The organism is Bacillus sp. 5w2 (genome assembly GCF_054353775.1).
Genome location: NZ_JBTIWT010000001.1, coordinates 396034 through 452417 on the forward strand (window position 1 = coordinate 396034; position 56384 = coordinate 452417).

Consider the following 56384-nt stretch of genomic DNA (forward strand, 5'->3'; position numbering starts at 1 on the left):
ATAACTGGAGTAACCGGACCTTCTGGTGGACCTCCGGGGCCTACTGGGCCTACTGGCATAACTGGAGCAACTGGATCTACCGGATTATCAGGAATTGTTGGACCTCCAGGACCTACTGGGCCTACCGGCATAACTGGAGTAACCGGACCTTCTGGTGGACCTCCGGGGCCTACTGGGCCTACTGGCATAACTGGAGCAACTGGACCTACCGGATTATCAGGAATTGTTGGAGCTACTGGGCCTACTGGACCTACCGGACTTACAGTATCTGGGTTATCTCATTATGCTTATGTTTTCAATACAGCAGCTCAAGTTGTTGCCTTAGAAGCACCTATTCTTTTTAATTCACATGGTAGAATGACATCTGGTTTTACTCATACGCTGGGAACTTCTCAATTAATGGTTCTTAATGCAGGTGATTATAAAATTTCTTTTTCTGTATCAGGAGTTGAACCTAATCAATTCACACTTTTTTTAAATGGCGCTCCGGTTACCAGCGCAGTTTATGGATCAGGTGCAGGGACTCAACCAAACAACGGGCAAACAATTATCGCTTTAGCTGCAGGTGATATTATTACCCTTAATAATCATACTTCTGCTGCTGCAGTTACTTTGCAGACTTTGGCAGGTGGAACACAAACGAATATAAATGCTTCGATTGTAATTGAAAAATTAAATTAATTTAATCATTTATTTCTTGAAACTCTAGCAGTTAATAACCTAGAGTGGATTCTTTTTTTAACAAGCAGTTAGCTTTTGCTAGCTGCTCTTTTAATTAAAATAACGATTTTGTTTTAATTTTGCTAACTACCCTTCCCTTGTATAAATGCACCTTTTTTACATACCATATTAAAATTCAAATAATCCTCTTTTAGGACGGTACAAATATGAACAAGACATTCACATACATTTTAATCTTCTTTTGTGCGGTGTTTTATATTGTAATTATTGGCTGGATTGTCTTTCTAAACTTTATTTAAGAGCATTTTATTCCTCCAAGTAAGAAATCTAAGAACAAACATAAACATTTATAATTAGTTGGCATAAGGAGCGCACTACAAGGCGCTCTTTAGCTTTAAAATAAGAATTTTGTTAAAAAATTAATAAATTCTCCAGCATGGTGCACTCTATACCTAAAAGGACTAATTATGAAAATTCTAAAATACATTACCCTTACATTTGGCTGGATTATATATGCTGCATTTTTGTATGCAATATTCTTTTTATGATCATTCTCCCTATCCATAATTTTCAAATTTATATAGTACATAAACTTCCATCTTCCCAAAATAACTATTTTGTTTCAAAATTGCACCACCATTAAAAACATACATACAATATGATGTGAACCTTTTTTTCAATATACATCTTGGTCATCAAGCACTTTTAAAAGCGCTCCTTTTATTTAAATAAGGATTTTGTTTAATTTCCATTAACCTTTTTGATCCTTTTGAATACATTATTATTGCAAGGAATTCCATAGAGTACTCTCGTCCAGTCACCTCGAATTTCTTGCATACTTTGTGTAAATAACCCGTTATAACTAGCGGGTTATTTTATTTTTGATTACAAGATAACTATTTTGTTATAAATCAATCGTAATTAATTCCGTCTTCCAGCAACCAATTCAATACATAACTTGCCTCATAATTAAATTGATTTCCTATGAGCCGTTACCTACCAATAAAAACAAGCATCTAATAAAATAAGAAATTTTTATATTTTGATAAAAACTATTAAATGAATGAAAGGATGTTGTATATGTGTTGTTGTCCAGATCCTCAGTTCGTCTCTGTTTCTACATGTAATACTTTTACTACGACAGGGGGGGATGTAGTTGGTGGAGCTACAGTATTTAACAATACTGGCGGTCCAGTCCTTTCTGGTTATGTTACTCTAACTAATAATCCTGCAAGTGGTATTATCACTGCTTTTTTAGCAAATAATGGTACAAACATTATTGGCCCAATAACTCCAGGAAATAGCCAAACTGTTTATGTGTCTAACATAGGAACTTTGGTTGCCTTTTCTGGTACCGCTAGCCAACCTGTAAGTGGTAGAGTCTGTGTCGATGCTGCACGTCAAGTAGCTTAGCCTGTATAGAAAAAGATATTAATTCATTTTGGATTTAATATCTTTTTCTTAATTTATTTACAACACTTATACTATAGAAATGAGGCATTAAATATGAAAAAGGACTTTTGGAGTTTTAAATATCCAATTCCAATACCATGTGCTTTTCCAATCCCAATCTGTAATTCATTACCAACACCAAAAGAAGAACAAAAACTTGTGTGTAATGACATTTGTGGTAATTTTCTACTTAGTGACAACATTACCTTGCTAGAAGTTTGGGAAAAAAAAATTAGTCAACCCGTTACTGCTACAGTTACGATTTTTAACAGTTTACAAAGCTCACTTATTGAAGCTGATGTGCAACAAAACACAGGTAACTCAATTCTTTTCACAGTTCCTCCTGGAAATTCGATTTCCAAAACGATTGAAGATATCAAGGCCGTTACCATTGGCCTCACCGAATCTGGTAGTGCAAATGGAAAGTTTTGTTTAGATATAGTTTTCACTATAAAGTCCCTATAACTATTCTGAAGGGGCTTATACATATTTCCACAAACCTCCCTTGTTCCTTAACAAAATTCAAATTTGATTAAAGTAACTGTGTTTTTCGTTCTTCCATACGAATTACTTTTCCACTTTGATATACAAATGATTGTTCACCAAATCCTCCTTGAGGTGGTTCTATTAGTTGGACCTGACCATTTTTAACAACATATATTCCGTTTATTTTCAAATCTATTTCAGCTGTCATTTCTACAAGATTTTCTTTTCTAATTCCCATCAAGATCACTCCCATATGTTATAATTACTTTGTCGAAGCAAGTCGGGAGCAATCTCGGCTTTTTTGTTTGTCTATAGATATTCCAAAACATTTTCAGGAATAAATGATTGTTCCAACGATAAATATAGTCGTATTGAAATCGGTTCTTTATTATCTCTCGCAGACTTGCAAAGTTCCTCCGCTTCTTCCCAATCGAACTGCTTATCTTCCACTCGCTTAAACCTCCAAATTCCAATTGTATATTCCTCAAATAATTCATACTGATCATTTGGCGCTGTTGTTGGTTTTAATTCATCAGTAGCTCTTACTTGCTTTGGTACTTGTACAACTACATCCGTAAAACGAACTTTAGAATTCAATCGATGAATGTGTGCTTTCTCAGTATCGAATGCTACTACAGGCTCAACATCAAATATTGTTAACTGCTTTGGCATTACAATCCTCCTAAGCCTCTTTTTTATATTTAGATAACACTTGTTCTAAACGTTTCCGTTCAGCTTCTAATTCGATTTCACTATGCTCTACTGACTGAGGATGTGTTTCCGTATCTTGAGTATGTAACCAATCAGGAACAATTTCTTTTCGAGCATTACTTCTCCCACCACGAGACTGGTATTTCTTACGGAATTGAGCTTGTGCAGCTTCAACATCAGTAATACTCTTATACCCCTTAGCATGCCAATCTCTTAAAATACCTTGTACATAAGACATATTAGGTGCATTCTTTTCTAAAGCTATTTTCATTGCTTTAATAACAAGCTGTGCATTCAAATCTTCAATCCATGCATTAATACCCTCAGCTACAAATGGTTTAAGAACTCCAAAATTTTGCTCATAGAATGCTATTGGATTTTCTTCTGCAACTTTTTTATCTCTTGAGCAGCTTGCTGCTTCTTCTTTTGTTTTTGTTTCTTCTTTTTCTTTTTCTTTTTCTTTTGTTTCTGTTTTTGTTTCTTCTTTTTCCTTCATAGGGTCTTCGAAGCCCCTTATAAGCCACTCAAAACGAGCTTGGAAGTATTCCTTAATACGAGGAATTTTAATATCTTGCTGCTGTTCTAAATCTAAACATGTCTCATAAAAATCAATTAAAAAATCTTCACACTTAATATTCTGGATTTCTTTTAACACACACTTTTCAATATTCATATTTGTAATAGCATTGAATTTAAGCCAATTAATCAACATAATTTCTTTCGTCTTTTTGTTGTAATGAATTTTCCCGTAATCAGCAAACCGCTCTAGCAGCTTCTCAACCGTTTCACGGTTATATCCTGTATCCATTTCTATCACTCGTAATGGAAGCTCATAGATACCACTCTGAGAAGTTTTGCTATTAGTCATTAAGTATAAGTAGAAGTATTTCTCCTCCGGTGTAAGATCTAAAACGAAAGCATCTTGCCAATATGAAACTTGAACAGGTCTATAAACTGCCATATTATTCATCCTCCATTGTTTTACTTGATTTGCTTTGATATACTTAATCCAATTCTATTTTTAGAAGGACTCTCTATAAGAGTCTAAAATCTATCACTCTGCCAAGTGATAGATTTTTTATTTTCTTCGACTAACTACTGATGCATTGATCCCCTGCCCTTGAAGGCTTTTAACAACTACACGATAACTCTTTGATACATCGTGATCCTCTTTTTCATTACGAAGGCTCTTGAATTCTTTTGCGCATCTATTTAATTCCTTCTCCCAATGATTTGCTTCATCTAATGAACCAGCATTGAACATGTTATGAATACATGTCACCATACAGTTATGTAATTCATTTGCAAAGGTAAAATCCCCTGGTAGAACTAAATCAAACAGACGATTACATTCTGATTTCATGACTTATTCCTCATTTCTAGTAATTTGATACTGTACGCATCGTTATGACCAGAAAGTATATTAAGGGGTTAGAGTTAACTAATCTTTCTGGTCATAACGACAAGCACAACAGCTTGTCGCATTAAATTGTTATATGCTATAATTTATCTATTGTCATGATTGGCTATCGCAGGCTACGCGGTGGCCTTTCCTTTTTTCTTTTTGTTTTTCAAAACGAACGCTGCTTCTATAATTCGAATCCTTATCTCCATTAATTTCTTCTCTTGTTTTAGATTCCTTGCTTTCATATAGTCCCCACAAACTGCTGCAATTCTAATATCACCATATAAATTTGCTTCCTTACGAATTAGCGTTTTATATTGATTTAAAGTTGGACTTGCATAATCAATTGTCATAACTTAAACCTCCCCAATAAAATAATTAAATTAACCTTTTATATACTTCCTAGCTCGTAATGATACTTTCCAGTACTTAAAAATTTCTTTCATTGAAAAACCATATTGATCACATAGGACCGCTACGAGGCTCATCATTGAACCTGTAGCATCCATGATTTCATGCATTACCTTTTTCAAATCCTCTTTCTCTCTTTCAGACCAAGTTTGTGAAGGTTTAAACCAACATACTGTATCGAGTTGTTCCAACGCTTCATTGGTCTCTTGATAAACCATGTATCTCATACTTGTAGGATGAAGATCTATATGCTCTCCATTAAAGAATGGGACACTTACATCCCCCGTTGCTTCACTCCACATTTTAAAAAACAACTGCGGATCATCGATTCCTTCAGTAATACATTTTCGTACATCTTCTGGTAAACGTCGTTGTTCAGTTTCATATTTTGCTAGTGACTCACGACTCACGGGGATTTCTAAGGAGAGTTGTTCTTGGGTGATTCCCTTTCGTTTTCGTGCCATAGCAACCTCTTTTCCTATGGACATCGTTTACTTCCCCCATTCGTACCTAAAGCAATATTTATTTGTGACAACTTACTATGGTAATTTATTATTAGACGGATTCTTTAAATGGATTGTAATACTCAGTATTATTTTCGATCCATTCAGTGTGATTTTCCATCCACTTAAAAAGAAGGTGTGTAGGAATAAGAACTCCCGCTTCGCGACATACTGGAAAATCAGAACGGTTTAATAACTCAGATGCTTTTGTACGTTTGATATGTAACAGTTCCATTAATTCCGTAATAGTTAAAAATGGTGGTAATTCTTTCATTGGTTGAAGGTGCTCAGTTGCTTTTTGTACTTCTTCTCGGATTATTTTACGGAATGATTCGATGTCGAAGTTAATCATATATACCACCTCTTCATGTAATTATTTGTTCCTTTAAGGAACATTGCTTCCCAAAAAAATATGTCCAATCAAAATTCAAACTTCCCCCTATTTTTTTAGCTATTTCTACAGAAGGTGTTTTTGTTCCATTTTCAATATGAGTGTAATAACTTCTAGATATTTTGCATTTATTTGCAATATCTTCATGCGTATAACCTTTTACACATCTAAATTCTTTTAACCAATCTCTCAATATTATGACCTCCTTGTTTCTTAAAAGAACATCTTAACAAGATTATAAGTTACTTTAAGGAACAAATCAACAAAAATGTTACCTAAAGGAACAATTATTCAAGTTACTATTAGTAACACAAAAATTCGTTTATAATTAAAAGTAAGATTTAAATATAATGGTGGTGACTACTTTGAATACTTTTGGTGAAAAATTGAAGTGTTTACGAGAAGAGAAAAAGAAAGATAACGCTAAATGGACACAAACACATGTAGCTAATCAACTAGGTGTTGCTCGTACTACATATACTGCATATGAAAATGACACTAAACAACCACCTATGGAGACTGTATTGAAGATAGCCAATCTTTTTTCAGTTTCTACTGATTTTTTATTAGGCAGAGTATCTAATTGTAAGCAAACTAAATCATCTGACATAGATACCATAATAAATGATCCAGAACTAGGTCTCTGGTTTAAAAATATTAAAGAGGCTTCCCCTGAGAAACGCGAGGAATTAAAACGTTTTTGGGAGTTTATGATGCAAGGAGAGAAAAATCAAAAATAAATATGAACGATGGGACATATAGCAAAGCAAAGAAAAACATAACATTTTTACACTCTCCAGTTCTTATATAAACTGGAGAGTGTTTTGGGACTACCATTCTAAAATAGAATCAAAAATCAAATCTCAGATAAATTACACAAGTGGGAATCAATTATTAAACAAGCAAAGTTCAAGAGAGATGCTTTCCTTGAGATTTATATAAAATAACCGTTAGAATCTGTAAAACAGTTCTAACGGTTATTTATTTGCAGTTACTTTAAAATGATGCCTATGCTATTGTTTCAAACTGCTCAATATAGCTTCTAATAGAGTTAATTAATAAAATTACATTCTCATTATCTACATTCTCTGATTTTGTAGGACCATACCCTAAAGATTCATTTCTTTTATGAATAATGTCATAGATTTTAAAACTTGCATCAACTAATCTCTTAATATCACTATCTATTAATACGTTTCTCTTGTCTAAATGCTCTAGAAACTCAATATGATGGCCATTGGTTAAACCACCCAAACGAATATTATATTCTTTACTTAGTACACTTTGAATAGATAAATATAACTCTCTTTCAAATAAACTTACTTTTTGCAAATCAAAAACTACAGCATTATCTGTTTTCAATTCTCCTAAGAACTTCTTCATTTCTGGTAATTTCTCTATCATTTTGTCCTCCTATTTCTAAAGCTTCTTTACAAACAGTAAATAAAGCCTCTATTTCATTCAAAATTTCTAAAAGCTTTACTTCTGTTGGAAAATCTAATTGGAATCCTACTGCTCTCGTATAATTTAACCTCCACTTTGATAAATAAATATAATTATCTCGACTAAGTGGTGTGGACTCTATTATGCCTACTAAATTATCAAATACAGAAATCCGACCAAATGTAGGATTGGATAATTTAAAACATGTAAGAAGGCATATATTTCTACAAATAAAGAATAATTGTGAAAGATCGTATTCATTCAATCCGTTTTTTTGCAAACTCGATTTTGCACTTATAAAGAGATTTTCATATATTAGATAGTTCTTTTTAAAATTAGTAAAAGGTTCTAGGTCATTATATAAATTCAGATTGGATTTTGTGTAAAGGATTCTTCCTTCAAGTTTTAAATGCCATAAAAACATAGAACCTTCTAATAGTAACTGCTTATATGTACTTATCGTATAAAGAGAAATACCTATATTATTAAATGGTAATTTAGTTTTTATTAAATTAATAATCTCTGTTATTTGAACTTGCGGAACATCATCAACCAACAAAAATATATCTACATCTGAAAAATCATCTTCATCTTCTCTTGCTTTTGAACCAAAAAGAACAATACTTAATAGGCCCTTAATTCCCTCGAAATCATCCCTTTTATTCACTTGGCTATCCTCCTATATACGCCCGAAACTAAAAATCCAATAAAAATTAATCCTAATACATTTTCAACTGCAAACAATAGTATACTTGCCGTTCCAAGTGGTGTGTAATGACCATATCCAACAGTTGTAAAATTAGTATAGCTAGCATATAGAGATTCCCAAAAATTCAATTTGGTATGGATATTTCCACTTGCTGTTACAGCTAAATAATCCTTATCAGTAAAATAATAGATTAACATACCAAACATAAGAATCATTAATATTGCTGTTCTAAACAATCGAGACAATTTCAATCCATATCCCCAAATGAAATCATTCATCTGCAGCATAATATAATTGAATAATGCACCAGTTCTCGAGACTAGATCTTCTCTGTTTCTATGATAACTTGTCCTACACATTACTCTTTCTAACAGCAATTCTTTTTCTGTATCATATATCTTTACTAATATTGCATCACTAGACTTGTTATCGCCTAAATCTAATTGGTTCTTTCTTAATTCTTTTAACAATGCTACCTTTAAATTTGGTTCTGTTGGTAAACACCCTAGAATTTCTTTAAGGTTCAACTTACAATTTCTAAATTTTACGTATCTTAAATTACATGAATTAAAATTAGCATTTTCTAGGTCACAATCTTCAAAGGTGGATCCAGTAAAGTCTACATTTACAAATTTCGCTTTACGTAAATAACACCTTTCCAGACGAGTCTGTGTAATTGCACATGTAGAAAACTCAGCATATTTCATACCTAAATTCACCAGTTTACTTCTCATTAGTTTTATATTACTTAATCTTAAATTATCCTCTTCATCATCAGTTATTTCAATTCGATTTGAATGAGCATTAGATTGTACATTCTGTAAATCAATTAATCGACTTACCATTTTAATTCAACTCCTACTATAATTTACATCTCGAAACAAAAAGGCCCTACTTATTGCACCATTCTTTGATAAAGTTATATAATAAAGTATTTTAATAGTTAAATAAAAAGGACGAGCATACATACTTTTTTACGATTTTCTTATACTTAACTTTTTTCTTTATGTTTAATTATTTCCCTAACAACTTATTTTAGAGTTCTTTTATATTTAGGGGAATTTTCCAATATTTGATACTTATGGATGTACATAATTTTCATACCATATTGTTCTTCTAGTGTTCTCCTTAAATTCTCTGCTTTTACTGGAAATCTTTCAGCAACAATACAAACAACCTTATTTTTATTTGTATCTTCCAACATAGAGACATTTTTTACTACTTTTCCTATTTCTTTATCTGCAATCATCCCTAATTTTACCTGAATATATAATTTTTCTTCTTCATTTTCAGCTAATATATCAATTTTAAAGTCTTGATCATAGTTAGGAGGTGCTTCTTCAGCTTGATAGTTCATACTTTTAAAAAAATCTATAGCTGCTCCCTCAGCTAATTGTCCTTTTGCTACCTGATATGTATTCAAAAACTTAGACAAATCCTTTTGTTTAGCTGCCATACCATCCGGATGAGGTGTATTGATTACCGAACCTTCAAAATTTCCAATGAATATATTAATTACAAAAAAATCTTCAGGATTACTTATAATTGTATTGATAATCTCTTCAATTAATTCTTCCTTGACAGTAATTGAAATATCTTTTGTAATAATTAAATTACATATTTCATCAGAATTATCTTTCATAAATTGTATGTGAAGTTCACCTATATTTTCATTCATATAGTAAATATCATATTGCTCACTAGATGCCGTTCTAATGCCTCTTCTAAATCTAAAATTATAACTATCCATTAAACACACCCTCTTATCTATAATCATTACAGTATATAATACTACTATCCACTAGTTTACCACTGATTAAATAAACTTATCTATTCTGTTATTCCATAGACAAACTGAAAGTCTTACATATAAATCCGGCGACCTATCTCTCTAGAATTTATATGTTTGTTTATTTGTTCTTTATTCTTCACTTTTAAATTATTATATTATATATAATAAAATATTTATTAAGCAGAAAGGATATTATAATGAATTTTTTACAAAGACTCAAAACAAATTTTAAAGACGGATCAGCTGCCGATAAGTTAAGCATTATTAGTAGTATTGTTACAATTTTCGGAGCCTTTAGTATACCATCTCTTATCTACCTACAATACGCCCCTAATTTTTTCTTTGCTGGTTTTTTAATTTGTATGTTCTTTACGGTTTCTCTAACTATAATCTATTTGGGAATTGTATTAGTGCAAATTTGTTGGGGATGCTTTGAATCTACAATCCCTAAAATAATAATTTTTTTAGGGATTATAGGTATTGGCTTATTCCTATTTTCCATTGTATTAAGCTTTTTACCCGCTGCCTATCGAGATGTATTTTCAAAGATTACACAACTTTAACACAGTGAACATAAAGAAAAGGTTGGCCATCTGCCTCCTCTCTTTATGTTAATTTAGATTATTAATTGCACAATTAGAATAATAAAGGATATGCCTTATATATATATTTCACTGTAATTTCCAATGTATAGAAAGTTAATACCGTATATATTTTAGAAGGGCTTCCTACTCAATCTAACTTTTTGAAATCTTATAAGCAATAAATATGATATAAGTAACTGTCTATCATATTTTCATACTTTTTTACCCTCTCCTTTTCCTATCCTTCCAAGTTTATCATTTTTGTTATATTATAAGAACGTACGTTCTTATAATACGAATGGAGTGAAACTATGTTTCAATCGCAACCCTACTACACAACACAACTTGAAGACTATATCCAGCACTTGTACCAATCCTTATCTATTTTTGTTCCCGAGCAAATTGATATGATGGAGATTGCGAAAAAGCTAAACATTTTGCTGTACTTTGCTCCGTTTGGAAGTCATGCAATGGAAAGAAATCAAATAGCTAATTTAGTTATTGATAATCGTATCTCTCAGCAAGAACAATGGGAGGATTTTGGCCATGAGACTTGTCATATCCTATTTCATTCAGGTAATCAATTATTAATGCATCAAATGTTTCTAAATTATCAAGAAGCAAAGGCTAAAAACTTCGCACAACAATTTTGTGTACCTACTTTTATGTTACGAAAGCTTCCTCCCCTACAGTTAAAAGCATATATAATCTCAGAAAAATTTAATGTAACAACACAGTTTGCTGAAAAAAGGCTTTTACATTATGAAAATCAATTATTAGCAAGTAAATTACAAAATCAAATATCACAATACTGTAATTTTCAAAAATAAAGATTCAGGAGGTATTGAATATGAAAGGAAGTTTTCGTAAACGTGGAAATACGTGGTCTTTTACAATAGATATCGGTATAGATCCCGCAACAGGAAAACGCCAGCAAAAAAGTAAAAGTGGATTTAGAACAAAAAAGGAAGCCCAAAATGCTGCTGCAACGATGATTACGGAGATAGAGAAAGGCATATATTTTGATGACAAACAATTAACTGTTTTAGATGTATGGGAAAAACTAAAACCTCTTCGAAAAGCTGAATTAAAAATTACATCTTATGAAAAAGACATGAGCTTAATTAGACTCTATATCCTTCCCCCTTTTGGTTATAAAAAAATTAAAAGTATTAAACCTGTAATGATTCAAAGCTACTATGCTGAACTTAAGGAAAAAGGACTATCAAATGGTACAATCAGCAATATCCACCGCTGCCTAAGATGCATTTTCAAACACGCTGTAGAATGGGAAATCATACATGATAATATAATGAATAAGGTTAAAAAACCACGTGAAGAGCAAGGTGAGATGAAAACATGGTCGAGCGAAGAATGTAATCGATTCCTCCAGTATCTAAAAGAAAAAAATATTAAGTACCATATGTTCTTCTTACTCGCAATCTATACAGGTATGAGACGTGGAGAATTACTTGCACTAACGTGGAAAGATATTGACTTTGATAATAAACGTATCCTGGTTAATAAATCACTTGTAAAAACAGAAAAAGGACTATTTAAAGCTGCTACAAAAACTAAGTCCTCAAATAGAAGTATTAGTATATCTTCTTTTGTTATAGGAAAGTTACAATCCTACTACTCCTATAAAAAGAAAGAATTTTTCCGTTGGGGTATACACTTGAATGAAGAGGCGTTTATTTTCACCGGCAATACGATACATTCGCCCTTACATATAGATGCTCCTCATCGCTTTTTGAATGATCACTATAAAAAAGCTGGTGTTCCTCGGATTCGTATACACGACTTACGACATACTCATGCTACACTTATGCTTCAGGCTGGAGAACATCCTAAAATCGTACAAGATCGCTTAGGACATTCATCTATTCAAATGACTTTAGACAAGTATAGCCACATCACACAGAACATGCAGCAACAAGCAGCAGAAAACTTCGAGAGCATAATAAAATCTAATGAAAACACCTGATAACAAATGAAAAGATTTAATGTGAGCAAAATGTGAGCATCGAGGAAAACCAACACTTATAAACCTTGATATAATAAGGTTTTCCATACTATATCGTTGAATCTTGGGAGAAGAATGAGCAGTTTTAGGGTTGTTCGTTTTATATTAATTGAGTGGAAAATACGAGCAAATAATCGACTTTTAACTTAACTGTATTTGATAAATTTTCATTAAAGATTTATTAAAACGATTAAACCGTTTAGCCACATATCTGCAAAGTAAATCTCGTGGAATTAAAGGCGCAGTGAGAGCCTATACTAAAACTGGTCTCGTAAAAAGATTTGACGATCCTCTACTTATTGAATTAGATAAATTAGAGGCTATGCTAAATGAAAATAAATAATAGTAAACCGACTTCGAAAAACGCCTCAGATATGTAGAGGAACAAACTGATAGAATCTTAAAGGAAACTTGCATGTATCCCCTTTTTAGAAAAACAAGTAAAACTTTAGTCAGTGGGGTTTTATTCACCCACCACGCGAGTAAAGGTGTGAAAAATTTTGAGTAATATGAATAAAAGCCGAATTGAAATTCTAAAAATGAAAGCAAAAAGAAATGGTAGTAGAAAAGAACTGATAGACGAACTTTCTAATATTGTTACAGTTTCTATGGACTCATTTATGGATCCAGAATCTAATGATTTATTTTGTAAAGACTTATTTAATACGCTAGCACAAACTTCAAACATAAAAAATTTTGGTAGCACTAATTATGAAGAAAACAGAATACTATCAATAGCATTGTTAAAAGAAATAGCTAAAACTATTAAATTTCCAGTTAATCAAGGGAGACTCTTTTTCTCTAAGGGTGGTAAATTTGAAGCAGTTAAACTGAACATTGCTGAAGTATTTGAGAATTTAGAAGCGTTATCAACCATATCAAGATTTCTAACTGGATATGCAGATTTTGTATTAGTTGGGGACGATTTAGAATTCGGGATTGTTATTGAGCGCACTGAATACCACTACGAATTCAGTATGTGGGGCGTATCCACAATATGAAATACGAAAATACAAAAGACCACTTCAAAAATGAGAGTGGTCTTTTTATTACTTTATCTATCAACCTTTCCAAATTATTCATATCAACACTTTCTTTTAAGACCTTCTCTTCCTAGGACCTATAATTAATTTAATCGCCGTTCTTTCTTGATCATTAATAGTAACCTCTTGAAATGCCGGAACAAAGGCCAAGTCAATACCACTTGGAGCGACAAATCCTCTTGCAATCGCAATTGCTTTAATTGCTTGATTTAAAGAACCCGCTCCAATTGCTTGAATTTCCACATTACCACTTGTTCTTAGTACACCTGCAATTGCACCTGCAACTGAATTCGGTTTTGATTTTGAAGATACCTTTAATATATTTTCCATGTAAGTTGCTCCCTCTATTATTTAATCTCTCTTTTGTTACGGTTTAAAATATTTCAACGTATCTTTAACTACTATTCACACCAAAAGCAAACAATACTACATATGTACATTCATTCGATACTTTTCGTCTTCTTCCTGCTCCACTACGTAAATAAAGAGTAACAACCATAAACTCTAATATACAAACGTTTTAAAAGACAGACATTCACTTAAACGATCACATCATTGCAACTGAGACTACTGGTTTTATTTTTACATGTGAAAGTAAAATATGCGTTCCCGCTCCACTACAACATTCCAATATATTCCACTTATATTCTTATCAAATCATTAACCTTTTTTCTTCAAAAATTGTTACAGCTACTATTCTATTACTATATTTCATCGTATTAGCACTTTATACTCCAAATCTATCACCTTTTATATAAGACAGGCATAAAATACTACGAGTATACACTTCATTCATAATAGGGGGTAATATATTGGGTTCATACCATCATTCTTCAAACTCAATTAAAAAATGTTCATGTAAATCTTCTTCTAGCTCATATAAAAAATGCTCATGCAATTCCTCTTCTAGTTCCTGTAAAAAAAGCTGTCCAGCATACGGCACTTTTTGGCAAACTGAGTTTATAACTGTTCCTTTTGGCGATCCTTTTCCATTTAATCACGTTGGCCCTATAGCAGGAGGAGTTTCCCTACTGAATCCGACTACGATACAATTTAGTCAAGCTGGTGATTATAGAGTTTCTTTCATTTCAAGTATTAACACTACTTTAAACCCTGTATTTCCACATATTCCAGTCATGACTATATTTTTAAATAATAATCCACTTGCTAATAGTCAAGGTGACTTTGCTTTTCAAATGAATACTTCATCAAATAACGAATGTCTTCAACTAGCAGGCGAAACGATTGTTACAGTACCAGCTAATTCAACTCTTCAACTGAAAAATAATAGTGGTTTTAATCGCCAAAGTATTATAACTTGTGATAATGGTATCAATTCAGTTGAATTAACAGTTATAAAACTAAGTTAATAATCATCTTCACGTTCAGATGCTATTTCAGCATCTTTTTTTATAATGTTCTTTAGATTCCCATCATCAAACATAAATTCTAGTGTACCTTTCTGTTAATCTAATAAACATGAAAAAAGTACCGAACTCTTCTACTACAAAAGTTCGGTACTTATTATATTACAAACTTCTCATTCTTTCTTACTTCTCCACATAAACAGACTTAACAATTGTACGATTATAAGGCTGCCCTTCTTTATTCATTCCTTTTATATCCATCGTAACGTTATATACTCCCGGTTGCTTTATGTCCTTCAAAGCACCAGTAAATGTATTGTTATTAGCATTTTGTAATTCATTAAATTCAGAGACTAGTTTTCCTTCTTTATTCACGATTCTTACTGTTATAGAAAGATCTCCTTTCATTTCAGGTGCCACAGGTGATTTTTTCAGTTTATACTCAGATTTATTCGCTTTAACTTTTGTAGGCATTTGGAGAACAAATGGCGCGCCACTATTGTAATCGCTTACAACTAAATATGCATCTTTCGACTGCTTCGCCATCATTTTAACTTTCCATTCTCCTATTTCCATTTTATCAAGTTTAAAGGTTCTAATTGTCGCACCACCAAAGAAAGATTGACCTTCACCAGTAGTTATAACGCTATCCTTATTTGTATATATTTTTCCTTTTGGGGATATCATTTGTACTTCTACATCCGAAGAAGCAGTTAATATAGAAACGATTCCTACTGCCTTTTTATCAACCGCAACAGTTTGCTCTATCCACTGATTTTGTGGCAATTCCCCTCCTAAAATGTTTTGGTTTGAAGTTGTATTTAATTGTTCTATATTTTCATTTGAACTAGTGCTAGATGCTACTAAAGCTGGAACTGGTACATTTGCTGTACGTAAATATGGTTCAATTCGTGAGAAAACAGCTGATCCCTTTCGTATATTATCATGATCAAATCTGGAATCTGTAAATAAATGAGTTCCATACGGCAGCTTAGCACTCCACTCATTTACTAGTCCATCATTTGAACCGTATGATGACAAATATAATCCGCCCATTGATAACGCGGAAAATACAGGGCCCCAGCTAGTCCCAGTAACTGTATAATAACGGTTTAATTTAGCTGCTGGATTATTATCAATCGTTGAACGAAATTTTGCCATTTCGCCCATTTGTAATGAGTACGTACCATCATCTTTTTGACCTAATATAGAAGCCAGCCATCCTGCCCACCAACTATATGATAAGTCCGCTAAATTTGATCCATGATGTGGCGTCGCAAGCGTAATAACATTTCCGACAAATCGATTTGCACCATATCCTACTAATGCAGCCTGTGTATCTATACCGCCTTTACTATGTGCTACAATATTAACTTTTTTACCGAAATGATTATATATCTCTTCTAATTTTTGTGCTAACAATTTTCCGTTATCCCACTGACTAGCCGACCCTTTCCCAGCAGCATCATATAATTGTATAAATACTGTTTGATAGCCTGCTTTCAAAGCATAGTCATACATATCATTTATATCGTGATACACTGTCTTTCCATACCAACTATCAGCATTCCCATTCCGTCCTTGCACAAAGAGAATTGGAGGCTTATTCCCATCGTAATTAGCAGGTTTTTGACCTAAAAACCATTCTCCAGGTGTAAATACTTCTTTATCTGGAAATCCCGTTTTAATCTCTTTTACTTCTTCCGCTTCTATCTTCGTACTAACAGTCATTGGAGCCATAATAAAAAATGCAAGAAGTAATACCATACACCTTTGCAAAATCCTCATTAACATTCCCCCTTTTTTTTGAAAGGAAGCACTATTTTCACTCTAGTTATTTATTTCTGACTTATTTTGCAAGTGAAACAAATAATAACTGTCCTTTCTTATGAAACGTTATTCTCTCAACACTTATTCATTCCTTTTCCTATTCAGCTCATTAAAAATTTCTCAATATATTTCTAGCTAAAAAAGCTGCGTATAAAAGGTCTTTATCCTAACCTTTTATACGCAGCTTCTTTATTATAAATCAATAATATACTCATCATCATATTTATCGTATTGGAGCCCTGACCCTATTTTTGATTCCGTAACTTGATCTCTTAAAAACGGTGCAGCATCCATTTTGCTAGTTGCAATTTCAATTCCATATTTTTTCGTTAAATGAGCCAACTCTATTAAAAACCACTCTCTTCGTAATGTAACTGGAATATCAAATGTTCTTCTTTTCATATATAAAAGCACCTCTTTAATTTCATAACTTAATGAACATCACTACATGCACGTGTGAAAACTACCTTTCATCACTAACATCCAATGAAACATTATAGTATATGCATGTCCATTTTAAACGTGCTATTACAAAACATATTTTAGTTTACATAATCATATTATGTAAGAGTAGAAGAGAAAGGTATATCCCTTCCCTTCTACTCTAGAAACTTAAATTAAGAACATCTTGGTACACCTAAAGCTAAGAATAAACCTGCTACTCCCGCAGTAATCGGTACTTTTAACGTAATAACATCGTCTACTTTCGTTACTAAAAAGAAAGCATTACCTTCTTGTAATATACAAGTTACCAATAATTGAAATTCCATTTAAACCCCCCTCCTTTCAATCGATATATTATACTTTATGAATTTTCTTTAAAAATGTAATAGGGAATATATCTATTTTTCCTTATATACGAAATAAATGTTTATAAGTCTATTAAAAATACTAATTTTCTAAATTTATATAAATCGTGTAATATCCAATAAGTTCCTATATAATCAATAGTGAAAATCTTACAAATGGAGGTATAAAAATGGCGATTTTGAGTAATATTGGTGCAGCTTTATTTTTTATTGCTTTTATTCTTTTAATACTATGTATCATTTCATTCTTTAAGAAAAATGGAAAAGCAAAACAATATGGTCGTCCTACTGTTATTCTTTTTATGATTTCAATTCTCTTAATAGGAATGGGCACTACAAAATCTGAACACCCAGTCATCGATTTTTTTGCTACTTTAAGTTTAATTTTATTTATTTTTTTCCTTGTTCTAGCAATCTTATCCGTAATTAAAAAGACAGGTGTAGCAAAAAAACAATTTATTATCACTGCTATTTTATTTGTCATTTTTGTTGCATTATCAAGTATTTCAGCTCCTTCTTCTGAAAAGACGACAGCAACAAATAAACAAGTCGCTTCTAATAATGCAGAGAAAAAAGATGATAAAAAGAAAGAAGCGGACGAGAAAACTCAAAAGCAAGAGGATGAGAAGCGTCTAGCCGATGAACAAGCTCGTAAGCAAGAGGATGAAAAACGCCAAGCCGAAGAGCAAAAACGTCTAGCTGATGAACAAGCTCGTAAACAACAAGAAGAACAAAAACGTCTAGCTGATGAACAGGCTCGTAAACAACAAGAGGAGCAAAAACGTCTAGCTGATGAACAAGCTCGTAAACAACAAGAAGAGCAAAAACGTCAGGCTGATGAACAGGCTCGTAAACAACAAGAGGAACAGAAAAAAGCACAGCAAGCTCAAACACAACCTGCTGCAGGAAATACTAGTAATGCATATTACAAAAACTGTGATGCAGTTAGAGCTGCTGGGAAAGCTCCGTTATATAAAGATCAACCAGGGTATAGCCGTAAACTAGACAAAGATGGCGATGGAGTCGCATGTGAAAAATAGCAATAAAAAAGAAGCTTCTAGTAAGCTTCTTTTTACTATTACGTATAGAATCTTATTACTCTTCCATTCTCGGAAGCCCTATATCAATTCAAATTGGTATCTTATTTTTTTATACTTGTAACATTAATCATTAACTGGGTCAATACTCCAATTAATGATTTCAATATGTTTCACCTCCACTTTTCCTTTGACAAGAAGATGTGGAATTAGGTGAAACATCCCGAATTTTCTACCCTTTTCATATTCCTCTCTGTAATATTCTTTTGTACAGATATTTAAATGCTTTAATTCTCTATATTCATTAAAGTTGATGAGTTCTATTTCACATTCTTTTAATTCTCTAATTGGTCCACCCCAATTCTGCTTTGAGTACTTGTATATTGCCATACACTCACCATTCAGTGCGCTAATAGGAATTTTATAAAACAGTTTATTTGTATGAATGTTTACTCCTATTTCCAGTAGTACTTTATAAATCTCATAAGGATGCATTGGTAAAAAATGCACGACATCATTCCATAAACATTCAAGTTTTGGTATTTTACGTGTTAATAAGTTCTCTCTTTGAGGATGATCTTTATATTTTTGTATATACTCACCATATAAATTTGGATATAACCTTTTCAATTCATTTAATGGGATTAAATATTCTCCTTTTAATTCTTTTGGTACCATATGATAAACATATTCCATAAAAACCTCCTATAAAATATAAAATTCATACAAAAAAATCTTAGATTAATAGAAAATATATTTATAAACCATCTATATCATAATAATGCATTGTGGATAATTTTCGACTCAAAAAATCCTTCGCCATCAGTTCTATAATGTCCTCTGATAAATAACACTACTATTATTCTCAAAACTGACACATTATAAGTGATTTCAATCACCACATTGTTTTTCATCTATCTCTATTCTTAACTTAGATATTAAATTTAAACTTTATGGAGGCATTCATATGAAACATACATTTACTGAAACTTCAATTGTTGGTGAGATTGTTACACAATTTCCGAAAGCTAGTGATTTTTTCAAGTCATATAGAATAGATTTTTGTTGTGGTGGTGATAAGCCACTTATTGATGCAATTCATGAAAGAAATTTATCGGCTTCCGAAGTAATTACAGAGTTAAATACGCTTTATCATAATACGAAACAATTAAATGAATCTGAAATTGATTGGAAAAGTGCTTCTTATCGTGAATTGATTGATTATGTAATTAATAAGCATCATCGTTATTTAAATGAAGAGTTACCACAGTTAAGTCCATATGTGACGAAAGTATTACGCGTTCATGGAGCAAATCATCCTCATTTAGCTCAAATTCATAAGCTGTTTCATGAACTTAAAATGGAATTAGAACAGCATTTAATTAAAGAAGAAACAGAAGATTTTCCATTAATTTTAGAATTTGAACACAATCCAACTGATGAAAACTATGCAAAGTTACGTAAAGTAGTAGATGAACTAGAAAATGAGCACAATCATGCCGGAAATATTATAAAAGAACTTCGTAAAGTGACAAATGACTTTACTCCTCCAGAGGGCGCTTGCGGCACTTATCGACTTGTTTACCAGCGTCTTGAAGCTCTAGAGTCCGATTTATTTGAGCATATTCATTTAGAAAATAATATTTTATTTCCACGTGCCATTACAAAAGCATAAATAAAAGCAGGACATGAGCATTTCTACTCATGTCCTGCTTTTTCATTACGTGAATAACATCCACACTTCTCCCCTTCACATTAACCCGAATTTTAACAATTTGTGAATCATTATAAAAATGTGATAAATATCACATCTCCCCCTTTTTTGATTTTCTATAATAGAAATATAATCCTTTGTTCAACATTTCACATAAAAGGGGAAATGAAAATGAAAAAACGTTTAGTTATGGTCGGAAATGGTATGGCTGGCATACGCTGTATGGAAGAAATATTAAAACATGATAGTGATTCATATGAGATTACTATTTTTGGAGATGAACCACATCCAAACTACAACCGTATTATGCTCTCTCATGTTTTACAAGGCAAAACAAATATGCAAGATATCATTATGAATGAATATAGTTGGTACGATGAAAACGAAATAACTTTGTATATAAACGAAAGAGTTCAAAGTATTAACCGAGAAGAAAAAATTATTACTACAGAAAAAAATCATACTCTTACATACGACAAGCTCATTATCGCAACAGGTTCTAGTGCTTTTATTTTACCTGTTGAAGGTTCCACACTTCCTGGTGTAACAGGATTTCGAACTATTGAAGATACACAATTTATGATAGATACCGCTAAAGAAAAGAAAAAGGCCGTTGTCATTGGTGGCGGGTTACTCGGTTTAGAAGCCGCAAGAGGTCTAATTGACTTAGGAATGGACGTACATGTTGTTCATTTAATGCCTAGCCTAATGGAGCAACAACTAGATACGAAAGCAGCTTCTCTATTGCGTGAAGATTTAGAAGCACAAGGCATGAAGTTTCTAATGGAAAAGAAAACTGTAAAAATTCTTGGTACAGATCGTGTTGAGGGCATTCAATTTGAAGATGGTGAAGTTGTAGATTGTGATTTAATCGTAATGGCTGTCGGAATACGCCCGAATACGCAAATAGCAAAAGATGCTGGTTTACTTGTAAATCGCGGCATTGTAGTCAATGACTATATGCTAACAAATGATGACTCCATTTATGCAGTTGGCGAATGTGCGGAACATGATGGTATCGCATATGGACTTGTTGCTCCTCTTTATGAACAAGGCGCAATATTAGCGAAACATATAACGAAAATACAAACTGATGGATATACGGGCAGTATCGTCGGTACGCAATTAAAAGTTGCAGGTTGTGATTTATTCTCTGCTGGACAAATTTATGAAGATGATCAAACAAAAGCAATATCAATCTTTGATGAATGTAAACGTTCCTATAAGAAAGTATTAATTCGCGACAATAAAGTCGTCGGTATCGTTTTATATGGTGACACAGCTGATGGTACACGCCTCTTTAGCATGTTAAAGAAAGAAGAAGATATACAAGAATATACAACCGCTTCCCTTCTTCACAAAGCTGGTGAAGAAAGTGAACTTGACGTTGCTACAATGAGTGCGGATGACACGATTTGTGGATGTAATGGTGTTACGAAAGGTACAATCGTTCATGCCATTTTAGAGCAAGAGTTAACTACTTTTGAAGAAGTTAAAGGCTGCACGAAAGCCGCAGGATCTTGTGGTAAATGTCGTCCGCTTGTGGAACAAGTTTTATCTCATACACTCGGAGATGCTTTTGATGCTTCTGCGCAGTCTGCTGGTATGTGCGGATGTACAACTTTATCACGTGATGAAGTCGTAGCGGCCATTCACGAGAAAGGTTTAAAATCTCCAAAAGAAGTACGAAATGTGCTTGGTTTTGTACATGAAGACGGTTGTTCGAAATGTCGTCCTGCTTTGAACTATTATTTACGTATGGCGATTCCAGAAGAATATACAGACGATAAATCATCTCGTTTCGTTAATGAAAGAATGAACGGTAACATCCAGCACGATGGTACTTTCTCTGTTATTCCACGTATGTACGGTGGCGTTACAACAGCAGATAATTTAATGAAAATTGCTGAAGTTGCGAAAAAGTACGATGTTCCTCTTGTGAAAATTACAGGTGCGAGCCGCATTGGCTTATATGGTGTTAAGAAACAAGATTTACCTAACGTATGGGCTGACTTACATATGACTTCGGGATATGCATATTCAAAATCGCTTCGTAATGTAAAATCATGTGTTGGTTCTCGCTTCTGCCGTTTCGGTACTAAAGATTCATTAGGACTTGGTATGCTCCTTGAACAATCATTAGAAATGGTAGATACACCTCATAAAATGAAGATGGGTGTAACGGGTTGTCCGCGTAACTGTGCGGAAGTACTGACGAAAGATTTTGGCGTTGTATGTGTCGAAAATGGATACCAACTTTATATTGGCGGAAATGGTGGTACGGAAGTACGCGAAGCTGATTTTGTAATGATTGTCCCTACTGAAGATGATGTCCTTCGTATCGCAACAGCTTATATGCAATATTATCGTGAAACTGGTATTTACGGAGAGCGTACTGCCTACTGGACAGAACGTTTAGGTCTCGATCACATAAAAGAAATACTACAAGATGCAAGTATGGTTACTACGCTAAATGAACGCTTCCAAACAGCTCGTAGCACATATACGGAAGCATGGGGACAAGCACTAGAAACGAAGTCATTAAAAGCGATGTATGAAGTAGAAACTGTGAAATAAGGAGCTGTGATCTATATGATACAAACGAAAGAAAAAATAAAAGTTATGCGTGCAGAAGACCTTCCTATTCAAATCGGTAAAGAGGTGCAAATGAAAGATATGTCTATTGCCCTATTCCGCCTTTCAACTGGCGATATTCGAGCTGTAGAAAATCGTTGTCCTCATAAAAACGGACCGTTAGCAGAAGGAATTGTATCTGGAGAATTCGTCTTTTGTCCACTGCATGATTGGAAAATCTCATTACTAACAGGTGAAGTTCAAAAGCCTGATGACGGCTGTATTCAAACTTACGAAGTAGAAGTTAATGACGGAGATATTTATATATACATGTAATTTACGAAAGGAAGCCTCCTCTGGCTTCCTTTTAAATAAAAATAGAAGAGGTGCGAATATGAAGAACGGATATGTATATTTAGTTGGTGCAGGGCCAGGTGATGAAGGGCTTATTACAAAGAAAGCGATAGATTGCTTAAAGCGTGCAGATATCGTCTTATATGATCGCTTATTAAACCCTTTCTTTCTTAGTTATACAAAAGAAACTTGTGACCTTATTTATTGCGGAAAAATGCCAAAGAATCATACTATGCGACAAGAAATGATTAACGCCCACCTTCTTCAATTTGCGAAAGAAGGAAAAATCGTTGTCCGATTAAAGGGCGGAGATCCATCTATTTTTGGTCGTGTTGGTGAAGAAGCAGAAACTTTAGCAGCAGCGAACATTCCATATGAAATTGTACCAGGTATTACATCTAGCATCGCCGCTAGTAGCTATGCAGGCATCCCCCTCACCCACCGTAACTACAGTAATAGCGTCACTTTACTAACTGGGCATGCAAAAGGTCCTTTAACCGATCATGGAACATATAATGCATCCCACAATAGCGACACAATCGCCTACTACATGGGTATAAAAAACTTACCTACAATTTGCGAAAACTTACTACAAGCAGGAAAAAAAGACGATACGCCAGTAGCAGTCATTGAATGGGGTACAACTGGAAAGCAGCGCGTTGTCACAGGTACTCTAGCAACCATTGTTCATAACGTCAAAACCGAAAATATTTCTAACCCTTCCATGACGATTGTTGGTGATGTCGTTTCCTTGCGTAACCAAATCGCTTGGAAAGAACGTAAACCATTACATGGTAAAAAAGTTTTATTTGCATCTGCAACAAATAAAGAAAGCGCAATAAAGCAAATGTTACAAGAGTCCGGTGCAGAAATATATCAAATTCCAACTTTCAAAAAGAAAGAATACACATTAACCCCTGAACAAATCAATGAGATTTTTAGCGTTGACCGCCTTGTATTTTGTTCAACTGAAAGTGTAGAAATATTGATGAGATCATGTAGTAAGCACGATAAAGATATTCGTTCCTTACAGGCGAAACTGCAGTATATGAACGGTGCCACTCAAGAAAAACTGATGCAATATGGGCTACTAAGTACACAAGCAGAGTTCTCTTCCGATCCAACTGTTTATTTAGGACGAAATATTAACCGAATTGCTTTTATTCAAGAGAAAACTGGTGCTGGATCCTATATGATGACTCATGCGTATACTATTGATTATCGCTTCGATGAAGTTCATTCTCGTATACTTTCTGAATTCTCATGGGATAGCATTGTGTTTGAAGGGCGTGCCTCAATTGATACATTTTTATCAGAAATAAAACGACTTGGCTTTATTGATATTCTTACTCTTCCCTTCTCGTATACCGACGTTCCAACTTTACACTATGCGAATAAAGTCGGATTTCATCATGTAGATGAGCAATTACAAAACATCATTATGATGAAAGATTTGGTGCTACAATGAAAGGAATTGTATATGTTGGACACGGCAGTCGCCTGCAAGAAGGCAATGAACAATTTATTCGCTTTATTCAATCTGTTATGAAAGAACGTAAAGAAAGAATTCAAAAAATAGCTTTTCTAGAGCTAACAACACCTACCATTGAAGATGCAGTTACAGAAGCGATACTGGAGGGAGCAACTGAAATAATGGTTGTACCTGTTTTATTATTTGCAGCAGCTCATTATAAACGTGATATTCCTTTTGAGATAGAGCAACTACAAAAGAATTATCCACAAATAACATTTTCAGTTGTACCACCTTTTAGTACGCATCCACATATGGTGGCACTTGTAGTGAAAAGAATACGTGAAGCCATGCCAATACAAGGTAGTAGTATTTTACTCGTAGGACGAGGCAGTAGTGATTCACAGCCGATACATGAGTTACAACAAATCGGAGCAGCTGTCGAACGAAAACTCAGTATGCCAGTATCGTGCTCATTTTTAAGGAAAGGAACTCCCTCTTTTACTGCTGAGCTCAAGACTATAACATCGACTGCGTCCCATGTATATGTCATGCCGTACCTTCTCTTTACTGGATTATTGCTTCAAAAAATTAAGTTGCATACAAAAAAATACGATCACGTTACAACTTGCAATTGCCTTCAGTTTGATACATATATGAAATTAACATTACTAGAACGAATGGAGGAATGTGTGTATGTATAACATGTACCCTCTTATGTTTAATCTACATAATAAAGTGGTCGTTATCATTGGTGGAGGTAAAATTGCATATCGAAAAGCGTCTGGTTTAAAAGATACAGGAGCTTTTGTCACCATTATCAGCCCAGAAATTTGCGAGGAAATGAAAGAACTTCCTTATATTACTTGGAAGCAAAAAACTTTTAGTAATGATGATATTAAAGATGCGCACCTTATTTATGCAGCTACAAATCAACATGCTGTAAATATGATGGTCAAACAGGCCGCCCACGATTTTCAATGGGTTAACGTTGTAAGTGATGGTACAAAATCATCGTTTCACACACCGGGTGTCATTCAATATGATGAATATGTTGTAACGATTTCAACTTCAGGTAAAGATCCATCGTTTACGAAGCGTATGAAGCAGGAACTAACATCTATATTTCCTAAACTTATAAAAAAGCTTTCTCGTACACATAAATCGTAATCTACCTATTATCTAACTATAAATTTACTTTGGACAAATGTTTTTTAGAGGCGTTTGTTCTTTTTATTATTAAACAAATAATTGACACTCCTACTTCTATGAACCACGTCAGTGGAAGTCCTTTTCTAAAACCCTAGACGTGTAAGAGGCGGAGTGCCTTTATCTACTAGTACCTTCAAAGTTCCCAATAGTGGAATTAAATTTAAGTTCATACATTTATCTCTTAATATCTTTATCTGTAGGCAAAACAATTGCAGCTATTATATAAAGTAACACTGTAAATCCGCTAGAAAAAAAGGCTGATAATACAGTTACTATACGAAGGATACTAACATCAATTCCATACTTATCACTTAAACCACCTAATACACCTGATACTTGTTTATCTTGAGTGGACTTATATAATTTTTTCATCTAAACACCCCGATTCAATTAAATATTTGTATGTTAAAAATTAGTTCGATCTTTGGAAGAAATTTAAACTTTCTTTAACTAACCTGCCCTTTAATTGAATAACACCTGACATCTATATTTTAACATAAAATCCCATAAGCCTTCTTTTTTTCATTTTAAAACCACATTATTTTAGAAAACAAGCGTTTGTTGAGATATCAATAAAAAACATGTTGAAGCCTATTACTAAAAGAACCATCCCAAAATACTTTGGGACGGTTCTTTTTCCTGATTAATGATTCTTTAACATCACTAACAGTTTCTCTTGGCTATACATCCATACTGTAATGATTAAACAAGCAAGTGCTACTTCTGATAATGCCATAAATCCAATTGCATAATGGCCTGTTAGTTGGAATAGTAAAGTTAAAATTAATGGTGGGAAGAATCCTCCTAGTCCGCCTAAAGCTGAAACGAGTCCATTTACAATACCAGCTTGTTCAGAGAAGTACATTGGAACGAGTTTGAAGATTGTACCATTACCAATCCCTGCACAAAATGCGACTAGTAGGCAGCCAAATGTATACACATTCATACTTGGCATAAATGATAAGATAATACCTGAAAGTGTTAAACCGATAAACACGAAGATTAATATTTTAAATGGATTAAACTTATCCCCAAGCCAACCGCCAATCGGACGCATAATTGTTGCTAATACAATGAATCCGGCTGTCCGCATACCTGCATCTACTTTCTCTAATCCGAAGTGGGATACTAAAAAGTTTGGTAAATATACTGTAAATGCGACAAATGATCCGAAAGTTAAAAAGTAAAAGATACATAAAAACCAAAGTTTTTCATTTTTATATACACCTTTTATTTGTTCCATTAATGGTGTATTCACCTTTTTCTCTTTACGATCGCCTAATAAAAAGTTCATAAGTGCAAACGCTGCAAGTAAAACTAAATAACACTGTACTGTCGTTCTCCAGCCAACTGAAGTTGCGATAACTGGTGCTAAGAACGAAGTAATTGCTGTTCCAGCGTTACCGACACCGTAAATACCATTTACAAAACCGTGACTCTCTTTCGGAAAGTATTTCGGTAAAGAAGTTACCCCTACAGAGAATACAGCTCCACCAATTCCTACAAATAAGCCACCAATAATTAAATCCATCATTGAATTGGCAACACTAATATAAAAGACAGGAAATAATAATAGAATAAAACTAATAAAGAATAATTTCCTTGCTCCGAAACGATTTGTCCAATAACCAATTGGAATGCGAAGAACAGACCCTAAAATAACTGGTACTGCTGTTACCATAGAAATTTGTCCCGCAGTTAATGGAATATCCGTTTTAATATAAGGCATTAATGATGATAAAATGACCCATACCATAAAACCGATAACTAGATTAGAAGTTTGTAAGCTTAATTGAAAATTAGGACTTTTCATCCTGTTCCCTCCTATGTATGCATAGTTATATTCATTCCCTCCAGCCTAATCACGTCCTAACATGATTAGGCTGAAAAGAATCAACCACCACTTACTGGCGGAATCATCGCTACAATATCGCCAGTTTGAATGATGTCATCCTCATTTGCATACTCTTCATTTATAGCGACCATTATCTCACCTGAAATCGCTACGTTGTATTTCTTAATGAGGACTTCCTTTAGTTCAGCAACCGTAATATTTTCACAATCTATGTGTAATGCTGGCTTACTTACTTCTTCTTGCAAATGTGCAAATAATAGTACTTCAATCATATTCTCATCTCCTTTCCAGGCTCACTATTTGCATATGCTACCTTCTCTAACTGATCACCTATCCAAGACTCACCATCTTCCCAAAACTCTTTCTTCCAAATTGGAACAATTTGTTTTATACGTTCCATAATATATTCATTCGCCTCATAGGCTGCTTTCCGGTGTGGTGTAGAAACAGCGACGACAACAGCCAAATCAGAAATTTGTAATGTACCAATGCGATGTGTAATCGTCACATATGTCCCAGGCCATTTCTCCCCTACTTCGGTACCAATTCTCTCAAGCTGTTTCTCCGCCATTGTCTTATAAGCTACATACTCTAAATACAGCGTACGACGCCCTTTCGTAAATTCTCTGACAGTACCAATAAAAGTAGTAACCGCACCACACTCACGACGAATTACTTTGTTTGTAACTTCTTCAATTGAAATAGGTGTATCAATTACTTCATAATACGTATGTGTCATCTTGCACCTCTTATCTTCGTATAAGTTAGCAATCTATTTTTCTATTATTTGTATGATCGAAGTGGTTCTTCCCACGGCCACTCACTTCCGACGTTTGATTCTAATAAAAGTACCGAAACAGTTATTCCTGCTTCAAATCCTCTCGTCCCTCCCGGCAGAACGATAAATGTATTCGCTTCTGCAAGTGAAGAAATTGCGCTAGATTTATCTAAACCAACTGGTGTAACTTGTAATTGACCATCTACAATCTCTACTCTCCCTCTTACAAAACGAGTAAATGGATTTGCTTTCGGAAAGTCTTTCTGTAAAATTGCTTCTGCACGATATACGTGCGGATTTTTCCTATGCAAGTATGTTCCAATGACTGGTCGAACATATAATTCACATCCGACATAACAAGCTGAAGGATTACCAGATAGACCAAATAATAGTTTTCCTTCTAACTCAGCTACAGTTGTCACACTTCCTGGTCGCATTGCTATTTTATTGAAAAGTACATTAGCTTGTAATCTCTCATAAATAGCAGGTAAATAGTCATAGTCTCCTACTGAAACACCACCAGTTGTAATTAAAATATCGACTTCTTTTATCGCTTTTTTTACAGTGTTATAACACGTCTCAAAATCGTCAGCGAATTGTCCATAATACTGTACAACTCCGCCCGCTCGTTCAATTTGTGCAGCTATCATATAGGAGTTACTATTTCGAATCTTCCCTAGCTTTAATTGTTCATGTACTTCAAGCAGTTCGCTTCCTGTCGTTACAATTCCAATAACCGGCTGTTTTACAACGTGTACGGTACTATAACCAAATGTAGCAAGAAGAGCTACTACTCCAGGATTAATAACAGTCCCTTTTTTCACAAGGATGGCATTTTCCTTTACATCTTCTCCTTTAAAAGAAATGTTATCACCAGAAGAGAAAGAGCGTTTTAATACCATATAAGTCTTTTCGTTTTCTTCAAATCCTTCCGTAAGCTCTAACATAACAACAGCATTACACCCAGCTGGAATTGCCGCTCCTGTCATAATACGGACAGCTTGAAATGGTTTCACTTCTTCTGTAAAAACAAAGCCGGCTCCAATTTCACCAATCACTTCAAACTGAACAGGGTTACTGCTACTTGCTTCTTTTGTATCTTCTGCTCGAATCGCAAATCCATCGTACGGAGAGCGATCAAAATGGGGAACATCATGATCTGCAATAATATCTTCTCCAAGCGTTCTACCGTAGCTTTCTATAAGAGAAACCTTTTCTATTTCACCTTGATGAGCATATTCCATTACACGTGCAACTGCTTCTGCCACTGGAATTGGTATACGTTTTTCTAACATTCTTTTTCACCTCGTTTTAATAAGGAGCAACTCTCTTTCTGTTCATCCTATATATTTTGCATATAATCGTTTTGCTATTTTCACATCATTTGTCCCATGAATAAATGCCCTACCGTCTGTAAATAAAACAAAACGATATTCATCAACAAGAAACGATAATAAATATGGTGTTTTTTTGACATCCAAATTTTTTTGTAAGCGCTTTTGTATTTCTTCTAAATTAAGAGTTCCCTCTATTCCTGGACGTATTTGAACGGTATTCCGTCCGCATAACACTTCCGTTTTCATCTGTGCTTCAAATGTTAAACTTGGATACGTTCGTGATTCCCCGCAAGATGGACATGTACTTTTTCTCTGTCTATTTACTTTTAATGAGAGATATTGATTGTTCCAAATATCAAATGATAACATTGTTCCTCGCAGCGCCTCAAAATCATCCACCAATATTTTTATCGCCTCTGTTACTTGGTGAGCAACAACCATCTGTACAGCTGGCTGAATAATTCCGGCTGTATCGCATGTTGCACCGCCCATAGGATGATCCATCAGACAGCGAAAACATGGTGTTTTCCCAGGAAAAATTGTATACGTTACACCGTAACTTCCAATGCAGCCACCATATATCCAAGTTATATTTTCTTTTTGTGAAATGTCATTTATAAGTAGGCGCGTATCGAAATTGTCAGTCGCATCTATTATAAGATCCACTCCTTTTGTTAACTCTTCTATTTCTTGCATTGTGACATCCGTTACAACTGGTATAATTTTCACTTCAGAATTAATCTTTCTTACATGTTCTGCTGCTGCAATTGCTTTTGGTTTAGACTGCTGTGCATCTTCTTCTCTATATAACTGTTGCCGCTGTAAATTACTCCATTCCACATAGTCACGATCGACAATTGTCAATTTCCCAATTCCCATCCTAACGAGCGCTTCTGCATTCGCAGCCCCTAGTGCACCCGCACCGATTAAGAGCACATGTTTTTCTCTTATTTTTCTTTGTCCCTTTTCACCAATTCCAGAAAACAATACTTGCCTTGAATATCGCTCTTGCATAGGGAATCCTCCTTTCGTTATCCACCAATGTAAGACATTTCAACTTTTGGACGTTTATTTGTACTTTCAGCAGTTCTTTCATCTGAATATCGATCTGTTCTAAACTCCCATGTATGTTGGAGAATTTTTAGTAGTGAGGCATCAGAAATGTTTTCTCGAAGAAGCGTTCGCAAATCCGTTCCTTCCGTTCCAAATAGGCACGTAAAAAACTTACCATCTGCCGAAATACGAGCTCGCGTACAAGAAGAACAAAATGACTCAGATACTGAAGTAATAAATCCAACTTCGGCATCACTCCCTATATATCGATACAATTTCGCAACTTCTCCAAAATAATTAGGCTTAACGGGCTCTATCGGATATACACGATTAATCGTCTCTATTAATTGTTCCTTCGTAATGACTTGTTCAAAGTTCCATCCGTTCGTACTGCCTACATCCATAAACTCAATGAAACGTAACTGTATTTCTTGTTCTTTAAAATACTGAGCCATAGGAAGAATTTGACTATCATTCATTCCTTTTTTTACGACCATATTTACTTTTACTTCTAATCCAGCAGCCTTTGCTGCTTCAATTCCTTTCAGTACAGGTTTTGTACTTACGTTTCTTCCGTTAATTTTTTTGAAGAAGTGGTCCTCTATCGCATCTAAACTAATATTTACACGTTTTAATCCCGCGTCTTTTAGCGCCTTAGCTTGTTTTGCTAAATGAATTCCGTTTGTTGTGAGTCCAATTTCTTTTAGGCCTTCTAGCTTTGCAAGCCTTGCAATTAACTTCGGTAAGTCTTTACGCAATAAAGGTTCACCGCCAGTAAGCCTTATTTTGTGGGCTCCCATACTTATAAACAATCTTACTAATCTTTCTATTTCATCGAACGTTAATAAAAACTCTTCCTGTAAAAAAGCGTAATCAGGTCCGAACACTTTAGCAGGCATACAATATGTGCACCTAAAATTACAACGATCAATAACTGAAATACGTAAATCTTGAAGTGGCCGTTCTAAAGAATCTTTCATTTTCTCGTGCATCTATATCCCTTCTTTTCTGCTCAAATCCTTAGTAAGCTTTCGATTTTTTTATTTGCCTTCATTATAAAAAAGAAGCGACATATTCAATGTGACTTTTCTCACATTACTTTCCCCATTCAAAAATTCTTCACAAATCTGTTCGAATTTTGTTCACATCTCCATCCCCTTACTCCTTACGGTCATTGAAATTTTACATTATTTTTAAAATAGCTCTTGCATTTTCAGCATATTTACACTCAAAATAGGAAATGTATTGCTTATAAGAAGAAAGGTGATTGCTGTGACAAACAGTATGACATTATCTCAAGATTTAAAGGAATTACTTGCATCTGTTGAATATAAAATGCAGATTAAAAAAGGAAGTTTTATTTTTCAAGAAGGTATGGACGCGACAGAACTCTATATCGTCCACTCAGGAAAAGTACAAATTAGTAAACTAAGTGCTGACGGGCAAGAATTAACACTTCGGATTTGTTCGGAATATGACATTATCGGAGAATTAACATTGTTCACGGACAATGCGAAGTATTTATTAAATTCAAAATGCCTTGAAGATGTTGAAGTAGGCGTTATAAAGCGTGAAGCGTTAGAAAAAGCATTACTCCAAAAGCCCGCACTTGTATTTGAATTTATGAAATGGATTAGTGAACATTTAAGAAGAATGCAAACGAAGTTTCGAGATTTAGTATTACACGGCAAAAAAGGTGCCCTATATTCTACTCTCATACGAATGACAAATAGTTATGGTGTTTTAAAAGAAAATGGAATTCTCATCGATTTACCATTAACGAATCAAGAACTTGCTAATTTCTGTGCAACTTCGCGTGAAAGTGTAAATCGAATGTTAAATGATTTGAAAAAAAAGGGTACAATTTCTATTCATAAAGGAAAGATTACAATTCATGATTTACAATTTTTAAAATGTGAAATTGCTTGTGAAGATTGCTCCGCTTCTGTTTGTAGTATTGATTAGCATCTTATTTAGATGCTAATCTTTTTTCATATTACGCTACTTGTTAATTTTCACGTATACGTTTCTCTCCCTATCACCATCAAGCTAAGTAAAGGAAATGCCCCAAAACGAAAAACAAACCGTTTCCTGTCAAAAACACACGAATTTTCAGCCTGGGGGTGTTATAAACTTCTTAAGTTGATGGGTATAGCATAGCGTCAGAAAAATGCAGATTTACAACGTTAAGGAATTTCCAGTATTAAAAAGCCTAATTTCTTCGTTATATAGATCTCATTTAAACAACTTTATATGAATATAAAATATTGTTAAAATCGTAAATTTTCTGCATCACTCACTTATTCCAGATGTGTTTTTTCCTTTCTTGAAGGCATGAATTTAGTTACCATGTCCTGATAGGTTGCCTGTTCGTTTCCGATTTTGACATCAGTAATAAAAATCTTTCGTTCTTTTACAGGACCAGGTTTCGTTTGGCCGTACTTCGGTTTCCACTGTGGGTGGTAAATCCCTGTCTTTAAGTAAGGTGTACGCGCTCGTGTAGCATAGGCATTAGGACCTTGCACTTCCCATACAATTTTTCCATCTTTCCATATTTGTAACAATCCGTTATTCCCTGATGACCACTTTGCATGGATTATCCAAGAAGACCAGATTCCTTTTTGCACAACTTCATCCAATGTCTTAAAATCGCGTTGTATATTCGTAGTAGGACCAAATGCGCGTTGTATACTCCATCTATCGCCTTTCACTGCGATAGCCAATTCCGGAAAATCCCTATTCACTCGCTCACTGCCGAGTACAGCGTGCCATTGCATGACGATATCGGCCCCACTGTCAGTGTCAAACATCCAATCCTGCGGGATATAAATCTGTGCCGTATACCAACGTTCGTGAAACCCTTCTTCGTATGGCTGTGCAATTTCTGAACGGAACTGTCCTTGTGAATGCGCAACAACGAACTGAACTGCTTTGTGATTACTCATCATGTGGGGCGCATCTACTACACGTACACGTTGTGTGATCGTATTATTATCTAGGTTGACGCGGTCTTCCGGGTTAATAGCTATTTTCCATTTTTGTAGTCCAGATTGAAAGCTGTCTTTGAACATGATAGCATCGTTTGTTTCCTTAAACTTCTTTTCATTTTTGGAGATTTCTGATTGAGCCATTGTCTCTCTTTGATTAGTTAATACCATACTGACTACAAACAAGACACATATACTAAGAATTTTTTTCATTTTTCATCACATTCCACTTCATAATGTAGTGTATACTTCGCATCCGATTTGTTCTGGTCCTTTAACGGAATAAGGAACAAATATATTTTCCCCTCCGAAAGCTTTTTATATAATAAGGTACTAAATAAACTTGATTTACAGTCATACCTCCTTCTTTGTAATACACATTTTTTTCTGACTAGTGGTATTTTATTAAATTCTTAAGTTTATGGGCATGGTTTATCTCCCCTATATAAAAAACGAGGCCTTCCATATTAGACCTCGTTTCGTTATAGCAATTAGCTCCTATCCGTTTACAGCAGTATTATTTTTTCAATTCATTAGGGATACGTCTTCTGTAAATTACATAACTACGGCTTAAGTATTTAATTGGGGCACTAAATACATGTACCAGTCTTGTAAATGGCCATACTGCGAAAAGCCCTAAGCCTGCCAGAATATGAATTTTAAACCATACAGGTACTTCCGTCATATATTCAACTTTCGGTTGGAAAATAAAGAGACTTCGGAACCAAGGACCTATCGTTGTACGATAATCAAATCCTTTTGAGTCGATGTTTAAAAATGTTGAAGAAAGCCCTGCCATCATAACGATAAGTAATAAAATAAGCGCAATATAATCTCCCTTTGTACTCGTTGCAATGATGCGTTTTACCGTTACACGGCGGTATGTTAATATAATTAAACCGATGATAGAAGCAACACCTGCCGGAAGCCCGAAACTAATTGCTACTACATGATACATATGCTCAGAAATACCTATTGAACGATATACAGCTTCTGGAATTAAAATCCCCATAACATGACCGCCAATTACGAACATGATCCCAAAGTGGAATAATATACTTCCGATTCGGAGCATTTTCTTTTCTAATAGTTCACTAGATTTTGATGTCCATCCAAATTGATCATAGTTGTATCTGAAAATATGTCCACCGATAAAGATTGCAAAAATGATATAGGGAAACAATACCCATAGAAATTGATCCATCATTTTGACAACTCTCCTTTCTAATTTGTCTGTACACCCCATGTATCGATAGCGAGTAGAACAGCCGCAAGAATTGGTTCATACATACTATCTGCTTCTTTTAACTGAACGTGTAATGCTTGTATGTTCCCCTTGTATTTACTCATAATTGGTTCACTGTCTTGCTCATTTGCATTTGCAAAAAACTCGAGTAATAGTGGTAAATAATCAGGGAGTTCTTTATCTGTTACTTCAAAACCAGATTTTTTATAATGTTGTTTTAACTCTAGTAATTCAATACCTCTTTCTCTTTGTTCACCAGTGTTCATATAAGTAAGATACATATTTGTTTTCTTACCAAAATCGAATGTATATACGTAACTATCAATGAGTTGATCATTCGTTTTATCTAGCACCTGTTTTACAAATGCTGTAAGTGATGCTTTAACGTCTTCCTGTTCAATTGCTGCAATCTCTTCTTGTAATTCAGTTACATCTTCTCTCCACCCTAGTTCCGGGTAGGAGAGAAGGAATGAAGAACAGGAAAAAGCAGTTTGTAAACTTTGTTTCATATTTTTCCGCCTCCTTTATTTAAGAAATTGTCATACAAGAGCCTGGGCCACCTGCGAATGATAAACCACAGCTTCCTTGTTCGTTATATAAATCTGCAACTTGTTCGCGGTGAGACGTTGGGATGACGAAGCGATCTTTATATTTTGCGATAGCAAGAAGACGATACATATCTTCTACATCCTGTTTCGTTAAACCAAGTTCTTTTAATACAGCTTCATTTGGTTCTTTATTAATTTGCAGTGCTCTCATATGCGTTCGCATGACAGCCATTTTTTTTAATGTAAGACGAATGTGTGATTCATCTCCTGCAGTGAGTAAGTTCGCTAAATATTGAATTGGAATACGCATATTATCGATAGCAGGGAAAATCTCTTCTGCTTGCCAGTTACTACCTTTCCCCTCCACCATATTCATAATTGGGCTAAGCGGTGGTATATACCAAACCATTGGCATTGTACGATACTCTGGATGAAGAGGTAGAGCAATTTTCCAATCGATAATCATTTTATAAATTGGCGACTGTTGTGCTGCTTTAATCCATTCTTCAGGAATGCCTTGTTTTTTCGCTTCAGCTGCTACTTCTGGATCATTTGGATCTAGGAAAACAGTAAGCTGAGATTCATATAAATCTTTTTCATTTTCAACAGAAGCCGCTTCTTTTACTTTGTCAGCGTCATATAGCATTACCCCAATATATCGAATACGTCCTACACATGTTTCTGAACAGATTGTTGGCATACCAGCTTCAATACGTGGGAAACACATTGTACATTTTTCAGCTTTATTCGTTTGCCAGTTAAAGTACACTTTTTTATATGGACAAGATGATACGCAGAATCTCCATGCACGACATGCGTTTTGATCTACAAGAACAATCCCATCTTCTTCACGTTTATACATCGCACCAGATGGACAAGATGATACGCAAGATGGATTCATACAGTGTTCGCATATGCGTGGTAAATACATCATAAAGACATTTTCAAAATCTGTTTTAATTTCTTCTTCCATTTTCTTTACGTTCGGATCTTGCAATCCTGTTATATGTCCACCAGCTAAATCATCTTCCCAGTTTGGACCCCATTCAATTTTGTCGATAAATTCGCCTGTAATTGCTGATTTCGGACGTGCAACTGGCTGATGCTTACGCTGCGGACTATTGGTTAACGTTTCATAATCATAGTTCCAAGGTTCAAAGTAATCATCGATTGTTGGTTGATCTGGATTGTGGAAAATATTCATAAGGCGTTTCATTTTCGAACCGGATTTCAGCTGAATTTCACCATTTTTTAATTCCCAGCCGCCTTTATATTTCTCTTGATCTTCCCATTGCTTCGGATAACCAATACCAGGTTTCGTTTCTACGTTATTGAAGTACATATATTCAGCACCTGGACGGTTCGTCCAGGTGTTTTTGCATGTTACGCTACAAGTATGGCAGCCGATGCATTTATCTAGGTTCATTACCATTCCGACTTGTGCTTTAATCTTCAAGCCAATCTACCTCCTTCAATTTGCGAATTACAACGTTTAAGTCGCGCTGATTCCCAGTCGGACCATAATAGTTAAATCCATAACTTAATTGACCATATCCACCAATCATATGTGTCGGTTTCACGTGAATTCGAGTTGGACTATTATGCGTTCCCCCGCGGTTACTTGTTAATTTCGTACCAGGTACGTTAATGTGGCGATCTTGTGCATGATGCATAAATGCCATTCCTCTCGGTATACGGTGCGTTACAACAGCACGCGCTACAACAACACCGTTACGGTTAAAGCACTCAATCCAATCATTATCTGCTACGCCAGCTTCTGCAGCGTCCTCTTTATTCATCCAAACAGTTGGACCACCTCTAAACAGCGTTAACATCGGTAATGAATCGAAGTACATACTATGAATCGACCACTTATTATGCGGCGTTAAATAGTTTAATGTAATTTCTTTCCCTTCTACTTCAGGTCGTGATTTACGGAACGGTTTATGTTGCAGAATTGGTTTAAATGTTGCCATCGTTTCACCAAATTCTTTCATCATGTCATGATCTAAGTAGAAAGATTGTCGACCAGTTATCGTTCTCCAAGGAATAAGACGTTCCACATTTGTTGTAAATGGTGAATAACGTCGTCCACCTTTTTCAGAACCTGTGAAGGCTGGAGAAGTGATTACTGTTTTCGGTTGTGCTGTAATTTGTTCAAAAGTGAAGCATTCTTCTTCACGTTCTTCTGCTAAATCACGTAGTTTTAAATCGGTTTGTTTTTCAAGTGCTTCCCATGCTTTTACTGCCATATGACCGTTTGTTGTAGAAGAAAGCGTTAATACCGCTTCAGCAGCATTGATTGCTTCTTTTATGTCTGGGCAACCTTTCGCAATAGAATCTGTTTGAACAACTCCTAATCGACTCTTTAGTTGCTCATATTCTTTTTCTGCAGACCAAGAAATCCCTTTTGTACCAATCGGTTGTTTCCCTGCATTCGGTCCTAGCGCAGTCATTTTGTCATAAATCGTTTTATAATCCCTTTCGACAACATGAATTTGTGGCATTGTTTTACCTGGTATTGGTTCACACTCACCTTTGCTCCAGTCTTTAATCTTGCCGAGTGGTTGCGCTAGTTCTTGCGGTGTATCGTGAAGAAGTGGTGTTGCAACAACTTCTTTCATTGGTTCAAGATCGATTTTCTTCGCTAAATCAGACACAGCTTTAGAAAGAGAAGTGAAAATATCCCAGTCAGAACGTGCTTCCCATGGTGAACCGATTGCCGGATTAAACGGATGTACAAATGGATGCATATCTGTACTGCTTAAATCGTGTTTTTCATACCAAGTTGAAGCTGGTAAGACGATATCAGAATAAAGTGCTGTTCCAGCCATGCGGAAATCTAAATTAATGAGTAAATCAAGCTTCCCTTCTGGTGCGTCCTCATGCCACTTAATTTCTTCTGGTCGTAGCGAATCACTATCGTCATTCATCAATCCGTTTGTTGTACCTAATAAATGTTTTAAGAAATATTCGTGTCCTTTACCAGAACTTGAAATTAAGTTTGCACGCCATACGAATAAATTACGCGGGAAGTTGTTTTTGTTATCTGGATCTTCAATCGCAAATTTTAGTTCTTTTTCTTTTAATTTTTGTGCAACGTATTTACCGATTTCTTCTTGCGTTGTTGCACCAGCAGCAACAGCTTCTTTATATAATTCAATTCCATTTTTCTCGAATGTCGGATACGAAGGTAACCAGCCCAGTCGTGCTGCTAATACGTTGTAATCACCGTGATGTTGATAACGTGAGTTACCTTCAATTGGTGATGCTAAATGGCCAACAGGTGTATCTTCATAACGCCATTGGTCTGTTACGAAATAGAAGAAAGATGTACCGTTTTGTAATTTCGGTGGCCCTTGCCAATCTTTTGCCATTGCAATTGTTTGCCATCCTTCTGCTGGTCGCAATTTTTCTTGCCCAACATAGTGCGCCCAACCACCGCCGTTTACACCTTGCGCTCCGACGAGAAGAACAAGATTTAAAACTGCGCGATAAATCGTATCAGAATTAAACCAATGGTTAATACCAGCTCCCATAATAATCATCGAGCGGCCATTCGTATCAACAGCATTTTGTGCGAACTCACGAGCGATTTGAATAATAAGCTCTCGTTTCACTCCTGTCATTTTCTCTTGCCATGCAGGCGTAAACGGTACATCATCATTGAAATCTTTCGGCTCTTGTCCGCCAAGCCCTCGATTCACGCCGTAATTTGCTAATGTTAAGTCATATACAGTTGTAACGAACACTTCGCCTTCTTCTGTCATAACCTTTTTCACTGGAATTGTACGTTCTAATATTGCATTTCCATCATCAGAAAAGTACGGAATTTGCACCGTTTCAACAGCATCTTCCATTCCAAATAAAGAAAGACGTGGATCAATCTTTTCACCTGTTTCTTCATCTTCTAAACGTAAGTTCCATTTCTTTTCATTATCCCAACGTGACCCCATTGTGCCATGAGGTGTTGCAAAATCATTCGTATTTTCGTTCCAAAGAACAGGTTTCCATTCTCCTAACTTTGTTTCGCGTCCAATATCAGAAGCATTTAAGAAACGATCAGCAACGAATTGATCTCCTTTTTGTTTCAATGTGACAAAGAAAGGAAAATCAGTATATTGCTTCGCATACTTTGTGAAGTATTCCACTTGATTATCTACGTAAAATTCTTGTAAGATCACATGCCCCATTGCCATCGCAAGTGCACCGTCTGTACCTTGTTTCACACTAATCCAATCATCCGCAAACTTTGTTGACTCAGCGAAATCAGGACTTACTGAAACTACTTTCGTTCCTTTATATCGAACCTCCGCTAAAAAGTGTGCATCTGGTGTTCTTGTCATCGGTACATTTGAACCCCATGTCATAATGTAGCCAGAGTTATACCAGTCACTACTTTCTGGTACATCTGTTTGATCACCCCAAATTTGCGGAGAAGCTGGTGGTAAATCAGCATACCAATCATAGAAGCTAAGCATCGGCCCGCCCATAAGTTGCATAAAGCGGCTACCTGCAGCATGACTTAACATCGACATAGCTGGAATTGGTGAGAAACCAACATTTCGGTCTGGACCGTATTTTATTACTGTATAAAGTAAAGAAGCTGAAACGAGTTGTAATACTTCATCCCAATTCGCACGAACGAATCCCCCTTTACCACGTGCCTGCTTATACTTGCGTGCTTTTTCAGGGTTTTCCACAATGCTTTTCCAAGCATCTAATGGTGACTCATTATTTTGTAATTCCTCTTGCCACATACTCCAAAGAACACCACGTACATACGGATATTTCACACGAAGTGGACTATAAATGTACCAAGAAAAACTCGCTCCACGTGGACATCCTCGTGGTTCAAAGTCAGGCATATCTGGACCTGTTGTTGGATAGTTAAGCTCCTGCCCTTCCCAAGTTACAATTCCATCTTTCACATAAATGTTCCAACTACATGAACCAGTACAGTTCACGCCATGTGTAGAACGAATTACTTTATCATGCTGCCAACGCTTTCTGTACACATTCTCCCATTCTCGATCTTCATATGTTTCTTGTGTATGATTATCGTTATAACGATCTATTGGTGAAAAATATTTTAAACGTCTCATTAGTGCTGAAGGTTTCTTCTTCATACTGTTCACTCCTTTAATACGTCTCTCTTACATACCCTTACTATAAGAGAGGTTGTAAAATACAGATGTGACATTTCGCACAGTTCAAGAGATTGTCAAAAATTCCGAAAAAAATATAAAAAAGTGAATATCTAATCATTGTGGAGGGATCACATCCTTCACTGACTGTTAAATTACTTCCTTGCTTCTAGAAAAGTTTAAGATGAAGTACTGATAATAATGAGCGTGCAAAAAATTTCTTACATAATAGAGGAAGTAATTTGGGAGTAGTTAAATTTGATATGCCTAAATCGTTAGATGGGTTTATAAATAAAAATACAATACTTTAATTCCACCCTACCAAGGGCAACTATCCTGAAAATAGTTGAAAAAAAACGCCAGGGAATCCATATGAATTGTCAGCAAGTTGAATTGAATGAATAGAAAAATACACCCAGAATGGCAGGATTATAAGATAATAATAAAAGGAGGATATTATGATATTAGAACCGCTTTATGCAGAAAACATTATAGTAGCCGTTATATATAAAAATGAGTTTAGATGGTATGTAACAGATAAAGAACTATGGTTTTTAGATTATGATAAATTAGATCATGCATATAAAAATTTAGGTGTAAGCATTGAAGATAATGGGGAAACGGAAGAAAGAAATGGAATACAAGTATTAAATAATGAAAATGTAGAAGTATTTTTACTAAGGATTAATCAATATAAAACAACTAAAGAGGAAATAAATTATTTACTACTTGAAAATATTAAAAGGAAAAATGCAGGAGAAGATCTATTAGATTTTAGTCCAGTCTTATTAATTAACTTTGATAATAAAATACTATATTCAATGTTTCCAGAACCGGCATCATACGAAAACTATGTACCAAAAGATTGGATTGGTACATATGAAGATTTCACTGAATTCATACCTACATCAGAGAAATATTGGATAGATAAGTTTAATAATAATCTACTTTTACTATAATTCAAGTAGGACAAGAGTGATGATAGTATAAGAACTTCTTACCTTAATAGAGCTTATAAGATTAATGGAGAAGTAAATAGAGTCCCTAAATCCAGAAATAAAGGAGTAAAATAGTCATGAAATATCCATATAGTTTTGAAGTACTTAACAGTAGACATTTAGTTATGAGACTTCCTCAAGAAATTAAACTTGTTGAAACTTTTTTAGGAATTGAAGTTTCAGCTTTTGGAGATTGGATTTTAAAAGAAATACAAAGTGTTTTAAACGGAGAAAAAAATTATGTAGTAGTAAATGGCAACATTTGCGGTTTAGAAATTCGGAACGATACAACTACTGTGTTAGACAATTTAGCCGAAGATGGTAAAGGCGAATATTGTGAAATTGAAACAATGGACTTGGTAGAATTAATTCATATTTGGTTAGATAAACAAAAAGAATATAAGAAAGATAAAAATAAAGGATTGTAATAATTTACATAGCTGGCCTCTTAATGAAGTCGGCTTTATTTATTACTCATATAAATTTTAATCACAAGGCGTATGATATAGGCTTCCAACTTTACGCGTAGGGTTCCCTATGCTATTTATTTTGCTCATCGAAGTCACTCTTTCCTTCCCCTCCTCTATGTTTTACCGATAATACTAGTTTATATCAAGACATATTGCACATAAAACTACAAATCATTATTTACCATATTGCCCTAAGTTACGGAAACAATTATACTAGATATAATCGAGATAAATAATCTGAATATTCTCAGAATTAGAGATAAGATTTTTACTTCCCGCAAATAGAGGCGTAAATTCTATTTTCTACTAAATAGATTAGAAAACGTTAATAAAATGAGGAGGGTTACGATGCCCCAGCTTGATTCATTACATCCTATTGTAGAAAAAATAATAAACAATATTGAAAAATTAATGGTCGGAAAACGAAAAGAAACGATCTTATCCTTGACAGCTCTCTTAGCTGAAGGTCATGTACTATTAGAAGATGTTCCTGGTGTCGGGAAAACAATGTTAGTACGTGCTCTTTCTAAATCCATTGATGCTGATTACAAGCGAATTCAATTCACACCTGATTTACTGCCGTCAGATGTAACAGGTGTTTCTATTTACAATCCAAAAGAGCTCCAATTTGAGTTCAAGCCTGGACCAATCATGGGGAATTTTATACTTGCTGATGAAATTAATCGTACATCTCCCAAAACACAATCTGCCTTACTTGAAAGTATGGAAGAAGGCAATATTACAATAGATGGCATGACAAGACCGTTACCAAAACCGTTCTTTGTAATGGCTACACAAAATCCGGTCGAATATGAGGGAACATACCCTTTACCAGAAGCCCAGCTCGATCGATTCTTATTGAAACTAAAAATGGGATATCCTACACCAGAAGAAGAATTTGAAATTTTAAACCGGATGGAAAAAACAAATCCACTCTCCCATCTACAAGCTATTACTACAATAAAAGAGTTACTTTATTTACAACAAAGCGTACGAGAAGTAAGCATGGACAAAGCAATCAAGCATTACATTGTAAAGCTTGTTAGTCAGACTCGTTCTTATAGTTCTATACAGCTAGGTGCAAGTCCACGTGGCTCAATTGCTTTAATGAAAGCTTCACAAGCTTATGCATTCATCCATGGTAGAAATTATGTTATTCCAGACGATGTTAAATTTTTAGCTCCTTACGTGTTAGCTCACAGACTCATTCTAAAAATGGAAGCAAAATTTGAAGGAGTAACAGGGGAACAAGTTATTTCAAAAATCGTTGCACGAACTGCCGTGCCGACTCAAAGGACGATGAACCTTTGATGAAACGCATGCTACGAGCACTATATCATGTTACTAAGTTATCACTCATTCCTTTATGCCTAGTCTTAACCTTTGTATACGCTATGCTTCAAGGAGGATTTGTTAGTTGGTTTTTGTTTTACAGTACGATTCCTATTGGCCTTTATTCACTATTACTCCCTTTCTATGCTTTACGGAACGCCGAAGTAAAACGAATAACAAACCAAGGCGAATATGTAGCAGGAGTACCATTTGTAAGCACCATTACAATAAAAAGAAAATTTCCTTTTCCCTTACTCTATTTAATTATAGAAGATGAACTGCCATCACAATTTACAAATTGTAGACAAACGAAGGCGAATAAGGTCATACTCTTTCCAGGATTCAAACGAAATATTTCGTTTCAATATGCTATTGACACAATCCCTCGAGGAGAACACACATTTTCAAGCGTACGTGTCAAAACTGGCGATCTATTCGGTATGATAAAGAAAGATGTAACTTTTTCAGTTCCAGATACATTTTTAGTCTATCCCCAGTATGTAGATATAACGTATCGACAATTGGAAAATCATTTCGAACAAGGAGCGCTTTCAGCAAATATAAATTTAGCAAAAGACTCTACAATTTCTGTCGGTGTCAGAGAATATAAACCTGGCGACCGCTTTTCATGGATTGATTGGAAAGCAACTGCACGAACAAACAATATTATGACGAAAGAGTTTGAACAACAACGTAGCCACAATATCATGATATTTATGGACAGAACCGAGTCTCCTCTATTCGAATCAGTCGTAACGTTTACTGCCTCTATTGTGAGGGCTGTCTTGAAGCAAAATTCATCAGCCTCATTCGTGTCTGTCGGAAAAGAACGTACTTTTTTTCCTTTAGACAATGGAGATAGCCAGTTGCAGCAAATCTTTTGTCATTTAGCGAAAGTACAAGCTGACAGTGTATTCCCGCTCTCCCAGAGTGTAGAAATCGAATTAAGAAAAATTTTTGAGCCCGTAACGATTATACTCGTGACAAGCGATCTTTCTCCCGATATTCAAAAGGCAGCTGACTATGCTGCTATAAAAAATAGGAAATTAATGGTGTTTGTCGTGAAAGAAAAAGCGAATCAACTCTCACATCGAGAACTAAGTATTCTAGAAAATCTACAAAAACGAAAAATATTTGTAAATGCAGTTTATGAAAACCGGTATACAAACGTGTTTTTTGAGGTGAGCAAATGATAACATTACGGACAAAAAAACAATGGGATATGAGCAGATTCTTCATACATGTATGTGCATTTCTACTTTTACTAGAATGGCTAAGACCCCTTATAGGTATTACAAACGTAGGTAGATTAGATATTTTTATAATATTTATAGGAATTTGCTTCACACTCTCTTTTTTTCAAACAAGTTGGCAGATTCCAATAAAGATCGTCACGATTTTATTCATCATTCATTTCCTATATTATAAAAATGCTTTTATCAATCCATCTTGGCTAACAAAATTTTTTACTGATATTTCTCGAAATTCCTCCCTGTTATTTCAAGGGAATTTACTAGATATTTCTCCAGTTTTTCCAACACTTTTATTTTTTTTATCATTTTGGTTTTTGAGTGCTTTTATCTCTTTTTGGATGATTCATAAAAAACGTGGGTTGTTATTTCTTATATTGACTATTATTTATATCACAATTTTTCACGACTTACATTTATACAATGCAAACTACGCTATTATTCGTACTGTTGTCATCGGTTTTTTTATGCTTAGTCATCTCCACATAGAACGAATAAAAGAGATGGAACACTTACAAAATTATGCTAGAGAAATCTCAAAATTACTTAGACCACTTACACTATTTATTGTATTTTCAGTAACCATCGCATACTTTGCTCCAAAATTTGGACCTCAATGGCCAAACCCAATGGATTTTTTAAAACTCAACACATCCGAAGCAAGTACAAAACAAGAAGTTTCTAAAATTGGGTATGGTTTAGATGACTCGCGATTAGGCGGTCCTTTTAAGGCGGATCCTACAATTGTTTTCACAGCACAAACGCAAAACAAACAATATTGGAGAGTCGAAACGAAAGATTTTTATACCGGAAAAGGCTGGGAAGTTTCTGAAAATCAAAAAAAGGTTTCTTTTAAAAATAAAAACGACGTCGTGAGCTGGTACGAACAAAATACAAAAACGGAGGCAACCGAGGCAACAATCACCATGCAAAAAAGTTATCCTCACCTTACCTATCCAGCAGGATTAGTATCAGTTGAGGCTTCTTCTGATGTATCATACAGCGTTGACCCATTTTCAGAAAAAATCTATACGATGCACGGAGACTCTTCTACTACTTTAAATTCATATAAAGTAACATATGAGGTCCCGGAGTTTTCCATAGAAAATTTGAAAGCTGTAAAAGCAAATGAAGGTCATGAAACAAGTCCTTATTTTATGACAAAGTACACCCAACTTCCCAAATCATTACCGCAACGAATAAAAGACTTAGCTGTTAATCTAACAAATGATAAAGACAACCGATATGATAAAGTATTAGCTATTGAAAATTACTTCACCGACCATTCTTTTGTATATGAAACAACGAATGTTTCATTCCCTACTAAAAACCAAGATTATGTAGATCAATTCCTTTTCGATACAAAAAGCGGCTACTGTAATAATTTTTCGACGTCTATGATTGTATTACTTCGTTCTGCCGGGATTCCCGCTCGCTGGGTAAAAGGTTATACAGAAGGAACTCTTGATAATACACTTGCCTCTGCAGAAGGTGAAGATGTTTATAAAATCGCGAACGATAACGCACACTCTTGGGTCGAAGTATATTTTCCAGGATATGGATGGATTCCGTTCGAACCAACAAAAGGATTTACCAATCCCTATAATTTTACAAATAATACTCCTGCTCCTACTTTACAAAATAGCGAAGAAACTAATTCTCAAAATGCGCAAATGCACCAAAGAAATAATGAAGCAAAGCTCAAAAGTTTAATAGAAGATACAGAGGAAGCTTCTACTAAAAAGATTACAAATGCTAAAAATAGATTTTCTTGGTGGTACGTATTCCTCTCTTCGATGCTAATTAGTATTATAGGATACATTCTCTTCGCTACTAGAATGAAATGGATTACATTTTTTATCATTCTTTTCTATAAATACCGAAAAGATGATGCTGTTTATAGCAAAGCTTACGGTGCACTTTTAAAACAATTTGCGCGAATCGGTATACCACGAGGTGAAAGTCAAACATTCCGCGAATATGCACTCCACATCGATACGCTTTACAACTCAGCCGATATGCAACAACTTACTTTCAGTTATGAGAACGCTATGTATCAAAAGGGACAGGCTGCAGTAGAATGGAAAAAATCCGCACACTTATGGGAAGTGCTTATGAAAAAAGCAGCTTCTCCGCCCAAATCAAATGACTTCCATTCAGCGATTTAATCTTGATAATGTGAGTTAAAGGAAAAAGCCTCAAAGAACTACCTTGTTCTTTGAGGCTTTTTTAATAAAGTGAAACTTCTAGTTATTCCCCAAGTACCTTCTCAATCTCAACCTCTAAATCCACCGGCTTCGTCTGCGGCGCAAAACGCCCTACTACTTTCCCGTCTTTTCCAATTAAAAACTTAGTAAAATTCCATTTCACTGCTTTCATACCGAGTAAACCTGGTGCTTGTTCTGTCATGTATGTATACAGAGGATGAGCCTTGTCACCTTTTACATCAACCTTTGCAAACATCGGGAAATTTACACCGTAGTTTAACTCACAAAAACTAGTAATATCTGCTTCTGTGCCTGGTTCTTGTCCTCCGAATTGGTTACAAGGAAAACCGAGTATTTCTAGTCCTTGGTCTTTATATTTATCATATACTTCTTGTAACCCTTTATATTGCGGTGTAAAACCACACTTGCTAGCTACATTTACAATAAGAAGTGCTTTTCCTTCGTAATCTTTTAACGATTTATCTTCTCCTGTTATCGTTTTAGCTGAAAAATCATAAACTGTCATTGTCCTTACCCCTCTCTTCACTATCATTCTATGTTTATACTATACTACATTCATGAATATACAGCTCTTATTACGTACTTACAGGCTGAAATGATAGCGCTTTATTTTCGTTCGAAAATTCGACACAAACTACTAGACTTTTATGTTGGAAAGTTTTACAATTTAATTGTGAACAAAATGTGACAGTTTATATTCCATTATAAAAGAAAAGGATGGTGTTCATTATGAAAACTGCACAACATGAAACGATTTCAAATCGCGAGTTTTATTTCGTACTATATATGATGTTATTGTATGTGATTGGCTGGGTAATCGATGTAAATGGTTTATTTTTAAGCTCCTACTTTAATTTAGCAGGAGAGATTATGCTTCCATTAGTTGGTGGCATTGTTGGGTTGTTCGTTATGTCTATCAATAAAGAACAAACGAAATAAATACATTACAAAAAGGCAGAAGACGAAACTTTCGTTTTCTGCCTTTTTGTATTTTTAGCGTATAATAGTTACATACCGTATATAAGGAGTGGTAAAGATGAAAAAAGTAGAGCAATTATCTTCGCACCTATATCTTATTGATGATTTTGATTTACAACATACTGAACGTACAGGTACGTATGTTTTATTAGGTGACGATATTACTTTAGTTGAAACTTGTGCAGCCCCTTCTCTTCCATATATTTTAGATGGCTTACAACAATTACATATTGATTTAAACGATGTTAAAAACATTATCGTTACACATGTTCATTTAGATCACGCCGGGGCTGCTGGTTTAATGATGGAAAAATGCCCAAATGCTACTTTATATGTGCATTCTCGCGGCGCTCGTCATATGATTGATCCAACAAAACTCATTTTAGGCGCAAAAGCTGTATACAAAGAAGATTTCGATAAACTATTTGATCCAATTCTTCCTATAGAAGAAGAACGTGTTCATATTGTACAAAATGGTGATACTTTAAAAATTTCAGAAGACCGTATCCTGACATTTTATGATACACCGGGACATGCTAAGCACCATATTAGCATTCACGATTCATTAACAAATGGCATTTTTACTGGCGATACAATAGGAATTTACTATAGAGAACTCGCAGACCTTGGTGTAGAACTATATCTACCATCAACGTCCCCTTCACAATTCCAACCAGATGCGATGATTGCTTCTAAAAATCACATTCAAAGTATGAATGTAGATACTATTTATTTCGGCCATTACGGTGCATCATCCAATGTTACAGAAGTATATAACCAACTGGAACATTGGTTACCTATTTTCGTCCATACTGGTAAAGAGGTCTTTGAACAGTATAATGATTTCGATGAAGCGACTAAAGCTTTACAAACTATATTAATGGATAAGATCTCTTCTCACCTTACAAAGGTAAACGTTCCATCAGATCATTCCGTTTATAACATTTTACATCTAGATATAGAAATTAGCGCTATGGGCATTATTGATTATTTCACGAAGCAAGAAAAAGCAAACTCCACTATTAAATAACCGTAAAAGAAGAGATATACAACAGTAGTTATTGTATATCTCTTCTTTTTTTGAATATATTTTGAGTAAAGGATGGTGGAATGTAATGCAAAAAGTGATGCTATATCTCTGCTTCACCTTATTTATCGTCTTATTATTATTTGTCGGAGTGAAAATTCAATTTTATTTAGATACAGACGCGCAGGTGAACTTTAAATTTTATCCAAGGTTATTCTACTATACACTCTTCCCTCTTATAGTTGGCATTTTATTACGATTCCTTCAGTCCATTAATCGCGAAACAAATAAACAAAACTGGCGCTTTCAACCGGATAAATTTATCGCTATTACTGTGCCTACGCTATTCATTTCCTTTTCTCCAGCCCTACTCTTTTCACCAGTTGGTGAATACCTACCTTATTTAAATAATATTATTCTTGTGAATACGACTTTCGTTACCATTATTAGTTTAATAGCTGGTTACTCACTTTTAGATTGTTTGATACAAAAAGACAAGGAGAATAGTAAGGAATATAACTAAGTAATTTCCCACTTTCACTTTATTAAGCAAATCAAGATAATTCTGCCCCTGACTTGTATGCAAAAGAACCTAATGTTCAATTTTCAAGTGCCGTTGGTTATGGTGGTTTATTTATAAGCGCAATACTCCTTGTAAGATTTGCTATACATGCGGTAAGGAATTTTAAGTAATAACAAAACGAGTGTGAAATCGCATAGATTTTATACTCGTTTTTTATTGTTTATATATTCAATATGTACTAGGACATTTATGTTAAACTATAGAAAATCTTGCACTAAGTCAAAATACATTTCAATCAAGGGAGAATTATTATGTATAGATTTTTCGGATTTTCGTGTCTAATGTTTCTCGCAAGTATATGTTCTTTCTTTGTTTTAAGAGGACCTAATGCAAATTTAACTTTGATTATTGCGATTCTAGGAATACTTTCATTACTCGGTATTATTTCTGCGATAGCATCAAAAAATTGGTTATTCGGAATAGTTGGTACTGCATTAAATGGCGTAATATTAGTATTTGTATATTTCTTATTGCTAGCAAAAGGAATAGGTGGTTAATATATTTACGTTTCAATAAGAAAAGCTCACAGCTTAAGCTATGAGCTTTTTTACTTATCTCACCTTTTCATCTACATACTCCATAAACTGTTCTGCTTTAATAAACCTTTCTTTATACGCTTCAGGTACTTCTTCTACTGTTATCCCACCACTCGATTTCGCTTTTACTAATACAGTTTGATATGACATTAACGCTTCCATATATTGTTCATACTCTTCCGAAGTTAATACTTCTTTACTAGATTTATGGCCATTTAATTTATCAAAATATGGCTGAAGTTCCATTTCTACCTTTTTCATTTCCTCTTTTTTAGCTGGTGATAATTGATCATAATCAATATTACCGTTCGAATCCCCGTGCTCAAGTTTTGCATTTGTTAATTTCTTTAGTTCTGTTGTAAACTCTTCATATTCCTTCGCACCCATTTCATCTTTCGCTTCTGATAATTTTGCATTAAAACGCATATACGCTTCTAATGTCATAGCTCCAGCATGTTTTTTTAAGTTCTCAAAAGATCCGTATATACCATCCGCCATAATAGATTGGTAAGCAAAACCAGTCGTTGGGATTAAAAATACTGCTGCAAGCACTCCTGCAATAAGTCGCTTCTTCCTTTTGTTACCGCCGCGATTCATTTTAATCTGAACAATTACTTTTTCTTTTAACTCCGGCGGGGCAACAATCCCCTTCGCTTCTTCTTGTATAGATTCTCTAACTCTACAATCTAAGCTCATTTCACATTCCCTACCTCTCCTAAAAAGATTTCTTCTATTTGTTCTTTTTGGCGTAGTTTCTTTAATGCCGCATGAATTCTAGACTTAACTGTACCGATTGGAATATGTAATATTTGTGCTACTTCTTCTTGTGAATAATCGTGTAAGTATCTTAAGATAATAACTTGTTTCAATTTATACGGTAACTTATGAATGAGTTCGATTAATTTTTGATTTGATATTTTACTTATAACATCGTTAGAAAAATCAATTTGTACTGGTTTTCTTTGCTCTTCTGCTTTTTTTATAATTCGTAGTCGCATCCACCTCTTTCTTCTATAGGAGTGAATTTGTTTAATCGTAAGTCCAATTAGCCAAGGGCGAAATGGCTTCTCGCTATCATACTTACGAAGCGATTCATATAGCTGTATGTATATTTCTTGAACGACATCATCTACATCCGTTTTATCTTCTATTAAAAAATGTGCTGTCTTATATACTTCTTGAATCGTTTTATCATACAATTCGCTATATGCTTCTTTATTGCCTGATAAAGTTAATTGGATTAAATCTATATACACCGTTTCATCCTTCATATTCCATCCCTCCTTTGTCTTACACTTTATATTGGCAAGTAATTGATGTTTCGTTCGATTTTTTCAAACAGTTTTTTATATACATTAATATAATGATCCAATGAGTTCATAAGCTTCACTTATAAAGCCGCATAACTATTATATAATTTCCCAATTGCTAATGACGCTTTAAAATGATTTGTATAGTCAAATTTAGGAGGATATATGATGAAAGCTATCGTTGTAACGTCGTTCGGTGGTCCTGAAGTGATGCAATATACAGATGTGGATATACCGGTTATTTCAGAAGATCAAGTTTTAATTCGTGTTGTTGCTACCAGTGTAAATTTCGCCGATATTAAATCACGGTATGGAAAAAAAGGAAATAAAGCACTCCCTTTTATTCCAGGTATAGATGTCGCTGGTATTGTAGAACGTGTCGGTTCTCATGTGAAAAATATTCATCCTGGACAGCGTGTCATTGCTTTTCCTCAAAATGGATCTTACGCAGAATACGTTGTCGCAAACGAAAACCTTACTTTCGTTTTACCTGATAAAGTCGATTTTCAAACGGCAGCTGCTTGCCCGATCGTATCTTTTACAAGTTATAATTTACTCGCAAATGTTGCAAGGCTTCAACAAGGTGAATCTGTACTCATTCATGCGGCTGCTGGTGGAATTGGTACTACAGCGATTCAACTTGCTAAACTATTAGGGGCTGGAAAAGTTATCGGCACTGTCGGAAGTGAAGCAAAAAAAGAAATTGCTTTAGATGTTGGAGCTGATTATGTTATTTGTCATCAAGATGAAGATTTTGTAGAGAAAGTCAATGAACTGACAAACGGAGAAGGCGTTAATATCATTTTAGACTCTATTTCTGGAACGGTTTCGGAAAGAAGTTTAAACTGTCTTGCTTATTATGGTCGCCTCGTTCATTTCGGTAATGCTAGCGGTGAAATTGGTAATTTTGAAACGAAAGATTTACATGCAAGTTGCCGCTCTATACTCGGATTCAGCTTTGGAACCACACGAAAAAAACGTCCTGAACTGCTCCAAGAAACTGCAAATGAAGTTTTCCGTTATTTGCGTGACGGACGTTTGCAAATTAAGGCTACGAAATCTTTTCCACTTCAAGATGCAGGGAAAGCACATGAATGGGTCGAAAGTAGAAAAAGTACAGGGAAAGTAATACTAACTGTTCAGTCCTCTTCCTGAAATGAATACTTGAAACCGAGGTGTCATTTTCATGGGATCACGAATTATGCATGCTATTATCGCCAACAAGATTGCCGAAAAACTATATATCCAAGATAAAACTTCTTTCATACTTGGAGGTGTAGCCCCCGATGCGGTTCATTCAGCAGAAGAAAAAGGAGCTTCACACTTTTACGCTGGCACAACGAAAAACTATACGAGAAGGATAGATTTCAATTCTTTTTTTCAAAAATATAAAGCTCATATGGATTCCCCTTTTCTCCTTGGCTATTACACTCACCTCATTGCCGATGATAATTGGCTAAGCGGCTTCTTTCTACCTTGGCTAAAAAATAGAATAGAAAATGACGAAACGATCGCACCTATGTACTATAACGATTTTAAATTGTTAAATGCAAAGTTGCTTCATCATTACGATACAGAACAGCAGCTCTTCTCTCTTCTCAACCAAGAGGCTCACATTGTGGATATTGAAGAAGTTTCTAAAGAAAATGTTTTAGAATTTCGAAAGTATCTTTTTGAAGATATGTTGTATCCCGAGCAACATTTGCATGAAGACTTACAGGTATTTACGTTTAATCAAATTGTCGGTTATATGGAAACTGCTATTGAAAAAGGTGCATTTTTTATTAAACAACTCTCTCATGAAAAATTCATTTCAAAGATTTAATCCCCCTCAATATGTTTGAGGGGGATTTTCACATCTCAATATTATTATCGGTTCTTTTCCATAACCGCAAAATAATTCCCTTCACTATCAGCAAAGTTAAACACTTTACCAGAAGGCATAGTTACCATTTCGCCAACAGTAACATTTTTATTTTTTAAATCTGTATATAATTGATCCAGATTTTCTGAGAAGAACATTAAAGACGGTGTACCAAGATTCAATTCTGGGCTCATCTTAGAAATCACTTCTTTATTATGTAGTACAATGCTCGTTTCAGCATCATTAGTTGGAGCAATTTCAATCCATCTCATTCCTTGTTTGTTATCTTCCACTGCAACTACATGAAACCCTACCTTTTCCGTCCAAAAATTTACTGCCTCATCCTGATTATTTACATATAACATAATTTGTCCGACTTTATGAATCATTGTTTTTCCCCCTAATGGTTTTAATATTCTATGTAGGTTTCTACAGGTACTATTGTTAATCCTTTTTCATTCAGTTGAATACTTATAAATCGCTAGTCATAAAAAGTTGTCTTTTTGCTTAGGGGAACTTAATAGCTTTTGCTTAGTAGCAATAATGTGGTTGTATCTCATCGATATCAAGCTACGGTTATGAAGTACCCCCTAAACAAATTTTTTATCTCTTTACAATTATTTATAATCATTCAGCTCATTTTTGTCGTTTTGGAGAACAAACAATTTTTTAATATAGATTTTCAATTGTATTGCCATCCTTCGGTTCAACTTCACGAATCATATAACTATCTACCTTTTGCATTTAATAAATCATGGTAAAGTTTAAGGTAGATTATGGTTATAACTCTATATAAGCTTTTTCCCCACCTGGAATCTTAAATTTATTTACATCATATTCTTTAATTATATATTTCTTTATCGCTTCAAAATCTTTCCCAAAAGCAAGAATTGGATTTTTTGAGAAATATATCGTTTCTTCCTCGTCATAAATTCGGGCTTTAATTACTTCTTTGTCAGAGTGAAACGATACATTGACTCCTTTGTAAAAATATTCATAGTATCCCTCTTCATCCTGTTCACTCTTATCTTCAAAAGGAACTGATTCAATATGATATATAGCTCCATTTACATTTATAGATTTCATACAACACTACTCCTTTTCAAGAATATCCATCAGAATGTAAAGTAATAATAAAGTTGTTTAAATGTTGTTCAACTAAAACACCCGTTAGTTCACTTAAGGTAATCCTATTAAACCTGGAGTAACTCCTTCTATTCTCGCCCAGTCAAATAAAGATTCAACTATCATTTGATTCTTACATTTAATTTTTAATAAACTTCCTTCTGACATCGTACTTATTTCAAAATGCTCAATGATATTTTCTGTTCCTAAATTTTCTATTATTAAATTTTGAATAGTAAAAAAAGAGATTTCTACATAGATTACATCCCACTTATTCCAGCGTTTAGGTTTATGTTCAACGTTTTCATTTGTCATCAATTGGATAACTAGGGTAGGGCCATCCCTTTTAAGACACACTTCTAATAACTCTGCTTCTTCAAATTTTGGTACTTTTCCAAAAATGCTAATTAACGTCTGGGGATTTAAAATTTTTAATTGATCAATCATTTTTATACCTTCTATTTTTTATTTCTCTTTTCAAAATAATAATGATCCTCCATCCCATCGACTTGTCCCATTCCTGTATTGTACTCAGGTCTTTCATTTTAATGAGTTTGTTGATCTCCAATGCCACGTTTCCCGAAGATATGACCGGCTAAGTGATCTAGAATTATAATTTTTTGTCCATCGACTTCATATGTGAATTCCTGGGTCATAATAGGCTGTTTTTTATCATTTAGTATCCATTTTTCGAAGAGTCAATTGGATTAATGTTGCAACACTCAAAATGAATTTCATAATATTCTTCCTCAGAGAATACTTGTACAATTTGTCCCGTGTCCTTATCAGCAATTGTAAATTCGTTAGTTTCAGAAATGTCCCAAAGTTCCTCAATAAATTTTGTAAAGTTCAATATCCTAACATTTGCCCACATCGGTTCTAAACAATTAGGAACTAATATAAAATATTCTGTTTTATGATTTGAAAAATTTAAAGAAGCTAAAGAATTTTCAATCCATAAAATATACTTACTTTTAACATTACCAATTGGAATACAAAACTTTGGCTTAGAATCAATCTTACGAAATTTTTTCAATGCTATATCGAATAGTTCTATCCATGCAGAATCTGGATTTTCAAATTCAATAAATTTTAAATTTGAAAATAGGCTAATGATTTTTTCAGCACTAATTAACGCCTTCTTCCTACAAATCCTATCATTTTGATATATCATAATCTATACGCCTCTCATTTATTATAATAAGTATGATGATCGTTATTAAGCCTGAAATGTTCAAATATCTTTTCTTCATAAAAATCCTGTCTTTTTTCAAGACAATTATGGATGGTATCTTCCTTTCACGAGCTGTTGTAGACCCACTATGTATTCCAAGCTCAATAATATTTTTTCATAATAATCCAATTCTATCTTAAGGTCAGGGAAGGTTTTCGGCATTTTCGTTCGCCAGGGGTTCGCAAAATCTGTGTAATATTTAAAACTTCGATTCTAAAACACCACGTTTTATGGGGGAGAGATAAATCCCTTTAAATATATTTGTATTACTTCGGATATGTCCACTTTATTCTACTGATAGTTCTCTATGGAAAACAACTATAAAATATGGAATAATTAAATTTAAGTGAAAAAAGACCACACTTTCTAGTGTTTTTTACGCTTCAATATCTTTCCCTTCTGCTACCACTGTATCTCGCCACAACACAAGTAGTTTTCTAAATTCAGAGGTCTCAATTTTACATTGGTTATTTGGGGCACTCATAAATAAGTT

The 56384-nt window shown here is 34.5% G+C and carries 66 protein-coding genes (1 of these 66 running past the window's edge); 28 read left to right on the forward strand and 38 right to left on the reverse strand.

The window, feature by feature from the left end; genetic code table 11:
• From ACXY7N_RS01980 to ACXY7N_RS01990, 3 genes are all read left to right on the forward strand, one after another.
• The coding region (locus ACXY7N_RS01980; protein WP_488592252.1) for a BclA C-terminal domain-containing protein at positions 1 to 681 on the forward strand (681 nt) is incomplete at its 5' end.
• A 1080-nt stretch (positions 682 to 1761) separates the two neighbouring features.
• The gene (locus tag ACXY7N_RS01985; protein WP_000332680.1) at positions 1762 to 2094 is read left to right on the forward strand and encodes an S-Ena type endospore appendage; all 333 of its coding nucleotides are present in this window, start codon (positions 1762 to 1764) and stop codon (positions 2092 to 2094) included.
• Positions 2095 to 2187: 93 nt separating this feature from the next.
• On the forward strand, positions 2188 to 2598 hold the full coding sequence (locus tag ACXY7N_RS01990; RefSeq protein WP_000710740.1) for an S-Ena type endospore appendage: 411 nt from the start codon (positions 2188 to 2190) through the stop codon (positions 2596 to 2598).
• Between the two features lie 67 nt (positions 2599 to 2665).
• On the opposite strand, the gene ACXY7N_RS01995 is transcribed toward ACXY7N_RS01990, so the two are convergent.
• From ACXY7N_RS01995 to ACXY7N_RS02030, 8 genes are all read right to left on the reverse strand, one after another.
• A complete protein-coding gene (locus tag ACXY7N_RS01995) occupies positions 2666 to 2857 on the reverse strand; it encodes a DUF3954 domain-containing protein (protein ID WP_000512853.1) in 192 nt (63 codons plus the stop codon).
• Positions 2858 to 2928: 71 nt separating this feature from the next.
• Positions 2929 to 3291 carry a cell division protein SepF gene (locus tag ACXY7N_RS02000; protein ID WP_488592253.1) on the reverse strand — a complete coding sequence of 121 codons (363 nt, stop codon included), beginning with the start codon at positions 3289 to 3291 and terminating at the stop codon, positions 2929 to 2931.
• A gap of 10 nt (positions 3292 to 3301) precedes the next feature.
• Entirely contained in the window at positions 3302 to 4291 is a 990-nt protein-coding gene (locus ACXY7N_RS02005) for a DnaD domain-containing protein (RefSeq protein WP_488592254.1), read from the reverse strand.
• 117 nt (positions 4292 to 4408) lie between these two features.
• Positions 4409 to 4693: a hypothetical protein gene (locus ACXY7N_RS02010; RefSeq protein WP_277544321.1), complete on the reverse strand. Its 285-nt coding sequence runs from the start codon at positions 4691 to 4693 to the stop codon at positions 4409 to 4411.
• A gap of 173 nt (positions 4694 to 4866) precedes the next feature.
• Positions 4867 to 5088 (reverse strand): RNA polymerase subunit sigma, encoded by a 222-nt coding sequence (locus ACXY7N_RS02015; RefSeq protein ID WP_440009790.1) that lies wholly within the window; start codon positions 5086 to 5088, stop codon positions 4867 to 4869.
• Positions 5089 to 5118: 30 nt separating this feature from the next.
• Positions 5119 to 5634: a helix-turn-helix domain-containing protein gene (locus ACXY7N_RS02020; protein WP_488592255.1), complete on the reverse strand. Its 516-nt coding sequence runs from the start codon at positions 5632 to 5634 to the stop codon at positions 5119 to 5121.
• Between the two features lie 67 nt (positions 5635 to 5701).
• A complete protein-coding gene (locus ACXY7N_RS02025) occupies positions 5702 to 6001 on the reverse strand; it encodes a MerR family transcriptional regulator (protein ID WP_085310781.1) in 300 nt (99 codons plus the stop codon).
• A 13-nt stretch (positions 6002 to 6014) separates the two neighbouring features.
• Complete coding sequence (locus tag ACXY7N_RS02030) at positions 6015 to 6233, reverse strand: helix-turn-helix transcriptional regulator (protein WP_215564256.1); 219 nt, start codon at positions 6231 to 6233, stop codon at positions 6015 to 6017.
• A 172-nt stretch (positions 6234 to 6405) separates the two neighbouring features.
• Here ACXY7N_RS02030 and ACXY7N_RS02035 point away from each other — a divergent pair, with 172 nt between their 5' ends.
• Entirely contained in the window at positions 6406 to 6780 is a 375-nt protein-coding gene (locus tag ACXY7N_RS02035; protein ID WP_215564254.1) for a helix-turn-helix domain-containing protein, read from the forward strand.
• A 268-nt stretch (positions 6781 to 7048) separates the two neighbouring features.
• On the opposite strand, the gene ACXY7N_RS02040 is transcribed toward ACXY7N_RS02035, so the two are convergent.
• From ACXY7N_RS02040 to ACXY7N_RS02055, 4 genes are all read right to left on the reverse strand, one after another.
• Positions 7049 to 7444: a hypothetical protein gene (locus ACXY7N_RS02040; protein WP_488592256.1), complete on the reverse strand. Its 396-nt coding sequence runs from the start codon at positions 7442 to 7444 to the stop codon at positions 7049 to 7051.
• Positions 7389 to 8150, reverse strand: a complete 762-nt coding sequence (locus ACXY7N_RS02045) for a nucleotidyltransferase domain-containing protein (protein WP_488592257.1) — start codon at positions 8148 to 8150, stop codon at positions 7389 to 7391. The genes ACXY7N_RS02040 and ACXY7N_RS02045 overlap by 56 nt, the downstream gene beginning before the upstream one ends.
• Positions 8147 to 9037, reverse strand: coding sequence for a pentapeptide repeat-containing protein (locus ACXY7N_RS02050; RefSeq protein WP_488592258.1), 891 nt, complete (start codon positions 9035 to 9037; stop codon positions 8147 to 8149). Before ACXY7N_RS02050 ends, ACXY7N_RS02045 begins: the two co-directional genes overlap by 4 nt.
• A 185-nt stretch (positions 9038 to 9222) precedes the next feature.
• Complete coding sequence (locus tag ACXY7N_RS02055; RefSeq protein WP_215564249.1) at positions 9223 to 9942, reverse strand: restriction endonuclease; 720 nt, start codon at positions 9940 to 9942, stop codon at positions 9223 to 9225.
• 239 nt (positions 9943 to 10181) lie between these two features.
• Here ACXY7N_RS02055 and ACXY7N_RS02060 point away from each other — a divergent pair, with 239 nt between their 5' ends.
• The 4 genes from ACXY7N_RS02060 (at position 10182) to ACXY7N_RS02075 (ending at position 13595) form a co-directional block, all read left to right on the forward strand.
• The gene (locus ACXY7N_RS02060; protein WP_488592259.1) at positions 10182 to 10547 is read left to right on the forward strand and encodes a hypothetical protein; all 366 of its coding nucleotides are present in this window, start codon (positions 10182 to 10184) and stop codon (positions 10545 to 10547) included.
• Between the two features lie 332 nt (positions 10548 to 10879).
• Positions 10880 to 11398: an ImmA/IrrE family metallo-endopeptidase gene (locus tag ACXY7N_RS02065; RefSeq protein ID WP_098103602.1), complete on the forward strand. Its 519-nt coding sequence runs from the start codon at positions 10880 to 10882 to the stop codon at positions 11396 to 11398.
• Between the two features lie 20 nt (positions 11399 to 11418).
• Positions 11419 to 12555: a site-specific integrase gene (locus ACXY7N_RS02070; protein ID WP_488592260.1), complete on the forward strand. Its 1137-nt coding sequence runs from the start codon at positions 11419 to 11421 to the stop codon at positions 12553 to 12555.
• Positions 12556 to 13094: 539 nt separating this feature from the next.
• Entirely contained in the window at positions 13095 to 13595 is a 501-nt protein-coding gene (locus ACXY7N_RS02075; RefSeq protein ID WP_000069070.1) for a YxiF family protein, read from the forward strand.
• A gap of 96 nt (positions 13596 to 13691) precedes the next feature.
• On the opposite strand, the gene spoVS is transcribed toward ACXY7N_RS02075, so the two are convergent.
• Positions 13692 to 13967 carry a stage V sporulation protein SpoVS gene (gene spoVS / locus ACXY7N_RS02080; protein ID WP_016088106.1) on the reverse strand — a complete coding sequence of 92 codons (276 nt, stop codon included), beginning with the start codon at positions 13965 to 13967 and terminating at the stop codon, positions 13692 to 13694.
• Positions 13968 to 14449: 482 nt separating this feature from the next.
• Between spoVS and ACXY7N_RS02085 the strand changes: the two genes are divergently transcribed.
• Positions 14450 to 15007, forward strand: a complete 558-nt coding sequence (locus ACXY7N_RS02085; protein ID WP_016134296.1) for a hypothetical protein — start codon at positions 14450 to 14452, stop codon at positions 15005 to 15007.
• A 180-nt stretch (positions 15008 to 15187) separates the two neighbouring features.
• Here the strand turns inward: ACXY7N_RS02085 and ACXY7N_RS02090 are convergent, their stop codons facing one another.
• From ACXY7N_RS02090 to exsG, 3 genes are all read right to left on the reverse strand, one after another.
• Positions 15188 to 16744: an esterase/lipase family protein gene (locus ACXY7N_RS02090; protein WP_431154523.1), complete on the reverse strand. Its 1557-nt coding sequence runs from the start codon at positions 16742 to 16744 to the stop codon at positions 15188 to 15190.
• A 282-nt stretch (positions 16745 to 17026) separates the two neighbouring features.
• Positions 17027 to 17236 carry a hypothetical protein gene (locus ACXY7N_RS02095; protein WP_016088109.1) on the reverse strand — a complete coding sequence of 70 codons (210 nt, stop codon included), beginning with the start codon at positions 17234 to 17236 and terminating at the stop codon, positions 17027 to 17029.
• Between the two features lie 215 nt (positions 17237 to 17451).
• Entirely contained in the window at positions 17452 to 17604 is a 153-nt protein-coding gene (gene exsG / locus ACXY7N_RS02100; RefSeq protein ID WP_000395678.1) for an exosporium protein ExsG, read from the reverse strand.
• 209 nt (positions 17605 to 17813) lie between these two features.
• Between exsG and ACXY7N_RS02105 the strand changes: the two genes are divergently transcribed.
• Complete coding sequence (locus ACXY7N_RS02105; RefSeq protein WP_016088110.1) at positions 17814 to 18683, forward strand: excalibur calcium-binding domain-containing protein; 870 nt, start codon at positions 17814 to 17816, stop codon at positions 18681 to 18683.
• 123 nt (positions 18684 to 18806) lie between these two features.
• Here ACXY7N_RS02105 and ACXY7N_RS02110 read toward each other — a convergent pair whose 3' ends face one another.
• Entirely contained in the window at positions 18807 to 19376 is a 570-nt protein-coding gene (locus ACXY7N_RS02110; RefSeq protein ID WP_353811354.1) for a group-specific protein, read from the reverse strand.
• A 271-nt stretch (positions 19377 to 19647) separates the two neighbouring features.
• Here ACXY7N_RS02110 and ric point away from each other — a divergent pair, with 271 nt between their 5' ends.
• From ric to ACXY7N_RS02140, 6 genes are all read left to right on the forward strand, one after another.
• Positions 19648 to 20355, forward strand: a complete 708-nt coding sequence (ric, locus tag ACXY7N_RS02115) for an iron-sulfur cluster repair di-iron protein (RefSeq protein WP_016088112.1) — start codon at positions 19648 to 19650, stop codon at positions 20353 to 20355.
• 210 nt (positions 20356 to 20565) lie between these two features.
• Positions 20566 to 22971, forward strand: a complete 2406-nt coding sequence (gene nirB, locus ACXY7N_RS02120; RefSeq protein ID WP_016134291.1) for an NADPH-nitrite reductase large subunit — start codon at positions 20566 to 20568, stop codon at positions 22969 to 22971.
• A 15-nt stretch (positions 22972 to 22986) separates the two neighbouring features.
• Positions 22987 to 23304 carry a nitrite reductase small subunit NirD gene (gene nirD, locus ACXY7N_RS02125; protein WP_016134290.1) on the forward strand — a complete coding sequence of 106 codons (318 nt, stop codon included), beginning with the start codon at positions 22987 to 22989 and terminating at the stop codon, positions 23302 to 23304.
• Positions 23305 to 23362: 58 nt separating this feature from the next.
• Complete coding sequence (locus tag ACXY7N_RS02130; RefSeq protein ID WP_088084267.1) at positions 23363 to 24790, forward strand: uroporphyrin-III C-methyltransferase; 1428 nt, start codon at positions 23363 to 23365, stop codon at positions 24788 to 24790.
• On the forward strand, positions 24787 to 25497 hold the full coding sequence (locus tag ACXY7N_RS02135) for a sirohydrochlorin chelatase (protein WP_353811355.1): 711 nt from the start codon (positions 24787 to 24789) through the stop codon (positions 25495 to 25497). Before ACXY7N_RS02130 ends, ACXY7N_RS02135 begins: the two co-directional genes overlap by 4 nt.
• Positions 25490 to 25963, forward strand: a complete 474-nt coding sequence (locus tag ACXY7N_RS02140) for a precorrin-2 dehydrogenase (protein ID WP_016088117.1) — start codon at positions 25490 to 25492, stop codon at positions 25961 to 25963. Before ACXY7N_RS02135 ends, ACXY7N_RS02140 begins: the two co-directional genes overlap by 8 nt.
• Positions 25964 to 26179: 216 nt before the next feature.
• Here ACXY7N_RS02140 and ACXY7N_RS02145 read toward each other — a convergent pair whose 3' ends face one another.
• The 7 genes from ACXY7N_RS02145 to moaA form a co-directional block, all read right to left on the reverse strand.
• Positions 26180 to 26377, reverse strand: coding sequence for a PspC domain-containing protein (locus ACXY7N_RS02145; RefSeq protein WP_116363096.1), 198 nt, complete (start codon positions 26375 to 26377; stop codon positions 26180 to 26182).
• Between the two features lie 271 nt (positions 26378 to 26648).
• Positions 26649 to 27818: a nitrate transporter NarK gene (narK, locus tag ACXY7N_RS02150; protein WP_088084268.1), complete on the reverse strand. Its 1170-nt coding sequence runs from the start codon at positions 27816 to 27818 to the stop codon at positions 26649 to 26651.
• Between the two features lie 80 nt (positions 27819 to 27898).
• Positions 27899 to 28132 carry a molybdopterin converting factor subunit 1 gene (gene moaD / locus ACXY7N_RS02155; RefSeq protein ID WP_016088119.1) on the reverse strand — a complete coding sequence of 78 codons (234 nt, stop codon included), beginning with the start codon at positions 28130 to 28132 and terminating at the stop codon, positions 27899 to 27901.
• Positions 28129 to 28599 (reverse strand): molybdopterin synthase catalytic subunit MoaE, encoded by a 471-nt coding sequence (gene moaE / locus ACXY7N_RS02160; RefSeq protein WP_016088120.1) that lies wholly within the window; start codon positions 28597 to 28599, stop codon positions 28129 to 28131. Before moaE ends, moaD begins: the two co-directional genes overlap by 4 nt.
• Before the next feature lie 44 nt (positions 28600 to 28643).
• Positions 28644 to 29933, reverse strand: a complete 1290-nt coding sequence (locus tag ACXY7N_RS02165) for a molybdopterin molybdotransferase MoeA (RefSeq protein WP_016134285.1) — start codon at positions 29931 to 29933, stop codon at positions 28644 to 28646.
• Positions 29934 to 29975: 42 nt separating this feature from the next.
• Positions 29976 to 30989: a molybdopterin-synthase adenylyltransferase MoeB gene (locus tag ACXY7N_RS02170; protein ID WP_116363097.1), complete on the reverse strand. Its 1014-nt coding sequence runs from the start codon at positions 30987 to 30989 to the stop codon at positions 29976 to 29978.
• Between the two features lie 17 nt (positions 30990 to 31006).
• Positions 31007 to 32020, reverse strand: a complete 1014-nt coding sequence (gene moaA / locus ACXY7N_RS02175) for a GTP 3',8-cyclase MoaA (RefSeq protein ID WP_116363098.1) — start codon at positions 32018 to 32020, stop codon at positions 31007 to 31009.
• 280 nt (positions 32021 to 32300) lie between these two features.
• Between moaA and ACXY7N_RS02180 the strand changes: the two genes are divergently transcribed.
• On the forward strand, positions 32301 to 32993 hold the full coding sequence (locus ACXY7N_RS02180) for a Crp/Fnr family transcriptional regulator (protein WP_000185192.1): 693 nt from the start codon (positions 32301 to 32303) through the stop codon (positions 32991 to 32993).
• 335 nt (positions 32994 to 33328) lie between these two features.
• On the opposite strand, the gene ACXY7N_RS02185 is transcribed toward ACXY7N_RS02180, so the two are convergent.
• From ACXY7N_RS02185 to ACXY7N_RS02205, 5 genes are all read right to left on the reverse strand, one after another.
• The gene (locus tag ACXY7N_RS02185) at positions 33329 to 34228 is read right to left on the reverse strand and encodes a polysaccharide lyase family 20 protein (RefSeq protein WP_016134281.1); all 900 of its coding nucleotides are present in this window, start codon (positions 34226 to 34228) and stop codon (positions 33329 to 33331) included.
• A gap of 304 nt (positions 34229 to 34532) precedes the next feature.
• Entirely contained in the window at positions 34533 to 35222 is a 690-nt protein-coding gene (gene narI, locus ACXY7N_RS02190; protein ID WP_016088124.1) for a respiratory nitrate reductase subunit gamma, read from the reverse strand.
• A gap of 17 nt (positions 35223 to 35239) precedes the next feature.
• On the reverse strand, positions 35240 to 35770 hold the full coding sequence (gene narJ / locus ACXY7N_RS02195) for a nitrate reductase molybdenum cofactor assembly chaperone (protein WP_016088125.1): 531 nt from the start codon (positions 35768 to 35770) through the stop codon (positions 35240 to 35242).
• A gap of 19 nt (positions 35771 to 35789) precedes the next feature.
• A complete protein-coding gene (gene narH / locus ACXY7N_RS02200) occupies positions 35790 to 37265 on the reverse strand; it encodes a nitrate reductase subunit beta (RefSeq protein WP_000692685.1) in 1476 nt (491 codons plus the stop codon).
• A complete protein-coding gene (locus ACXY7N_RS02205) occupies positions 37255 to 40938 on the reverse strand; it encodes a nitrate reductase subunit alpha (RefSeq protein ID WP_116363099.1) in 3684 nt (1227 codons plus the stop codon). The genes narH and ACXY7N_RS02205 overlap by 11 nt, the downstream gene beginning before the upstream one ends.
• 476 nt (positions 40939 to 41414) lie before the next feature.
• On the opposite strand from ACXY7N_RS02205, the gene ACXY7N_RS02210 reads away from it, so the two are divergent.
• The 5 genes from ACXY7N_RS02210 to ACXY7N_RS02230 all read left to right on the forward strand — a co-directional run bounded on the left by ACXY7N_RS02210 (position 41415) and on the right by ACXY7N_RS02230 (position 47174).
• Positions 41415 to 41915: a hypothetical protein gene (locus ACXY7N_RS02210; RefSeq protein ID WP_016088128.1), complete on the forward strand. Its 501-nt coding sequence runs from the start codon at positions 41415 to 41417 to the stop codon at positions 41913 to 41915.
• Between the two features lie 116 nt (positions 41916 to 42031).
• On the forward strand, positions 42032 to 42382 hold the full coding sequence (locus tag ACXY7N_RS02215; RefSeq protein WP_098486543.1) for a hypothetical protein: 351 nt from the start codon (positions 42032 to 42034) through the stop codon (positions 42380 to 42382).
• A 390-nt stretch (positions 42383 to 42772) separates the two neighbouring features.
• Complete coding sequence (locus tag ACXY7N_RS02220; RefSeq protein ID WP_001135794.1) at positions 42773 to 43735, forward strand: AAA family ATPase; 963 nt, start codon at positions 42773 to 42775, stop codon at positions 43733 to 43735.
• The gene (locus ACXY7N_RS02225; protein WP_016088130.1) at positions 43735 to 44949 is read left to right on the forward strand and encodes a DUF58 domain-containing protein; all 1215 of its coding nucleotides are present in this window, start codon (positions 43735 to 43737) and stop codon (positions 44947 to 44949) included. Before ACXY7N_RS02220 ends, ACXY7N_RS02225 begins: the two co-directional genes overlap by 1 nt.
• Positions 44946 to 47174 (forward strand): transglutaminase TgpA family protein, encoded by a 2229-nt coding sequence (locus tag ACXY7N_RS02230; protein WP_016088131.1) that lies wholly within the window; start codon positions 44946 to 44948, stop codon positions 47172 to 47174. The genes ACXY7N_RS02225 and ACXY7N_RS02230 overlap by 4 nt, the downstream gene beginning before the upstream one ends.
• 82 nt (positions 47175 to 47256) lie before the next feature.
• Here ACXY7N_RS02230 and bsaA read toward each other — a convergent pair whose 3' ends face one another.
• Positions 47257 to 47739: a glutathione peroxidase gene (gene bsaA / locus ACXY7N_RS02235; RefSeq protein ID WP_000219426.1), complete on the reverse strand. Its 483-nt coding sequence runs from the start codon at positions 47737 to 47739 to the stop codon at positions 47257 to 47259.
• 224 nt (positions 47740 to 47963) lie between these two features.
• On the opposite strand from bsaA, the gene ACXY7N_RS02240 reads away from it, so the two are divergent.
• The 4 genes from ACXY7N_RS02240 to ACXY7N_RS02255 all read left to right on the forward strand — a co-directional run bounded on the left by ACXY7N_RS02240 (position 47964) and on the right by ACXY7N_RS02255 (position 50319).
• Positions 47964 to 48173, forward strand: a complete 210-nt coding sequence (locus tag ACXY7N_RS02240; RefSeq protein ID WP_002085972.1) for a DUF3925 family protein — start codon at positions 47964 to 47966, stop codon at positions 48171 to 48173.
• Between the two features lie 97 nt (positions 48174 to 48270).
• On the forward strand, positions 48271 to 49242 hold the full coding sequence (locus tag ACXY7N_RS02245; protein ID WP_016088132.1) for an MBL fold metallo-hydrolase: 972 nt from the start codon (positions 48271 to 48273) through the stop codon (positions 49240 to 49242).
• Between the two features lie 85 nt (positions 49243 to 49327).
• Positions 49328 to 49762: a hypothetical protein gene (locus ACXY7N_RS02250; RefSeq protein WP_016088133.1), complete on the forward strand. Its 435-nt coding sequence runs from the start codon at positions 49328 to 49330 to the stop codon at positions 49760 to 49762.
• A gap of 311 nt (positions 49763 to 50073) precedes the next feature.
• On the forward strand, positions 50074 to 50319 hold the full coding sequence (locus ACXY7N_RS02255) for a hypothetical protein (RefSeq protein WP_016088134.1): 246 nt from the start codon (positions 50074 to 50076) through the stop codon (positions 50317 to 50319).
• Positions 50320 to 50373: 54 nt separating this feature from the next.
• Here ACXY7N_RS02255 and ACXY7N_RS02260 read toward each other — a convergent pair whose 3' ends face one another.
• Together ACXY7N_RS02260 and ACXY7N_RS02265 are read right to left on the reverse strand one after the other, a co-directional pair.
• Complete coding sequence (locus tag ACXY7N_RS02260) at positions 50374 to 51054, reverse strand: DUF3600 domain-containing protein (protein WP_016088135.1); 681 nt, start codon at positions 51052 to 51054, stop codon at positions 50374 to 50376.
• Positions 51051 to 51629: a sigma-70 family RNA polymerase sigma factor gene (locus ACXY7N_RS02265; protein ID WP_016088136.1), complete on the reverse strand. Its 579-nt coding sequence runs from the start codon at positions 51627 to 51629 to the stop codon at positions 51051 to 51053. Before ACXY7N_RS02265 ends, ACXY7N_RS02260 begins: the two co-directional genes overlap by 4 nt.
• 207 nt (positions 51630 to 51836) lie before the next feature.
• Between ACXY7N_RS02265 and ACXY7N_RS02270 the strand changes: the two genes are divergently transcribed.
• Both ACXY7N_RS02270 and ACXY7N_RS02275 read left to right on the forward strand, forming a co-directional pair.
• Positions 51837 to 52823, forward strand: coding sequence for a quinone oxidoreductase family protein (locus ACXY7N_RS02270; protein ID WP_016088137.1), 987 nt, complete (start codon positions 51837 to 51839; stop codon positions 52821 to 52823).
• A gap of 31 nt (positions 52824 to 52854) precedes the next feature.
• Positions 52855 to 53493: a zinc dependent phospholipase C family protein gene (locus tag ACXY7N_RS02275; RefSeq protein WP_016088138.1), complete on the forward strand. Its 639-nt coding sequence runs from the start codon at positions 52855 to 52857 to the stop codon at positions 53491 to 53493.
• 44 nt (positions 53494 to 53537) lie between these two features.
• On the opposite strand, the gene ACXY7N_RS02280 is transcribed toward ACXY7N_RS02275, so the two are convergent.
• From ACXY7N_RS02280 to ACXY7N_RS02305, 6 genes are all read right to left on the reverse strand, one after another.
• Positions 53538 to 53921 carry a VOC family protein gene (locus ACXY7N_RS02280; RefSeq protein ID WP_016088139.1) on the reverse strand — a complete coding sequence of 128 codons (384 nt, stop codon included), beginning with the start codon at positions 53919 to 53921 and terminating at the stop codon, positions 53538 to 53540.
• Between the two features lie 391 nt (positions 53922 to 54312).
• Complete coding sequence (locus ACXY7N_RS02285; protein WP_016088140.1) at positions 54313 to 54618, reverse strand: hypothetical protein; 306 nt, start codon at positions 54616 to 54618, stop codon at positions 54313 to 54315.
• A gap of 93 nt (positions 54619 to 54711) precedes the next feature.
• Complete coding sequence (locus tag ACXY7N_RS02290; protein WP_016088141.1) at positions 54712 to 55104, reverse strand: immunity 50 family protein; 393 nt, start codon at positions 55102 to 55104, stop codon at positions 54712 to 54714.
• A 98-nt stretch (positions 55105 to 55202) separates the two neighbouring features.
• Entirely contained in the window at positions 55203 to 55313 is a 111-nt protein-coding gene (locus ACXY7N_RS02295; protein ID WP_242476582.1) for an HNH/endonuclease VII fold putative polymorphic toxin, read from the reverse strand.
• A gap of 20 nt (positions 55314 to 55333) precedes the next feature.
• Positions 55334 to 55831 carry a hypothetical protein gene (locus tag ACXY7N_RS02300; protein ID WP_016088142.1) on the reverse strand — a complete coding sequence of 166 codons (498 nt, stop codon included), beginning with the start codon at positions 55829 to 55831 and terminating at the stop codon, positions 55334 to 55336.
• 436 nt (positions 55832 to 56267) lie between these two features.
• Positions 56268 to 56384: the final stretch of a hypothetical protein gene (locus tag ACXY7N_RS02305; RefSeq protein ID WP_000455778.1), read on the reverse strand. Its footprint extends 225 nt past the window's final position; only the last 117 of its 342 coding nucleotides appear in the window; its start codon lies beyond the right edge, outside the window; its stop codon occupies positions 56268 to 56270.

Bases quoted from the DNA above. Each gene is read 5' to 3' on its own strand.
- ACXY7N_RS02205 (WP_116363099.1), bottom strand. From the start codon at position 40,938: ATGAAGAAGAAACCTTCAGCACTAATGAGACGTTTAAAATATTTTTCA.
- ACXY7N_RS02265 (WP_016088136.1), bottom strand. From the start codon at position 51,629: ATGAAGGATGAAACGGTGTATATAGATTTAATCCAATTAACTTTATCA.
- narI (WP_016088124.1), bottom strand. From the start codon at position 35,222: ATGATGGATCAATTTCTATGGGTATTGTTTCCCTATATCATTTTTGCA.
- ric (WP_016088112.1), top strand. From the start codon at position 19,648: ATGAAACATACATTTACTGAAACTTCAATTGTTGGTGAGATTGTTACA.
- ACXY7N_RS02095 (WP_016088109.1), bottom strand. From the start codon at position 17,236: ATGAAAAGAAGAACATTTGATATTCCAGTTACATTACGAAGAGAGTGG.
- ACXY7N_RS02285 (WP_016088140.1), bottom strand. From the start codon at position 54,618: ATGAAATCTATAAATGTAAATGGAGCTATATATCATATTGAATCAGTT.
- ACXY7N_RS02185 (WP_016134281.1), bottom strand. From the start codon at position 34,228: ATGAAAAAAATTCTTAGTATATGTGTCTTGTTTGTAGTCAGTATGGTA.
- ACXY7N_RS02060 (WP_488592259.1), top strand. From the start codon at position 10,182: ATGAATTTTTTACAAAGACTCAAAACAAATTTTAAAGACGGATCAGCT.
- ACXY7N_RS02240 (WP_002085972.1), top strand. From the start codon at position 47,964: ATGAAAACTGCACAACATGAAACGATTTCAAATCGCGAGTTTTATTTC.
- moaD (WP_016088119.1), bottom strand. From the start codon at position 28,132: ATGATTGAAGTACTATTATTTGCACATTTGCAAGAAGAAGTAAGTAAG.
- ACXY7N_RS02015 (WP_440009790.1), bottom strand. From the start codon at position 5,088: ATGACAATTGATTATGCAAGTCCAACTTTAAATCAATATAAAACGCTA.
- ACXY7N_RS02165 (WP_016134285.1), bottom strand. From the start codon at position 29,933: ATGTTAGAAAAACGTATACCAATTCCAGTGGCAGAAGCAGTTGCACGT.
- ACXY7N_RS02140 (WP_016088117.1), top strand. From the start codon at position 25,490: ATGTATAACATGTACCCTCTTATGTTTAATCTACATAATAAAGTGGTC.
- exsG (WP_000395678.1), bottom strand. From the start codon at position 17,604: ATGGAATTTCAATTATTGGTAACTTGTATATTACAAGAAGGTAATGCT.
- ACXY7N_RS02010 (WP_277544321.1), bottom strand. From the start codon at position 4,693: ATGAAATCAGAATGTAATCGTCTGTTTGATTTAGTTCTACCAGGGGAT.
- ACXY7N_RS02245 (WP_016088132.1), top strand. From the start codon at position 48,271: ATGAAAAAAGTAGAGCAATTATCTTCGCACCTATATCTTATTGATGAT.
- ACXY7N_RS01990 (WP_000710740.1), top strand. From the start codon at position 2,188: ATGAAAAAGGACTTTTGGAGTTTTAAATATCCAATTCCAATACCATGT.
- ACXY7N_RS02145 (WP_116363096.1), bottom strand. From the start codon at position 26,377: ATGAAAAAATTATATAAGTCCACTCAAGATAAACAAGTATCAGGTGTA.
- moaA (WP_116363098.1), bottom strand. From the start codon at position 32,020: ATGCACGAGAAAATGAAAGATTCTTTAGAACGGCCACTTCAAGATTTA.
- ACXY7N_RS02090 (WP_431154523.1), bottom strand. From the start codon at position 16,744: ATGGCTCCAATGACTGTTAGTACGAAGATAGAAGCGGAAGAAGTAAAA.
- ACXY7N_RS02050 (WP_488592258.1), bottom strand. From the start codon at position 9,037: ATGGTAAGTCGATTAATTGATTTACAGAATGTACAATCTAATGCTCAT.
- narJ (WP_016088125.1), bottom strand. From the start codon at position 35,770: ATGAAACAAAGTTTACAAACTGCTTTTTCCTGTTCTTCATTCCTTCTC.
- ACXY7N_RS01995 (WP_000512853.1), bottom strand. From the start codon at position 2,857: ATGGGAATTAGAAAAGAAAATCTTGTAGAAATGACAGCTGAAATAGAT.
- ACXY7N_RS02300 (WP_016088142.1), bottom strand. From the start codon at position 55,831: ATGATATATCAAAATGATAGGATTTGTAGGAAGAAGGCGTTAATTAGT.
- nirB (WP_016134291.1), top strand. From the start codon at position 20,566: ATGAAAAAACGTTTAGTTATGGTCGGAAATGGTATGGCTGGCATACGC.
- ACXY7N_RS02215 (WP_098486543.1), top strand. From the start codon at position 42,032: ATGAAATATCCATATAGTTTTGAAGTACTTAACAGTAGACATTTAGTT.
- nirD (WP_016134290.1), top strand. From the start codon at position 22,987: ATGATACAAACGAAAGAAAAAATAAAAGTTATGCGTGCAGAAGACCTT.
- moaE (WP_016088120.1), bottom strand. From the start codon at position 28,599: ATGACACATACGTATTATGAAGTAATTGATACACCTATTTCAATTGAA.
- ACXY7N_RS02170 (WP_116363097.1), bottom strand. From the start codon at position 30,989: ATGCAAGAGCGATATTCAAGGCAAGTATTGTTTTCTGGAATTGGTGAA.
- ACXY7N_RS02210 (WP_016088128.1), top strand. From the start codon at position 41,415: ATGATATTAGAACCGCTTTATGCAGAAAACATTATAGTAGCCGTTATA.
- ACXY7N_RS02020 (WP_488592255.1), bottom strand. From the start codon at position 5,634: ATGTCCATAGGAAAAGAGGTTGCTATGGCACGAAAACGAAAGGGAATC.
- narK (WP_088084268.1), bottom strand. From the start codon at position 27,818: ATGAAAAGTCCTAATTTTCAATTAAGCTTACAAACTTCTAATCTAGTT.
- ACXY7N_RS02290 (WP_016088141.1), bottom strand. From the start codon at position 55,104: ATGATTGATCAATTAAAAATTTTAAATCCCCAGACGTTAATTAGCATT.
- ACXY7N_RS02270 (WP_016088137.1), top strand. From the start codon at position 51,837: ATGAAAGCTATCGTTGTAACGTCGTTCGGTGGTCCTGAAGTGATGCAA.
- spoVS (WP_016088106.1), bottom strand. From the start codon at position 13,967: ATGGAAAATATATTAAAGGTATCTTCAAAATCAAAACCGAATTCAGTT.
- ACXY7N_RS02255 (WP_016088134.1), top strand. From the start codon at position 50,074: ATGTATAGATTTTTCGGATTTTCGTGTCTAATGTTTCTCGCAAGTATA.
- ACXY7N_RS02260 (WP_016088135.1), bottom strand. From the start codon at position 51,054: ATGAGCTTAGATTGTAGAGTTAGAGAATCTATACAAGAAGAAGCGAAG.
- ACXY7N_RS02275 (WP_016088138.1), top strand. From the start codon at position 52,855: ATGGGATCACGAATTATGCATGCTATTATCGCCAACAAGATTGCCGAA.
- ACXY7N_RS02110 (WP_353811354.1), bottom strand. From the start codon at position 19,376: ATGGAATATGTTTATCATATGGTACCAAAAGAATTAAAAGGAGAATAT.
- ACXY7N_RS02040 (WP_488592256.1), bottom strand. From the start codon at position 7,444: ATGATAGAGAAATTACCAGAAATGAAGAAGTTCTTAGGAGAATTGAAA.
- ACXY7N_RS02025 (WP_085310781.1), bottom strand. From the start codon at position 6,001: ATGATTAACTTCGACATCGAATCATTCCGTAAAATAATCCGAGAAGAA.
- ACXY7N_RS02105 (WP_016088110.1), top strand. From the start codon at position 17,814: ATGGCGATTTTGAGTAATATTGGTGCAGCTTTATTTTTTATTGCTTTT.
- ACXY7N_RS02220 (WP_001135794.1), top strand. From the start codon at position 42,773: ATGCCCCAGCTTGATTCATTACATCCTATTGTAGAAAAAATAATAAAC.
- ACXY7N_RS02135 (WP_353811355.1), top strand. From the start codon at position 24,787: ATGAAAGGAATTGTATATGTTGGACACGGCAGTCGCCTGCAAGAAGGC.
- ACXY7N_RS02250 (WP_016088133.1), top strand. From the start codon at position 49,328: ATGCAAAAAGTGATGCTATATCTCTGCTTCACCTTATTTATCGTCTTA.
- ACXY7N_RS02005 (WP_488592254.1), bottom strand. From the start codon at position 4,291: ATGGCAGTTTATAGACCTGTTCAAGTTTCATATTGGCAAGATGCTTTC.
- ACXY7N_RS02280 (WP_016088139.1), bottom strand. From the start codon at position 53,921: ATGATTCATAAAGTCGGACAAATTATGTTATATGTAAATAATCAGGAT.
- ACXY7N_RS02225 (WP_016088130.1), top strand. From the start codon at position 43,735: ATGAAACGCATGCTACGAGCACTATATCATGTTACTAAGTTATCACTC.
- ACXY7N_RS02070 (WP_488592260.1), top strand. From the start codon at position 11,419: ATGAAAGGAAGTTTTCGTAAACGTGGAAATACGTGGTCTTTTACAATA.
- ACXY7N_RS02000 (WP_488592253.1), bottom strand. From the start codon at position 3,291: ATGCCAAAGCAGTTAACAATATTTGATGTTGAGCCTGTAGTAGCATTC.
- bsaA (WP_000219426.1), bottom strand. From the start codon at position 47,739: ATGACAGTTTATGATTTTTCAGCTAAAACGATAACAGGAGAAGATAAA.
- ACXY7N_RS02130 (WP_088084267.1), top strand. From the start codon at position 23,363: ATGAAGAACGGATATGTATATTTAGTTGGTGCAGGGCCAGGTGATGAA.
- ACXY7N_RS02065 (WP_098103602.1), top strand. From the start codon at position 10,880: ATGTTTCAATCGCAACCCTACTACACAACACAACTTGAAGACTATATC.
- ACXY7N_RS01985 (WP_000332680.1), top strand. From the start codon at position 1,762: ATGTGTTGTTGTCCAGATCCTCAGTTCGTCTCTGTTTCTACATGTAAT.
- ACXY7N_RS02295 (WP_242476582.1), bottom strand. From the start codon at position 55,313: ATGACCCAGGAATTCACATATGAAGTCGATGGACAAAAAATTATAATT.
- ACXY7N_RS02230 (WP_016088131.1), top strand. From the start codon at position 44,946: ATGATAACATTACGGACAAAAAAACAATGGGATATGAGCAGATTCTTC.
- ACXY7N_RS02055 (WP_215564249.1), bottom strand. From the start codon at position 9,942: ATGGATAGTTATAATTTTAGATTTAGAAGAGGCATTAGAACGGCATCT.